Source organism: Pseudomonas sp. TE3-3-F2023 (genome assembly GCF_036784815.1).
Lineage (GTDB): Bacteria > Pseudomonadota > Gammaproteobacteria > Pseudomonadales > Pseudomonadaceae > Aquipseudomonas > Aquipseudomonas pudica.
Window position 1 is genome coordinate 4,105,126 of record NZ_CP145113.1, and the last position, 57,511, is coordinate 4,162,636.

The following is a 57,511-nucleotide window of genomic DNA, read 5'->3' on the forward strand; positions in this document are numbered from 1 at the left end:
ATGCACAATTCGGCCAGCGCTTCCCAGGTGGCACGCGGCAGGCTTGCCCCCGAGGGGTTGTGCGGGCTGTTCAGGGCCAGGGCGCGAGTGCGCGAGGTAATGCGCGCGGCCACGTCACGGGGGCAAACGCGGAAGCCGTTCTCCGGCTTGACCGGCACCGGCACCACCTTGGCGCCACAGGCCCCGAACACCGCCTCGTAGGTCACGTACATGGGCTCGGCGACAATCACCTCGTCACCCGGGTCGAGCACGCACTGGGCCACGCAGTACAGCGCACACTGGGCCCCCGCCAGTACCGTCACCTGGTCGGCATCGACGGCCTGGCCGCTGCGCTGGCGGTGGCGGTTGGCGATGGCCTGGCGCAGCGCCAGCTTGCCGCGCACATCGGCGTAATGAGTGTGGCCCGCCCGCAGGCTGTCGATGGCCGCCTCGACGATCGGCGCGGGGGTGTCGAAGTCCGGGTCACCCACCGACAGCAGCAGGATATCCTTGCCCTCGGCCTGCAGCGCCAAGGCGCGGTAGTGGATGTCCCAGGCCGCGGCCCCGTCGCCGGCGATGCGTTGAGTGAGCTTGGCGTAGCGCATGGCAATCTCCCTTCATTGGCGGTTTCAGTCGACGAGAATCTTCGGGTTGGAACTGCCCCATACGGTGTAGAGGTCGGCGAGCAGCGCGCCGTTGATTTCCTCTATCTCGGCCTGTGTGATCTCTCCCCCGGCCTGTTTGCCGAACAGCACCACTTCGTTGCCACCCTTGACATCGGGGAAGTCGGTGACATCGACCATCAAGGTGTTCATCGACACCTTGCCCACTACTGGCACACGGTGGCCGTTGATCAGCACATGGCCTTTGTTGGTGAACACCCGGCGATAGCCATCGGAGTAGCCGACGGTGATGTTCGCCAGGCGCGAATCACGCGCCAGGGTAAAGGTGCGGTCGTAGCCGACGGTGTTGCCAGCCGGGTAGCTGTGCACCGCTGCCACGTGCGACTTGAACTGCATGACACGTTGATATTCGGTATGCGTCGGCACGGTGTCGCCGAACAACGCGCCGCCGGTGCGCACCATGTCCAGGCGCGCTTCGGGCACTTCCAGCGTAGCGAAGGAGTTGGCGGCATGCAGGGTGAGCTTGCTGCGATCAAGTTTGGCGTGCTTGATCAGCCAGTCGGTCTGTTCGTTGAACGCTGCCAGGCCTTTGCGCACATCGTCCTTGTCTTCCACGGCAAAGTGGGTCATCAGCGCGACCAGCTGGAGGTGCTTCTGGTCGGTGATCTGCAGCGCTTCACCACGGCCGGACCAGGTAGCCATCTCCACGCCGTTGCGGCTCATGCCACTGGAATTGAGCGCCAGATGGATGCGCAGGGTCTTGCCGTGGCGTTCGGCGAGGGCATCGAGCTGGCGGGCGAACTCGGCGCTGCCGACCAGTTCTTCCATGTCGTACTGCAAGGCATCTTCAACTTCGCCGAGGCTGGCCAGGCGTACCCGCACCAGTTGCCCGGTAAAGCCACTGGCGCGCACCACCCGGGCCTCTTCGTTGCTGGCCACCGCCACGCAAGGCACGCCCTGGGCGATGATCGACGGCATCACCAGACCGATGCCATGGCCATAGGCATCGGCCTTGAGCACGGCGCACAGTTTGGACTTGCCGCCCAGCTCGGCCTGCAGGGTGCGGATGTTGTGTTGCAGGGCGCCGGCACTGATTTCGACCCAGGCGTTGCTGTTCTGCACGGTCAGGGCCGTGGTGCCGTTGTCCATCGACAGGGGTGGTGCGGCGTACAGCGGGGCCTGGCCGGTGATCAGCAGAGCGAGGGATGCAGCCAGGAGGGTACGGCGAAATGGCATGGTGGTTTCTCTTGTTGTTCGTGGTGTCTGCCGCTTAGCAGACGCAGGTGTGTTTGAGCTCGATGAAGGTGACGCCGGGGGTGGCGAAACCGCTGGCCAGATCGGCCTGCAGCGCATCCAGATCACGCGGCTGGCGCACCGTGCAACCAAAGGCACGGGCCAGGCCGATGAAGTCCGGATTGCGCGGCAGTACGCCGACCGGCTCGATGTCCAGGTCGAGCATGTCGTCACGGATCTGGCCAAGGGCGTCATTGTTCCACAACAGCACGACCAACGGTCGGTCCAGCTCCTCGACTGCCGTGGCCAGCTCCTGGACGGTGTAAAGGAAACCGCCGTCGCCCACCAGCACCAGGCCTGGGCGGTGGTCGCTGGCGAACATGCCGCCGATGCCGGCCGGCAGGCCGTAGCCGAGGGTGCCGTAACCGGTGGGGTGCAGCCAGCTGCGCGGCGCCCGGCTGGCGAAGGCGTAGTTGCCGGTATAGGCCAGTTGGGTCATGTCGCTGCTGATGAAGGCGTCATCGGGCAGCACGGCGGCAATACGGTCGAGGATTGCCTGGTGCACGGCCTGCAGCGGCGCATGGCCGTTGCGGATGGCCAGCCGCAGGTTGGCCACGGCTTCGCTGGCCTGGGCCGGGTCACGGTCCAGCGCTGGCAGGTGCTCGAGCAGGCCGGCCAGGGTTTGCCGGGCATCGCCGTGCAGCGCAATGGCACAGGGATAGAAGTCATTGAACTTGCGCGGATCGATGTCCACGCGCAGCAGCTCGCCGCTGATCGGCAGGCGCTCGCGCCAGAAGTCGGTGTCGGCCATTTCGGTACCCACTGCCAGCACCACATCGGCCTGGCTGATCAGCTGCCAGCCGGGCTCGACGCACAGGCTGGCGCCGGCATTCAGTGGTGCGTCCGCTGGCAGCAGGCCCTTGCCGGCCACGCTGGTGAACAGTGGGGCTGCCAGCCGGGTGCTCAGTTGCTGCAACTGCTCGGCCGCGTGCAATGCCCCACCACCGGCAATGATCATCGGGCGCCTGGCGGCTGCCAGCTTCACGGCAGCCTGGTCGAGGATGTCACGGCACGGCTGGCCGCGCCCGGGGCGGCGCACCACCTCATCGCTCCAGTCACGGCTGACCGGTGCGGCCAGCACGTCCAGCGGCACCGAGATGTGCACCGGGCGCGGCCGTTCGCTGTCGAACACGGCCCAGGCACGAGCGATCAGCTCGGGCAGATCGTCGCCGCGCAGGGCCACGGCGGAGAACGCGGTAATCGGCGCGGTCATAGCGCGCTGGTCCTGGGTTTCGTGCAGGCAGCCCCAGCCCTTGCCCAGGCTGGCAGTGTGGTTGACGCTGGAAATCACCAGCATAGGGATGGAGTCGGCATAGGCCTGGCCGATGGCCGTGGCGGCATTGGTCACGCCCGGGCCGGTGATGACGAAGCATACCCCCGGTTTGCCGCTTACCCGGGCATAGCCGTCGGCCATGAAGCCGGCGCCCTGCTCGTGGCGGGTCAGCACATGACGGATGCCACTGCCCGGCAGACCGCGGTACAGCTCCAGAGTGTGCACGCCGGGGATGCCGAATACCGTTTCCACGCCATAGTTGGCCAGCAGGCGCACCAACGCCTGCCCGGCGGTTGGGGTGTGCTTATTCATGTCGTTCTCCTTGCGCCTGGCCGAGGCGGATCAGCGCATCGACCGCAGTGGTGCCGTGGGCACCTACCATCAATGGGTTCACATCCAGCTCCAGTAATTGCCCGGCGTTTTCGCAGGCGTAGTCGGCCACCGCGCGGATAGCCGCAACCAATGCGTCGAGGTCGGCAGCCGGGCGGCCACGGAAGCCTTGCAGTAGGCTGGCACTGCGCAGGCCGAGCAGCGCGCTACGGATGGCGTCGTCGGTGGTCGGCAACAACAGGCTGACGCTGTCCTTGAGCAGCTCGACCAGCACGCCACCGGCACCGATCACCAGGGCCAGGGCGAAGTCGTGCTCGCGCTTGATGCCGACGATCAATTCGGCCAGCGGCGGCTCGGCCATCGGTTCGAGCAGCACCTGGTCGAACGCTACCTGCGGGGCATAGGCGGCGATGCGCTGGCGCATCTGCACCAGCGCAACCTCGAGGGCAGCGGCATCGCGCAGGTTCAGCGCCACCGCACCGGCTTCGGTCTTGTGCGGCAGTTGCGCGCTGACCGCCTTCAATACCAGCGGGTAGCCGACGCGGGCGGCATCTGCCACGGCACGCTCGGGTGTGCTCAACACCCCTGCCGGTACCGGCAGGCCGAAGGCACGCAGGGCTTGCTTGGATTGCCATTCGTCCAGCAGCTGGCCCTCGCCCGCGATGGTCTGGGGGCACAGCGGCACCCGTGCGGCCTCACCCTGTTCCAGCAGCCGCTGGCGGTTGCGCTGGTAGGCGACGATGCGGCCCCAGGCTGCCAGGCCATCCTCCACACCCTGCAGGGCGGCGATGCCGCGCGCGTGCAAACGCTCGCGCGCGCAGGTGGGCAACAGCTCCGGGAATGCCGAGGTGACGAAGCCGATCTTGCCGTGGCGCTCCAACGCATCGCAGTACAGTGCCAGCAGCAGGTCGCATTCCTTGCGTTCGCCGGTGAACGCCGCCGGGTAGTCCAGCACCAGCATGGCCGCGTCGGCTGCGCCGCTCAGGGTGCTGTCGAGCATGCGTTGCAGGGCCGCTGCATCACCCCAGATGGCAGTGGTGAAATCCAGTGGGTTGACCAGGTTGGCATAGGCCGGCAGCACCTCGGCCAACTGCGCCACCTGTCCTTGTTCGAGCTTTGGCAGGACCAGCTGGTTGCGCTCGGCATAGTCGGCGATCAAGCCGGCATCGCCACCGGAACAAGCCAGGGCTATCAGCTCGCCATTCACCGGCAGGCGGCCACAGGCAGCGGCCTTGAGGGTTTCGACGAAGCTCACCGGGCCACTGACGCGGATCACGCCCAGGCGCTGGAACAGGCTGTCGTACAAGGCATCGGAGCCGGACAGCGAGCTTGTGTGGCTGAGCGCCAGTTCGGCGCCGATCTGCGACACGCCGGTCTTCAGCGCAATGATCGGCGTGCCCTGCTGCAATGCCTTGCAGGCGGCACGGGCGAAGCCCGGCACGTTCTTCAGGCCTTCCAGGTGCAGGCCGATGGCGGTTACCCGTGGGTCGTCGAGCAGCACGTCCATCAGCTCGGCCACGCCCAGTTGTGCCTGGTTGCCGACAGAGGCCATGTAGGCCACCGGCAGCGAGCGGTCGCTCATCGACAGGTTGTAGGCGAAGTTGCCGCTCTGGGTGAGGATCGCCACGCCCTTCTCCACTTGCTGGCCACCATGGGCCACCGGCCACAGGGCAGCGCCGTGCAGGTAGTCGAGCAGGCCGTAGCAGTTGGGGCCGAGCAAGGCCATGTTGCCGGCGGCGGCCAGCAGGCGCTGCTGCAGCTGGCCGCCCTCTTCGCCGCTTTCGGCAAAGCCTGAGGCATAGCAGATGGCGCCACCGGCGCCGCGTGCGGCCAGCTCGGCAACGCACTGCAGAGTCAGTTCGCGGTTGGTGGCGATGAACACCGCGTCCGGGGCATAGGGCAAGTCGGCCACCCGCGCCACACAGGGGATACCTTCGAGGCTGTCATGCTGCGGGTTGACCAGCCACAGCTCGCCGCCAAAGCCACCTTCGGCGCAACGCTTGAGCGCCCGCGCCATGCTGCGCCCGCCGACGAAGGCCAGGTGCCGGGGTGCCAGCAGGCGCTTGAGGTTGTCACGAATCGAATGCGACATGGGTGTTCTCCTGGCGCTCAGCGCAGCAGCGGGCGCAGCAGTTCGCGGGCGATGATGTGCCGCTGGATTTCCGAGGTGCCTTCCCAGATGCGCTCGATGCGTGCGTTGCGCCAGATGCGCTCGACCGGCCCTTCATCCATCAGGCCCATGCCGCCGAAGATCTGCACGGCTTCGTCGGCAACCTTGCCCAGCACTTCGCTGGCGAACAGCTTGGCCATGCCGGCCTCGCCATCGGTCATGCTGCCCTGGTCCATCTTCCAGGCGGTGTGCAGGGTGAGCATTTCTGCAGCGCGAATCTGCGTGGCCATGTCGGCCAGCTTGAACGACACGCCCTGGTAGCTGCCGATGGCCTGGCCGAACTGCTTGCGGTCGGCAGCCCATTGCAGCGACAGGTCGAGGGCACGCTGGGCCTGGCCCACGCAGTTGGCGGCGACCATCACCCGGCCGGCGGTGAGCCAGGCGTTGGCCACTTCCCAGCCCTTGCCGACCTCGCCCAGCACCTTGCTGGCCGGCACCCGGCAGTCGTCGAAGAACAGCTCGTAGGTGTGGTAGCCACGGTTGCTCACGCACTTGGGGCCACGGCGAATGGTCATGCCCGGCGTGCCACGGTCGACCAGGAAGGCCGTTACCGCGTTGCGCTTGCGCCCGTTGTGCTCGTAGGTGTCGGTGACGGCGAAGACGATGGCGAAATCGGCGTGGCCGGCATGGCTGATGAAGTGCTTGCTGCCGTTGATGACGAAGTCGTCACCCTGGCGTACGGCACGGGTCTTGATGGCGTTGGCATCGGAGCCGGCGCCCGGCTCGGTGAGGGCGAAGCAATCGATCTTCTCACCCTGCACGCAGGGCAACAGGTAGTCGTTGATCTGCTCGTCCTTGCAGGCCATGAGGATTTTCGATGGCCGCGCGACGAACACGTGCAGGGCCCAGGACACCTTGGACAGTTCGCGCTCGATCAGCGCCTGGGACAGATAGTCCAGGCCACCGCCGCCGACCTCCTCGGGCATGTTGAAGGCATAGAACCCGGCGGCGATGGCCTTGCCGCGGATCTGCGCAGCCAGCTCGGGCGACACGGCATCGGCGCGGTCCACTGCCTCCTCATGGGGCAGCAGCTCCTTGGCGACAAAACTGCGTACCGCTTCCACCAACATTTCTTGTTCTTGGGTCAGTTGGAAATTCATCTGCGAAGGTCCTGGTGAGGGTCGGTTATCGGGTTACTGGCCGGTGAAACGGGGTGCGCGGCGCTCCACCGACGCTCGCAGCGCCTCGGCACCGTCCTGGCTGCGGCCGCACAGCAGGCCGGCCTGGCGCTCGGCTTCCAGCTGCTCGGCCAGGGTGCGCCGGGCGCCATCGCGGATCAGCCGTTTGGTCTGCGCGTAGGCGAAGGTAGGGCCATTGGCCAGGCGCCCGGCCAGCTCGGCGGCCACGGCGGGCAGTTGCTCGTCGGCACAGACTTCGCTGACCAGCCCGGCCGCCAAGGCACGTTCGGCACCCCACAGCTCATCGAGGAACAACAGGCGCTTGGCCTGCTCGCTGCCGATCAGCCGTGGCAGGTGCCAGCTGGCACCGGCGTCGGGGCTGTAGCCCATGCTGGTGTAGCCGGCCTTGAAGCGCGCCGAGGCCGCGGCGATGCGCAGGTCGCAGCACAGGCTGAGGTCCATGCCACCGCCCACGGCGGTGCCGTTGATGGCAGCGATGGTGGGCTTGTCGAGGCTGTGCAGGCGCAACATCAGTGCGTGGGCGGTTTCGGTCCAGCCGTAGCTTTCCAGGGTGCCCTGGGCCTCGGCCGCGGCCCATTCGGCAAGGTCGGCACCGGCGCAGAAGCTGCGGCCGCTGCCGGTCAGCACCACCACGCGCACGGCCGGGTCGCTGTTGCAGGTTTCCAGCAGAGTATGCAGTTGCTTGAGGGTGGGGATGTCCAGCGCATTGCGCTGCTCGGGGCGGTTGAGGGTGATCCAGGCAACGCCGGCTTCGACCTTGCTCAACAGTGACGACGACGGGGTGGTCATGGGGGGCCTCGGTGTTGTTGTGATGGTTTGAGAGGGCTTGACGAGGGAGATACTAAACGAGTGTTCAACAAGGCGGCAATTGGGCGAGGATGGGGCTGTAACAACGCTTGAAAACGAATATGTCGTTGTTTTTATTAGTATTATTTGTTGGATCAAGGTTTAGATAGGAGGTGGTTGTTACAACTTTGTACAACTGACGGATTGCCGGGGCCGCTTTGCGGCCCCGGCAATCTTCAGCCCAACACCCGAATCAAACCCCCGGCACGCTCGGCTCGAAAGCCCCCTGCCGACGGCGGTTGACGAAGAAGTACGCCGCATAGCACAGGGCAATGAAGCCAAAGCCCCAGTACAACGACGGCCGCTGGGTTTCATCCAGCGCCAGGAACACGAACAGCGAGCTGCACAGGGTGATGCACAGCAGCGGCACCAGCGGGTACAGCGGCGCCTTGTACTTCAGGTCCTGCAGTTGCCCACCTTCACGCAGGTAGACCTTGCGGAAGCGGTACTGCGCCAGAGCGATGACGATCCAGGTCACGGTGCCGGACATGCCACTCACCGCCATCAACACCATGAACAGGGTGTCGGCAGCAATGAAACTGGTCATCAGCGAGATCAGCGCAAAGCACAGGGTGATGCTCAGCGCCCGCAACGGCACGCCACGCTTGCTCAACGGCGACAGGCTTTTCGGCGCCATGCCGCTCTTGGACATGGCCCAGAGGATGCGCGTGGAGGCATACAGCCCGGAGTTGCCCACCGAAAGGATGGCGGTGAGGATTACGAAGTTCATCAGGTCGGCGGCAAAGGGAATGCCGACCATGTCGAACACCTGCACGAACGGGCTTTCCATCAACCCGGCCTGCTCGAACGGCACGATGGCCGAAAGCACGGCAATCGCCAGCACGTAGAAGATCAGCACGCGGAACACCACGTTGCGCACGGCCCGCGGGATGCTCTTTTCCGGGTGCTCGGTCTCGCCGGCCGCCACTCCCATGATTTCACAGCCCTGGAAGGCATAGACCACGGTCATCATCACTGCGAACACTGCCGACAGGCCATGGGGGAACAGCGACTCGCCCACCAGGTTGTCCAGCATCGGTGCCGGCGCCCCGCTGGTCAGCGGGATGGCGCCAAAGATTACCAGCAGGCCGATGATGATGAAGCCGAGTATGGTTGCCACCTTGATCCCCGAGAACCAGTACTCCGCCTCGCCGAAGGCACGGGTGGCCAGGGCGTTGAGGCCGAACAGCACGACCACGAACAGCGCCGACCAATACCATATCGGCACCTCCGGGAACCAGCGGGTCATCAGCATGCCGGCGGCAGTGAACTCCAGGCCCACGGTGGTGGCCCAGCTCATCCAGTACACCCAGCCGATCATGAAGCCGGTGGCCGGGCCGATGAACCTGGTGGCGTGGGCCTGGAACGAACCGGACACCGGCATCTGCACCGACAGCTCGCCCAGGCAGACCATCACCAGGTACATCAGCAAACCCGCGACCAGGTAGGCCAGGATCGCGCCTATCGGGCCACCCTGGTTGATGGTCACGCCCGAGCCCATGAACAGCCCGGTGCCGATCACCCCGCCCAGCGACAGCATGAAGATGTGTCGGCTTTTCAGCGCACGGGTGAGCTGGATCTTTTCGCGGTTGTCAGTCATGGCGCACCTCGGCTTTGCGGCCGGTGCCAGGCCGCGCGGGGGTGCCGCGCGTTGTGGTAGGAAGGAGGGGCTGAGCGCTACGGCATGTCATTATTCTTGTCTCCAATAAGCCTCATGGACCGCGTGCAACACGGTTGCCATGGATTATTGGAAACGGATGTAAGGTGCCGTTGTACGAACGGATCGAAGATGTAAAAAGTCGTAAGTATTTTGTACGTCAGCTCTGGATCAACTGTTCCAGGGTGGCGCGGGCCTGGGCAAGCTCCATGGCCAGCGGCTCGCCGAGCGCGTTCAATGCCTGTTCGTCATGCTGCCGGGCAGCGTCCTCAAGACGACGCAACAGCGCAGCCATGCCAGAAAAACCCAGGGAGTCGCAACTGCCGGCCAGGCGGTGGGCCAGGTGCAGCACTTCGGTATGGTCCTGGGCCGGCAGCGCCTCGGCCAATGCCGTGGCGTGATGTTCCAGCGACTGGCGCAGCACCTTCAACAGGCCTTGCAGCTTCTGTTCACCCAGCAGCGAGCGGTGGGTGTCCAGCAATGACCAGTCCATTCTCGCGTCGATACACGCCACCTCGGTGGGCACCGCTTCGGCCAGCGCCTGGCGCAGGTTGTCCAGTCGCAGGGGCTTGGCCAGCACTCCCTGCATGCCGGCATCCAGGTACCCTGGCACTTGCCCCGGTTGCACGCCAGCCGTCAGTGCCAGGACCCGGCTGTGGCGGTTCGGCCCGGGCGTGGCACGCAGTTGCCGGCAAAGCTCCACCCCGCTCATGCCGGGCAGGTGCACGTCGAGCAGGATCAGGTCGAAGCGCCGCTGCGCGCAGGCCAGCAGGGCTTGCCCGGCGTCCTCGGCAAAGCTCACCCGGTGGCCATCGCGCAGCAGCAACCCACCGGCCACCTCGCGGTTCAATTCCACGTCCTCGACTAGCAGGATGTCCAGGCTTGCCAGGGGCGAAGGGGCTGGTGAGTTGGCCTTCACTGGCTGCCCGCAGGCCATGTCGAGTTCGAACCAGAAGCGACTCCCCTGTCCTTGCACGCTGTCCAGGCCAATGCAGCCCCCCAGTTTTTCTACCAGATGCTTGCAGATCGCCAGGCCCAGGCCGGTGCCGCCATAGCGCCGGGCCACCTCCTCGCTGGCCTGGACGAAGCGGTCGAAGACCCTGGCCTGCACAGCCGGCTCGATGCCGATGCCATTGTCGCTGACCGACACCCGCACGCGCTGCGCGCCCTGGTCACTGGCCAGTACCTGCACCACAAGCCGCACCTGGCCGTGTTCGGTGAACTTGATGGCATTGGCCAGCAGGTTGCTGAGCACCTGGCGCAGGTACTGTTCGGCACCATGCTGGTATTCGGCCAATTGCTCGTCGATGTGCAGCTGCAGGGCGTCGCCATTGTCCCTGGCCATGGGTTCGAGCAGCGTCAGCACTTCCTGGCACAACTGGCGTAGCGAGAATCCGACCAGCTCGGCGCGGCTCTCGCCTTCCTCGAGCCGGGCGAAATACAGCACTTCGTTGAGAATCGCCAGCAGCCCCTCGCCGGCCTTGTACAAGGCCTCGACGCGCTGACGGTCGGCCACCTCCAGCCGGCCGCCGCGCAGCAGCTCGGCCATGCCGAGAATGCCGTTGAGCGGTGTGCGCAACTCATGGCTCATGGTCGCCAGAAAGCGTGACTTGGCCAGGTTGGCGGCTTCGGCCTCGTCCTTGGCCCGGGCCAGGCTGGCGGTGCGCCGCTCGACCATGGCCTGCAGTTCGTCGCGCTTGTCCTGCAGCGCCAGGCGGTCGCGCTCGCGGCGCTCGATGTCGCTGAGGATGGCGCGGCGCATGTCATCCAGGGCATTGGCCACGGTATCGATCTCGTCCGGGCGTGTCGACGGGCGGCGCCCCAGGCGCAATGGTTCCTGCCACTGGCCGGCACCAATTCGCCGGGCGAACTCGGCCATCACTTGCAGGTGGCGGGTGACCAGGCGATAGAACAGCCCCGACAGCGCCACCGCCAGGCCACACAGGAACACGCCCATCCACAGCAGGCTGGCAAGGCCAGTGGCATACAGCCGCCTGTGCACCGCGCCCAGGTCGATGCTCACTTCCAGCTCGCCAAGGTGCCTGGCCGGCCCCGAGGGCGGCTGGTAATCGAGGGGGAAGCGTTCGATGCGCACCGGCCCCTTGGGCTCGGCGGCGCCGCGCAGCAGCTGGAAATCGTCGCTGACCAGGCGCACCCGGGCGACATCGGAAAAGTCCACCAGGCCGCGCAGTTGTGTGTCCAGCTGGGCCTCGTCCAGGTCCCACAGGCTGCGCTCCAGGCTGGCCAGGTAACCGGCGCGGATCAACGCCATGCGCGCCTCGATATCGCGCATCTCGCGGCGGTACTCGAAATACAGCTGCACCGAGCTGGCCAGCACGGTGAAGCACAGGCTGAACAGCAGGATGAACAGCAGCAGGCGGCGCAGCAAGCCATCGGTGCGTAGGCGGATCATCGGGAGTCCGCCGGCAGGTTGACCATGTCGCGGTAGGTCACTTCGCTCTGCTCCAGCCAGCGCTCGATCTCGCCGGTCTGGTTCATGCGCAGCAACTGCGCGTCGATTTCGTCCATATGCTGGCTCAAAGGCGATTGCCGTGATATCGCAACGCGCAGGTAGTCCACGCTCAGGGCCGTGGGCAATACGCGGATGTCCTGCGCCCCGGGCAGGTTTTCGATGAACAGCTGACCGGTGCGCCGCTCCTGGATCACGTAGTCGATGCGCCCACGGATCAGCTTGCCGAAGTTCTGCTGGCTGGACGACACCCGTTCTATGTTCTGGTGGCGGGCGACGAAGCGGTCGAAATCGGCGCCGTAGCTTTCCCCGTAAAGCAGGCCGCCGCGGTAGCCGGCCAGGTCCTCCAGGCGCTGGAACTGCACTGGCCGCAGGCGGTTGTAGAACACCGCCACTTCCTCACGCACCACCGGCACCGTGGAAAAGCGCATGCGTTGGTCACGCTGGTCGCTGTTGTAGGCCAGCACCACGTCCACCCGCCCGGCAGCGGCGTCCATCAGGCAGCGCTTCCAGTTGCCCAGCACCACGGTCTGCACTTCGTAGCCCATGCGCGCGAACAGCTCTCGCACCACGGTGGGGGCCAGGCCACGCACCTGGTGGCCGTCACTCCAGGAAATCGGCGGGTACACCGGGTAGTCGCAATAGCGCACTGGCTGCCTTGCACTGGCTTGCAAGGCGAACAATGCCAAGGCCAGCACCCAGGCTCTGCGGGTCATGCCGCCACGCTGGCGGTGAACAGGTAGCCGGTGCCGTGGATGGTGATGATCAGCTGGGGCTCGGCCGGGTCATCGTGCAACTTGCGCCGCAGGCGGCCGACCAGCACGTCGATGGAGCGGTCGTTGGGTACCCACTCGCGGTTGCGGATCTGGTCCATCAGCTGGTCGCGGCTGAGAGTATGGCCGCTGTTGCGCAGGAACACGCTGAGCAGCTGAAACTCGCCATGGGTCAGCAGGGTTTGCCCGCCACGGGCGTCTATCAGCCGTCGGCGGTCGGTGTCCAGCGCCCAGTCGGCGAACTGCTTCAGCGATTGCGCGCAGGCCGGCGCCGGGTGCACCTCGCGGGCATGGCGCACGCGGCGGATCAGGTTCTTGGCGCGGGACACCAGTTCGCGGGGGTTGAGCGGCTTGATCACGTAGTCGTCGGCGCCGCATTCCAGGCCGACGATACGGTCGATATCGTCGTTGCGGCCGGTGATGAGGATGATGCCGACCTCCGAACGCACCCGCAGCTCGCGGGTCAGGGTGAGGCCGTCCTTGCCGGGCAGACGGATATCCAGCAGCACCAGGTCGACATCCTGGCTGCCGAGCAGGGCTTCGGCCTTTTCCGCGGTGTCGGCGCAGTGCACGTCATAGCCTTCCTGGGACAGATAGGCCTGCAGCAAGTCACGAATAAGCGGATCGTCATCGACGATCAATACCCGAGGCGTCATTGCGTGTCGTCTCTTTTTTTTATTGGTTTGTTCTACACACTCGCGACAGCAGCGTACTCGTTACTGAACAGGCGATCAACAGCCCTCCGGCAGGCTGAAGCGGCGCCGGCCACCGGCCTGCAGGCCATCGACCCAGGCCTCGCAGATCAGCACGCCCTGCTCGGGGGTGAAGGTACCGGGGTTGAGCCCCGACTCCAGCCACAGGCCATCGAGCAAGGCGCTCAGGCTGATGGCCGCCAGGTCGGCATCGAAGCCCTGCCAGCCCTCCTCCCCGGCCAGCGTGGCCAGCAGCCCGCTCAGTTCATTGCGGTATTCGCCATAGGAATGGTCATGCACCTGGTTGATCGCATCGGCGGTCTTCACCGCGCCCCAGAACGCCAGCCAGGCGTCGAGCAATTGCGGGTCGAGCAGCTCGGCGCAGAACGAGGCGCGGAAGAACGCCGACAACCGTTCGCGGGCATTGGGCGCAGCCTGGGCCATGGCCTCGCGCAGTAGGCCCATCACTCGGCCGGTGACCGCCATGTAGGCTTCGGCCACCAGCTCATCCTTGCCTGCATAGTGATGGCTGATCAACCCGACCGAAACCCCGGCCTCGGCCGAAATCTTGCGGATCGACGCGCCCTGGAAGCCATGGCGCTTGAGGCATGCCAGGGTTGCCTCGACCAGGTTGGCTTTGCGCAATTCCGGCAGCATGCGGTGGTAGCGGGCTTCCTGGTTCATCGGCGGCTCTCGGGCTATGGGCTGGGCTGAACGACTGTACAACAAGCCGGACTGCGTGATAAACCCTTGCCACCCTTGCCTACAACAACAAAAGCGGCTGCCATGAACGACCTGATCACACGTGACCTGGACCAGGGCCTGCTGACCCTGGCCTTCAACCGCCCCGACAAGCTCAACGCCTTGAACACCGCCATGTACCAACGGCTGGGCGACCTGCTGCTGGCGGCAGGTGAAGACCCTGATGTCGAAGCCATCATCATCACCGGTGGGCCGCACTGCTTCAGCGCCGGCAATGACTTGCGCGACTTCCTCGACAACCCGCCTGCCGACCTGGACAGCCCGGTGTTTCGCCTGATGCGGGTGGTGATGGGCCTGGACAAACCGCTGATTGCCGCGGTCAGTGGTGCGGCAATCGGCATTGGCGCCACCTTGCTGTTGCATTGCGACCAGGTACTGGTCAGCCGTACCACCAAGCTGCGCATCCCTTTCGCGCCCTTGGGCGTGTGCCCAGAGTTCGGTTCCAGCCTGCTGCTGCCGCGTTTGCTTGGCCATGCCCGGGCAGCTCGCCTGCTGTTGGCAAACGAGTTGCTCGACGGCGAACAGGTGGTGGCCTGGGGGCTGGCCAATGAACTGCATGAAGACGGGGAACAGTGCCTGGCGGCTGCCCGGCGCCTGGCGCGGCAGCTGCAAGGCTACCCGCAGGCGGCGCTGCGCATCAGCAAGCGGCTGCTCAAGGATGGCCAACGGGCCGAGCTTGAGACGACAGTGGCGCGGGAGGCCCGGTTGTTCATCGAGTGCTTGCGCACTGAAGAAGCGCGAGCGGTGTTGCGAGGGTTGATCAAGGATTGAAAACCTGGGGCCGCGTTGCGGCCCATCGCCGGCAAGCCAGTTGCTCCCACCACAAATATCGCTCGCTTGAAGCGTCCTTTGTAGGAGCAGCCTCACTGAACCGATGAGCCCTGGGTTGTTCCATGACAGCTGGCTTGCCGGCGATGGGCTGCAACGCAGCCCCGGTAAAACTCAGAAACCCCAGTATTGCTAATAGCCGGTCATCTCCAGATACCCACGCCCACCCGCACTCCCGGTCAAGCGTACCGGCCCCTCCCAATACGGGAACCGCGTTTCCATCCAGGCTTGCGATTCCACAGCCTCGACCTGTACATCCACGCCATGCCCCAGCACCTGCACCCGCCATCGCGTCGGCACCTGCTTGCCGTTCTTCTGCCGGGCCCAGGCCAGCGCCTGCAGCTGAATCTGCGCACCCTGCAGTGCCACCACCTTACCCTGCGGGCCAACCCAGGTCCCGGCGCGATACGCCTGCCCCTGCACTTCGCGCACCTGGAACAGCATCAATCGGGCACCACTGTCCAGGTGCAGGGAAAACCAGTCCCAACCCGTCTGCCCGGCAGCCAGCGGCTGGCTGCTCCATTCCCGGTCCAGCCAGGCCAGGCCGCTGACTGCAATGCATTGGCCGTCACGCTGCACTTCCCCACTCACCCGATAGAACGGCTGACTGTAATAGTACGAAGCCTGTCCCTTGCCGGACTTCTCGCTGTAGCCCTGGTCCCCGTGCAGCACCAAGGGCCGCTCGCTGTGCAGTTGCAGGTCATAGCGAAAGCCGTCACCACCGGCGAGCATTTGCAGATTTTCGATGCCACTGCTGCCCTGCAACGACCAGTCATTGATCCACGCCCGGAACGGCTGGGCCTGCACGCCGGCCTGGCCGATACCTCCACGCGCCAAGGTTTCGCCGAACTGATGGCCACCGGGACCGGTCAACGCCGCATGTCCCATCCACAGGTTCGGGCTGTTCCAGCCGGCAGTCTCGGGGCCTGGGCGCAGGGCCGAGCGAAACAGCGTCCACTGCGCGCCCCAGTCCCGCCCCAGGAAGTCCTGGAGGTTGGCGGTGACATACCACCATTCGATGCGAAAGCCATCGTGGGCCCCGTGGTCACGCGGAAATTCCAGGCGATGGCCGCGGCTTACCTGGCTGAATTCGCCCGCCTGCTGCCCGAGCCCGGCATAGCTCTGCTCGGCGGGCTGGTCACAGCCGCCGAGCAACCCACACAGCAACAGCCAGGCGCTACGTTTCATCGGCAAACGGCCTCAACAGTTCGCGCGGCTGGCGACGCGCCAGCTGCCACAGTGGCCAGGCGCTGGCCAACAGGCTGGTAAGCACGCCCAGCAGTGTCAGGTGCAGCAGTTGCCCAGGGAACACGTAGAGCGGCAAACGCCAGCCGAATGCCTGCACGTTCACCACCGCTACCAGGCACCAGGCCAGCAGGATGCCCAGCGGGATCGCCAGCAGCACGGTAAGGCTGCTCAGCAACAGTGTCTGCCCAAGGCTCAGCCACACCAGGTGCGTACGCCGCACACCCAGTGCCCACAGCGGCGCCAACTGGCGCAGGCGGGTCTGGCCCAGGGTCAGCAGGTTGATGAACAGCGCCACGCCTGCCACGCCAAGGGTGAGGCTGTTGAGCGCGGCAGTGGCGGCGAAGGTGCGGTTGAACACGTCGGTCGACCAACGTTTGAGACGCGCCTGCTCGACCACGCGGCTGTCGTCCAGGGCAAAGCGCTGTTGCAATGCAGCCTCGAGCGCCGACACCTGATCGCCCACCAGATCGACACTCAAGCCGGTCAGGGTTGCCTGTGGCCAGTGCCCGCGCAGCCAGCCGGCGTTGACCAGCATGTGCCCTTTGGGGTTGCCATAATCGGCATAGATGCCCACAACGCTAAGGGCTGGCGAAGTGTCTGCAGGCAGCCTCAGGCGATCGCCCAGTTGCAGGTTCAGTCGCCTGGCCAGCTGTTCACTGAGCATCACGGCCTGCCCGGCAGCCAGTTGCTGCCAGGCGTGCTTTTGCTGCGCCAGCAATGGCCAGCGTGTGCGATAGACGGGGTGATCGACGATGCCCTGGACCTGCACCGGCCAGCCCTGCAGCTGTGTTTCCTCACGCCAGCCGGGCAACACCACACCCACCGAAGGTTGCTGCCCAAGCCACTCGGCTATCTGCATGCCCTGGGCGGTGTCCCTTGGCGTGACATACAGGTCGGCGGACAGGCGCGAGTCAAGCCAGCCGACGAAGGTCTTGCGAAAGCCCTCGGTCATGCTGCCCACCCCGACACTGGCCGCCAGCGCCAGCAGCAGTGCCATCAACGCCAGGCTCAGGGCCGGCAATTGCTGGCGGCTGTCGGCGACGAACCATTGCGCCAAAGGCCGCCGGCAATGGCGCGCCAACCAGGCCAGCACCCGGTCGAGCAAGGCCGGTAGCAGCAGCGCCGCCGCCAGCAGCAAGCCTGCCAGCAGGCCGAACGCGCTGGGCAGGCTGTCGCCCAGCACGCCACAGCCCAGGGCCAGCAAAAGCAACAGGCCGGCCACCAGGGCCTGGCGCCGCAACCAAGGCCCCTGCGCCAACCGCCACGCCTGAGGTTGCGCCAGCGCCAGCAACGGCAACCGCGCCGCACGCAGTACACTGCCCAAACCCGCCAGCAGCGCCCCCAGCACGCTCATCAGCATGCCCAGCAGCCACCACCCTGCGGGCAGGCTCAGCGCCCCGGCGACCTGGGCGTCATACAGGCCGCGCAAGCTGGCGGCCACATCGGGCAGCAACCACGCGGCCAGCCCGTAACCACTGGCCACGCCGGCCAGCCCGCCCAGCACCGCGAACAGCCCCAGCTCCAGCACCAACGCGCACAACAGGGTTTGCAGGCCGATGCCACAGGCGCGCAGGTTGCGGATCAGGCCGCGCCGCTGTTCCAGTGCCAGACCGATTGCGGCATGGGCTATGAACAGGCCGACGACGAACGCCAACAGGCCAAGGGCGGTCAGGTTGAGGTGGAAACTGTCGGTCAGCCGCTGCAAGCCGCCATCGTCCTGCCGGGGTTGCAACTCAAGGTAAGGCGCGATATCCGCTGGCAACGGACCCGGCGTGGCAGCCACCAGCAAGCGCGACAACTGCCCGGGTGCATGCAGTAGCGTCTGGGCGTGGCCGATATCGACCACGATCACCCCTGGGGCCAGCGCTGGCTGCAGAACCAACGATGGCAGCAGTTGCCCTTCGCTGTCGCGTGCCGAGGCCCCGGGGCCTGCATGCAGCTGGCGCAAGGTGTCCGGCCCGACCCAGGCTTGCCCGGGCATGCCGACAAAGGCCTGCAGGTCGAACGTTCCGGGCTGCACACCGGCGATGCTGCTGGCCGGTGGCAGGCTCAACGGCTCGATGCCGATCAACCGCACGCTGCGCGCCGGCTCACCAGCAAAGCGCAAGCGCCCTTCCAGTACCGGCGTCACCGCCCAGCCCTGCCTGCGCAACTGCACGTACAGTGCCTGGTCGAAGCGCTCGCCTCCCCGCGGCACCAGTTGCGCCTGCAACGGCCCGGCCAGCACGGCGCTGGCCCGGGCATAATCGCTGCGTGCCTGGCTGTTCAGCGCCTGCACGCCGGTCCACAGCGCCGTGGCCAGCCACAGGCCGGTGAAGATGCTGAAAAACTGCACGCGATGGCGCCGCCAGTGGCTGAGCAGCGCCAGCAGGGCCAGCGATAGAAGCCTCATCCGCCCAGCTCGGGCCGCACGCGGCCGGCCTGCAGGTAACAACACTGCTGCAAGCGCGCCGCCAGCCGCGGGCTGTGGGTCACCAACAGCACCCCACTGCCAGCCTCGGCGACCAGCTGCAACAGTAGGCTCAACACCTCATCGCTGCTGGCTTCATCGAGGCTGCCGGTGGGTTCGTCGGCCAGCAACCAGGCCGGGCGCCCGGCCAGGGCGCGGCCGATGGCAACCCGCTGTTGCTGGCCACCAGACAATTGCTCCGGGTAACGCGCCAGCAAATTTGCCAGCCCCAGGCGCTGCGCCAGGTACGCCAGCCAATCGGGATCATGCCGAGCGGCCAGCCGGGCCTGAAACGCAAGGTTGGCCCCCACGTCCAGGCTGCTGATCAGATTGTACTGCTGGAACACCAGGCCGATGCCCTCCCGCCGCCACAGCGCCAGCGACGCCTCGGAACGGCTGTCGAGCGGGGTGTCGTCGATCAGGATGCGGCCACTGTCGGCACGGTCCAGACCGGCCACCAGGTGCAGCAAGGTGCTCTTGCCGCTGCCCGACTCGCCCATCAGCGCCAGGCTGCTGCCGCGCGCCAGGCGCAGGTTGACGCCTTGCAAGACCGGGATTGGGCCTTGGGGCGTAGGGAATGACTTGTAGAGGTTTTCGATGACCAGCATCGAGAGGCCTTGGTGGGTGAGGTCTGTTTAGTAATAGCAGGTCAAGCGCTGCTGGAGCATGAAAGTGCCCATGCGCACTACAAATGGATCCACTAATTATCCGATAACCGCACAAAACCCTGAAATAACGGGCTGCTTATATTGACCATGCGTACTCGTACGGCTCTAATGGATCCATTAAATAAAAACAAAACCCCCGGAGAGCCTACCCATGTACCCCAAGAACACTTGGTACGTTGCCTGCACCCCCGACGAAATCGCCACCAAGCCCCTGGGCCGACAGATCTGCGGGGAGAAGATCGTGTTCTACCGTGGCCGCGAGAACCGCGTAGCGGCCGTCGAGGACTTCTGCCCGCACCGTGGCGCGCCGTTGTCGCTGGGCTATGTCGAGGACGGCAATCTGGTATGTGGCTACCACGGCCTGGTCATGGGTTGCGACGGCAAGACCGTGTCGATGCCGGGCCAGCGGGTACGAGGCTTCCCCTGCAACAAGACCTTTGCTGCAGTCGAGCGCTATGGATTCATCTGGGTCTGGCCGGGCGATCAGGCACAAGCCGACCCGGCGCTGATCCCGCACCTGGAATGGGCGGTGAGTGATGAGTGGGCCTATGGAGGTGGGCTTTTCCACATCGGCTGCGACTACCGCCTGATGATCGACAACCTGATGGACCTGACCCACGAAACCTACGTGCACGCCTCCAGCATCGGCCAGAAAGAAATCGACGAGGCGCCGCCGGTCACCACCGTCACCGGCGACGAAGTAGTCACCGCCCGACACATGGAAAACATCATGGCCCCGCCCTTCTGGCGCATGGCCTTGCGCGGCAACGGCCTGGCCGACGATGTGCCAGTGGACCGCTGGCAGATTTGCCGTTTCACCCCGCCCAGCCATGTGCTGATCGAAGTCGGCGTGGCGCATGCTGGCAAAGGTGGCTACCACGCCGAGGCGCAGCACAAGGCGTCGAGCATCGTGGTCGACTTCATCACTCCGGAAAGCGATACCTCGATCTGGTATTTCTGGGGCATGGCGCGCAATTTCGCGGCACACGACCAGACCCTGACAGACAACATTCGCGAAGGCCAGGGCAAGATTTTCAGCGAAGACCTGGAGATGCTCGAACGCCAGCAACAGAACCTGCTGGCCAACCCCGAGCGCAGCCTTCTGAAGCTGAACATTGATGCCGGCGGCGTGCAGTCGCGCAAGGTGCTGGAGCGGCTCATCGCCAAAGAACGTGCACCCCAGCCGCAACTGATCGCTACCAGCGCCACCCCTGCCTGAGGAACTGCCAACATGATCGATGCCGTTGTGGTATCCCGTAACGATGAAGCGCAGGGTATCTGCAGTTTCGAGCTGGCGGCGGCGGATGGCAGCCTGCTGCCGGCGTTCAGCGCTGGCGCGCACATCGATGTGCATCTGCCCGACGGGCTGGTGCGCCAATATTCGCTGTGCAATCACCCCGAAGAGCGCCACCGCTACCTGATCGGCGTGCTCAACGACCCGGCCTCGCGGGGCGGTTCACGCAGCCTGCACGAGCAGGTGCAGGCCGGTGCCCGGCTGCGTATCAGCGCGCCGCGCAACCTGTTCCCGCTGGCCGAGGATGCACGGCGCAGTTTGCTGTTTGCCGGAGGCATCGGCATTACCCCGATCCTGTGCATGGCCGAGCAGTTGTCCCACAGTGGCCATGATTTCGAACTGCACTACTGCGCCCGCTCCAGCGAGCGTGCGGCGTTTGTCGAGCGTATTCGCAATGCGCCGTTTGCCAATAGGTTGTTCGTGCATTTTGACGAGCAGCCGGAAACGGCGTTGGACATTGCTCAAGTGCTGGGCAACCCACAAGGCGATATGCACCTGTATGTGTGCGGGCCAGGTGGTTTCATGCAGCATGTGCTCGAGAATGCCAAGAAGCTGGGTTGGCAGGAAGCCAACCTGCACCGCGAGTACTTTGCAGCTGCGCCAGTGGATGCCAGTAACGACGGTAGTTTCTCGGTGCAGGTCAACAGTACCGGGCAAGTGTTCGAGGTGCCGGCCGACCAGACCGTGGTGCAGGTGCTTGAACAGAACGGCATCGAGGTCGCGATGTCGTGCGAGCAAGGTATTTGCGGTACCTGCCTGACCCGTGTGCTACGGGGTACGCCCGACCATCGCGACATGTTCCTCACCGAGGAGGAGCAAGCCCTGAACGACCAGTTCACGCCTTGTTGCTCGCGGTCGAAAACGCCGTTGCTGGTGCTGGATATCTGAGCCGGCTCAAGAAGTCGGCAGGATGACCTTCATGCCTGGGTCTGGAGCAGCGCCGCCGAAGGTCTCGGCGTAACGAAGGGTGGCATTGGCGTGCTCGCGCATGATCGCTTCGGCGCGGGCACCCTGGCGGTTGATCAAGGCATCGAACACCGCATGGTGCTGCATGTGGGCGAAATTGAAGCGCCGGTATTCGCGGGCCAGGTTATGGCGGTCTACAGCCAGCGCGGTGACCGAAGCGAACGGCAGGTGATCGTTACGCGCCAGTGCTACGGCAATGGCCGGGTTGTGGCTGGCCTCGATGATCACCTGGTGAAAGCGCATATTGAGATCGTGGTAGGCCTCCAGGTCTGCTTCGGTCACGAAGCCCTTGTCGAACAGCTGGTCGCCATCAACCAGGCATTGTTGCAAGGCCGCGCGAGCTTGCGCGGACAAGCCACGTTCTGCGGTTTGGCGCGCAGCCAACCCTTCCAGCACGCCTCGCACCTCGACAGCTCCGGCGATGTCATCGGCGCTGACAGAACGCACCTGGAACCCCCGGCCACCGAAGCGCACCAGCAAGCCTTCCTGCTCGAGGGTACGGAACGCAATGCGCACCGGCATGCGTGAGACACCGAACAATTCTGCGGTGGGGACTTCCATCAAGCGCTCGCCGGCCGCCAGCTCGCCCGAGGCGATCATCTTGCGCAACGCGACCAGCACCATTTGACCGGGTTTGCTCATCCAGGCAGCTTCCAGAGACATGAGCGGGCATTTTAGCGCAAGCCGAGAGGTTGCTGCTGGCCTGTTGAGGCTGGCGGGTTGCATGACAACGCCCCCGCCTCAAGCCATGCGCTGCAGATGCAGGAGCGGGTTTGGCCGCAAAGGAGACGACGCGGGGCATGCGACCCGTTTTGCCCCCCCGCAACCTCAAGGATACGACGCGCTTACAACGTCAGCGGATAGGTGATGATCAACCGTGTCTGGTCAAAATCAGCATTGAAGCTACGCCGGTTGGTCGCGTTGTTAAGCCGGATGTTGAGGTCCTTCAATGCCCCGCTCTGGAAGGTGTAGTTGACCTCGGTATCGCGCTCCCACTCCTTGCCATTGCTGCCTGCCGCCGTGGTCGCGTTCTCGCCGTGCCCGTAACGCACCATGGCCATCAGGCCTGGCACGCCCAACGCGACAAAGTTGTAGTCGTAACGCACTTGCCACGAGCGCTCGTCAGCATTGCTGAAGTTGCCGTTGAACATGTCGTTGCCCAAGGTTCGTCCGCTACTGCCGTACACCGACATCCACTGGCTATCACCACTCACCTTCTGCAGCCCCAGGTACAACGTGTGACCACTGCGCGTGGCAGAAAGCAAGGCGTAGCCTGTACGGCTCTGGATATCACCGATGCGCGCCTGGCCATCGTCCCGGTCGATGAAGTAACCAAGGTTGGCACCCAGCGTCCAATCCCCTACTCGCTGACTATGCAGCAGGTTGAAGTAGCTCTGCTGGTAGATGTCCTCCAGCTGCGAATGCCAGGCGCCGATCAGCGTACGCTGCTGGTTGAAACGGTACTCGGCACCGGCATAGTTGAAACCGTCCGCAGTCACCCCTGGCGCAGCCCAGGCAGAAAGGTCCTGCATGTCCGACGAGTTGCGCAGGCTAACCTCACGGTACTGGCCAGCCTGCAACCTCAGGCCTTCGATTTCGCGTGAGTCGAACATTGCGCCGCGGAAGGTCTGCGGCAACAGGCGGCCATCGTCGTAGCGCAGCAATGGAATGTCCGGCAGCAGTTCACCTACCTTCAACTCGGTGGCCGAAATGCGCAGCTTCGCCGCCAGCCCGGCGCGCCCATAGTCGTCAGCCGCGCGCCCCTCATCATGCACCGGCAGCAGTTCGGAGCCGCTGGTACCGCGGCCACTGTCCAGCTTCACGCCGAACATGCCGATGCCGTCCAGGCCCAAACCAATCAATCCTTGGGTGTAGCCTGAACTGAACTTGAAGATGAAGCCTTGGGCCCACTCTTCAACCTTGCTCTTGGCCGCCCCTGGGTCGCGAAAATCACGATTGAAATAGTAGTTGCGCATTGTCAACCCGGCCTTGGCATCCTCGAAGAACCCCCCTTCCTCGGCCCAGGCCGGCAACCCCAGGCCCAGCGCCAGCGAAACCGCCAGGGCCGAACGGGTCAGTGTGCAAGTCGTGTGCATCATTATTATTGTTCTCCGCTTTTCGTAGGCGCAGCCGACCACCCCGTGCCGGCGTGGGCACAGGGCGAAAAGCTGCATTCAGGTGCCCGACCTGACCGGGCAGTACTCAGTGGCTCAGTGGCTCAGTGCATCGCTAGCCAAGCCTGGCGTCGGCCTTGTTCCGCTGCGCAGCAACAGCAGGCAACCTGCGGCCAGCACGAATACGCTGGCGAATACCCCGTACAGGTGCAACGGTTGCCAGCCGCCATCGAGCAGCACACCAGCCACGGTCGGCGACAGGATCGCGCCCATGCGACCGATGCCGATGCCCCAGCCCACACCAGTGGCGCGCACCGAAGCGCCATAGACCACGGGCGACAAGGCATACAGCCCGGCCACGCAGCCGTTGGAGAACAACCCGATCAACAACCCCAATACCAACGCCGCGCTGACCGAGGCGCCATTGGTCACGAACAGCACCAGCAGCGCTGCGGTGATGAGCATGAAAAGCGCAAGCACGCGGGTCAGTGGCCAGCGCGAGGCCAGGCCGCCTATCAGCGCCGCACCGAGGATACCGCCAACGCTCAACAGTACCCCGCCAGTAATGCCCTGCTCGGCCGACAGCCCGGCGGCCACCAGCAGCTTCGGCGTCCAACTCATGACGAAGTAGAAGCCGAACATGACCAGGAAGAACAACAACCAGATCACCAGCGTGGTACGGCGCATGACCGGTGTCAGCAGCTGCTTGAAACCGCTGGCTGCGCCCTGCTCCCTTACCGCCAGTGCTGGCAGTTGCTCCAGTGTCGGCTGGCCGAGGCGCGCCGCCAGGCGGTTGACCCGCGCCAGGGCATTGGCTGGCCGGCGTGCCAGCAGGAAGTCCAATGACTCCGGCAACCACAACAGCACCAGCGGAATCACCAGGACGGTGACAATACCGCCGAACAGGAACACCGAGCGCCAGCCCCAGTGCCCCAACAGCCATACCGCCAGCAAACCGCCCAAGGTCGCGCCCAGCGCATAGCCGGTGGACTGCAGGCTGACCGCCAGGCCACGCCAGCGCTTGCTGGCGTACTCGCTGGCAATCACATTGCTACTGGCCAGGATGCCGCCGATCCCCAAACCGGTCAGTCCACGCAACATTGCCAGTTGCAGCGGGCTTTGGCTCAGCGACGAGAGCAACATGCCAATACCGGACAGCGCCAGGCACAACAGGATCAACGGGCGACGACCAAGGCGATCGGCCCATGGCGCGATGAACAGCGACCCCGCCGCCATGCCGAACAGGCCGGCGCTGAGCAGCAACCCCACTTGCGCCCCGTTCAGGCTCCACTCAGCAGACACCGAGGCAGCAGTAAAGGCCATGACCAATACGTCGAAGCCGTCGATCATGTTGAGAATGATGCAGATACCAATGGCCAGGCACTGGAAGCGCCCCATCGGTTCGGCGTCCAGGCGTTGCTTGAGGTCGGGATTCATGGGCTCACCTGCCGGTTCACAGGTGAGAGAGGAGATGCGCACGTGCAGGCAAAGCGCAAGGAACCTTGGCGGCTCCACACCCTTGAAAAGCCATTCATGACTGGGCCCTTTTTTTGTAATTGTTGTTGCATACGGCCGGAGGTTTCTGGCCGTTGCCAGGCGCTAATCAACCAGATAATGGATCCACAAACAATCAGTGCGCACACAAGAAAACAGGGTTTCTCTTAGCAAAACGCCACTACATGCTCGACATAATCAACATAAATATATGATTTTCAATATTTTATTAGATCAAACGAACCAAGAATTAATGTTCGATTATCGAACAAACAAAATTTATGGATCCATAAAAGCGCCAAAAATCTCCCTTAAACCTTCACGAAGGGTCAGCCATGAACAAATCTTCATATAGCCCGCCAGCGCCCTGATCACGGGGCTCACAGCCGATGCCACGCTATCGTCCGACGGCACTCGCCTTGAGGCGGCATAGCGGGTTGCGTAGCATCCCCCGCCCATTCGTGCGCCCGCACGGCCAAGGCGACCCCGTAGAAAAGAGCCCCTGATGCCGCAACCGATCCCCCTCAAGGACCACGAAAAGGAAAAGCACCTGGTCAACCGCCGGCTTCTGGCCTGCGCCGCCCTGGTCTTCAGCCTGGTCGCCGTGCTGGTGGGCCGGCTCTATGTGCTGCAGGTGCTGCAACACGACCAGCAGACCGCCGTATCGGAAAACAACCGCGTGCACGTGCTGCCTATCGCCCCCGAGCGCGGGCTGATCTACGACCGCAACGGCGTGGTGCTGGCCGACAACAAGCCCAGCTTCGACCTGACCATGACCCGCGAGCGGGCTGGCGGCGACACGGCCAAGGTGCTCGATACCCTGGCCCAGGTGCTGAGCCTGACCGACGACGACCGCAAGCAGTTCGACAAGGACCTGCGCCGTGGCCGCAAGCCGTTCGAACCGGTGACCCTGATGGTCGGCCTGAGCGAAGAGCAGATCGCCCTGGTGGCGGTGAACCAGTTCCGCCTGCCAGGCCTGGAGGTGGAACCACAGTTCATCCGCGAGTACCCGCTGGCCGAGCATTTCGCCCACTCGGTGGGCTATGTGGGGCGCATCAACGAGAAAGAGGCCAAGACCCTCGACAGCACCGAATACCGGGGCACCCAGTCGATCGGCAAGACCGGTATCGAGCACTTCTACGAAAGCCAGCTGCATGGCCACGTGGGCTACGAGGAGGTCGAGACCAACGCCCAGGGCCGGGTGATGCGTGTGCTCAACCACAAGGCCCCGACCCCGGGCCAGGACATCGTCCTGACCCTGGACGCCCACCTGCAACTGGCCGCGGAAAAGGCCTTGGGCGACCGCCGCGGCTCGGTGGTGGTGCTCGACCCGGCCAATGGCGACGTGCTGGCGATGGTCAGCAACCCCAGCTTCGACCCCAACCTGTTCGTCAAGGGCATCAGCTTCAAACAGTACGCCGCCCTGCGCGATTCCATCGACCGCCCGCTGTTCAACCGCGTACTGCGCGGCCTGTATGCCCCCGGTTCGACAGTGAAGCCGGAGGTGGCCATCGCCGGCCTCGACAGCGGCGTGATCACCCCGGGCAGCCGGGTGTTCGACCCGGGCTACTACGAGCTGCCCAACTACGACCACAAGTACCGCAACTGGAACCGCAGCGGCGATGGCTGGGTGGATATGTACACTGCCATCATGCGTTCCAACGACACCTACTTCTACGACCTGGCGCACAAGCTGGGCATCGACCGCCTGCACGACTACATGGCCGAGTTCGGCCTGGGCCAGAAGGTGTCGCTGGACATGTTCGAGGAAGCGTCCGGGCTGATGCCGTCGGCCGAGTGGAAGCGCGCCACACGGCGCCAGGCCTGGTTCCCGGGCGAGACGCTGATCCTGGGCATCGGCCAGGGTTACATGCAGGTCACCCCACTGCAGCTGGCCCAGGCCACCAGCCTGCTGGCGAGCAAGGGCGTGTGGCACCGCCCGCACCTGGCCATGACCGTGGGTGGCGATGCGCCGGTAGACCCCAACCCGATGCCCGATATCGTGCTGCACGACAGACACGCCTGGGACCAGGTCAGCCAGGGCATGCAGATGGTCATGCACGACCCGCGCGGCATCGCCCGCGCGGCCGCGGCCGGTGCGCAATACCGCATTGCCGGCAAGAGCGGTACCGCGCAGGTGGTGGCGATCAAGCAGGGCGAACGCTACAACCGCGACAAGACCCTGGAGCGGCACCGCGACAATGCCCTGTTCGTCGGCTTTGCCCCAGCTGATCACCCGAGTGTGGTGGTGGCGGTGATGATCGAGAACGGTGAAGCCGGTGGCCGGGTGGCAGGGCCGGTGGTGCGGGAGGTGATGGATGCCTATCTGCTGGATGAGCAGGGGCATCTGAAGCCGCAGTATGCGGGTGGGGTAGTGCCTCGCAGCGTGCCGCACACTTAGGATATTTGGGGCCGCTTCGCGCCCCATCGCGACACAAGGCCGCTCCTACAAGAGACCGCGTCCGCCTGTAGGAGCGGCCTTGTGTCGCGATGGGCTGCGAAGCGGCCCCAGCCCATGAAAATCAAAATAAGGAATAAGAATATAAAATCTTATTCCTTTTTTTATCATTCCGTAATCCTCTATAAATCCCCAACTGCACAGCCGCCAACACCTGGCCAACTGTCTGCAGCGCAACACAGGATCAACAGGCAACGCCCACACGGCAACAGCGCCGCAAGCATCATAAATGCGCTAACCTGTTGAAATAAAAGAACATTCATACTCGGCACGACGATTGCTCAAGCAAAGTCCCCCGCTCAACAAGCACCGGAGACCTGCCCATGAGCACCCCACTGAACGTCGTAGCCCTGTCCGGCGGCACTGCCCGCCCATCGCGCACCCTGGCCCTGACCGAGGCGATCCTCGCCGAACTGGCCCAGCACCTGCACATCAAGCCGCACCTGATCGAACTGGGCGAGATCGCCCGCCCGCTGGGCAGCGCCCTGTGGCGCAGCGAACTGCCCGAGGCCGTCGAGCAGCAACTGCGCCTGGTGGAAAAAGCCGACCTGCTGGTGGTGACCACGCCGGTGTACCGCGGCAGCTTCACCGGCCACTTCAAGCACCTGTTCGACCTGATCGGCCAGGACGCCCTGGTCGACACCCCGGTGCTGCTCGCCGCCACCGGCGGCAGCGAGCGCCACGCGCTGGTGCTCGACCACCAGCTGCGCCCACTGTTCAGCTTCCTGCAAGCCCTGACGCTGCCCATCGGCGTGTTCGCCAGTCAGGCGGAAATGGCCGACTACCGGGTGTCCAGCGCAGCCCTTGCCGCCCGCATCCGCCTGGCCGCAGAGCGCGCCGTGCCGCTGTTCGGCGCTCATCATGCGCTGCGCAAGAGCGCCTGAGGAGCGGCCATGAATGCACCTGTGAATACAGCCCAGCGCCCTGCCATGATCATCGCCCGCGAACTGGCCGGGCAGTTTGCCCAGACCGCCGTCGAACGCGACGAGCGTGGCGGCACGCCAAAAGCCGAGCGCGATGCCCTGCGTGACAGCGGCCTGCTGTCGCTGGTGATCCCGCAGGCCTTCGGCGGCCAGGGCGCCAGCTGGCATGACACCTTCGCGGTGGTGCGCGAGTTCGCCCGGGTCGACAGCTCCATCGCCCACGTGTTCGGCTTCCATCACCTGATGCTGGCCACCGTGCGCCTGTTCTCGCGCCCTGACCAATGGCAACCGTGGTTCGAGCAGACCGCCCGCAAGCAGTGGTTCTGGGGCAATGCCCTGAACCCGCTGGACACACGCACCGTGGTCAAGCACTTCGATGGCTGGTGCGAGTTTTCTGGCAAGAAAAGCTTCTGCTCCGGCGCCAGCGACTCGGAAATGCTCATCGCCTCGGCGGTGGACGAACGTGCCGGTGGCAAGCTGCTGATTGCCGCCATCCCGAGTGGCCGCACCGGCATCAGCCTGCACAGCGACTGGAACAACATCGGCCAGCGCCAGACCGACAGCGGCAGCGCCACGTTCGAGCGGGTACGGGTGGAGCACAACGAACTGCTGCTCGACCCTGGCCCCCTGAGCACGCCGTTCGCCGCCCTGCGCCCGCTGATTGCCCAGTTGCACTTCGCCAACCTGTTCCTCGGCATCGCCGAGGGGGCGTTCGAGGAGGCCCGCCAGTACACGCTCAAGGAAAGCCGGCCGTGGTTCCGCTCAAGCGCCGCCAGCAGCGCCGAAGACCCCTACGTGCTGCGCCATTACGGCGAGTTCTGGGTCGGCCTGGAGAGCGTGCGCCTGCTGATCGAACGGGCCGCACGCCAGCTCGATGCCGCCTGGGCCAGGGAGCACGCCCTCACGGCGCAAGAGCGCGGCGACCTGGCCCTGGCCATCGGCACCGCCAAGGTTGCCGCCAGCCGCCATGGCCTGGACATCTGTAACCGCCTGTTCGAGGTCACCGGCGCCCGCGCCACCCACGCCTCACTACGTTTCGACCGGCACTGGCGCAACCTGCGCACGCAAACCCTGCACGACCCAGTGGACTACCGCATCCACGAACTCGGCGAGTGGGCCCTCAACAACAAGCGCCCTGCCCCATCCTTCTATTCCTGAGGATTGCCCATGCAACTGCTGACCCTCCCCCCGTCCCCGACACTGGCCACCTCGATCCGGGCCACCGCACAGGTTTTCGAAGACCCCAGGTCGCAGGCGCTGCTTGCCCACCTGCAACAGGTCGCCCCCAGCGAGGCCAGCGTGCTGATCATCGGCGAAACCGGCACGGGCAAGGAGCTGGTCGCACGCCACATCCACAACCTCAGTGGCCGGCGCAACGGCCCGTTCGTCGCTGTCAACTGCGGAGCCTTCTCCGAATCGCTGGTCGAGGCGGAGCTGTTCGGCCATGAAAAAGGCGCCTTCACCGGTGCCCTGGCGGCCAAGGCCGGCTGGTTCGAGGAAGCCAACGGCGGCACGCTGTTCCTCGACGAAATCGGCGACCTGCCGTTGCCGATCCAGGTCAAGCTGCTGCGCGTGCTGCAGGAGCGCGAAGTGGTGCGGCTGGGGTCGCGCAAGAGCATCCCGATCAATGTGCGGGTACTGGCGGCGACCAATGTGCAGCTGGAAAAGGCCATTAACGCCGGGCATTTTCGCGAAGACCTGTACTACCGGCTGAACGTGGTGACCTTGCAGTTGCACCCATTGCGCGACCGCCCGGGCGACATCCTGCCCTTGGCCCGGCACTTCATCCGCAGCTACAGCGACCGGCTGGGCTACGGGCCGGTGGAACTGAGCGCCAAGGCCCAGGCCAAACTGGTGGAATACAGTTGGCCGGGCAACATCCGCGAGTTGGAGAACGTGATTCACCACAGCTTGCTGACCTGCGGCGACGGCACGGTGCAGGCGCAGGACCTGCGCTTGTCCAACCTGCGTATCGAACGGCAGGAGGAAGAGCCGGCGGGCAATGGTGTGGAGGATCTGCTGCAGCGGGCGTTCAGCCGCTTGTTCGAAGAGCAGTCGGGTGACCTGTACGAAAAGGTGGAAAATACCCTGCTGCGGTCGGCGTATCGGTTCTGCCATTACAACCAGGTGCATACCGCGCAGTTGCTGGGTTTGTCGCGCAACATCACCCGCACCCGGCTGATTGCGATCGGTGAGTTGGTGGTGAACAAGCGGCGGGGGCAGGAGCAGCAGGTGCTGGATAACCGGGTGGTGCGGTTGTCGATCTGAATGGTGTATGGCCTGTTCGGGCCTCTTCGCGGGCACGCCCGCTCCCACAGGTGCTGCGCCAACCTTGAAAGCGGCGCGATACCTGTGGGAGCGGGCGTGCCCGCGAAGAGGCCGGCACAGGCACCCAAACTGCTAGTTCTGGTCGCCTCCGCGATCATCCCCAACATCATGGTCAGCCCCATCATCAGCGCCATGCCCTACACCGTGGGGCTCGCCCACGTCGTGATTCGCTTCGTGATTCGCCTCATGGTTGGCTTCATGATTTGCTTCGTGGTTGGCCTCGTGGTCGGCACCATCATCAGCACCATTGCGCCCGCGGCCATCATGACCCGGGCCACCATGCCCTCCACCATCGCCACTGTGCCCGCTGCCACTGCCGCCGTGGCCACCACCCGAGCCACCGCCGCCGCTACCACCACCTCCACCGCCATGACCACCGCCTCCGCCGCCACCATGGCCACCACCGCCACCACCTCCGCCGCCATGGCCACCGCCACCGCCGCTGCCTCCTCCACCGCCACCGTGACCACCGCCACCGCCACCATCCTTCGCGTACGCGCTGGAGGTAACGCCAAAGGAGTCAGGCACCAACACGGCCGAAGCCGACAATACTGCACCGATAGCCAAAGCCAACAAGCATTTCCTGAGCATCATGAGCCTCCGCTTGGAGTAACACCGGGTTGCATTACGCACCCTGTGATTTCCGGCCCCCATGGGGCGACTTGCTAGCCAGTGCGGCCTTCCATCTGCAGCGGTGAACGAGATCCTTCAGGGCCTTGCCGGCCAAATATTTCAGGATGTTTCTTGATTTTTTGAGCGTAGCCACGCCGCTGCGCCTGTCACCGACCGGTCATCAGAATGGCTTGCTCGCCAAAGGCCACTGCACCATGGCCTGGCGAGCCGGATTGCTCAGGATGCCGCGCGGGGCATCAGCTCATACGGGTGCTTCCACCCTGGCAACGTCTGGATTCGCGTCTTCCATGCCTCGATGTGGGTGAACTGCGCCAACACAATGCCAGTGTCCTCAGGCATGAACACATACCCGGCCAACGACAGGTCAGCGATAGTCAACCGGCCACCGACCATGAACGGCGTCTTCGCCAGGTGCGCGTCGACAATACGGTAGGCTGCCATGGCACGTTCACGCAGGAACCGGGTCACGTCCGTTTCACCGGTTTTCTTCAGGCAGAAAAGAAAACGCAGCGCCGCGTAGTAACTGGTGAACTTGTGGTTGTCGAACAGCATCCAGCGCCAGATCTCGCGCTTTTCGTCTTCGTCGCGGGGGCCGAACTGTCCGGTTTTCTCCGCAAGGTAGTCAAGGATCAGCGCAGACTGAGTGAAGGATTTGCCGGCGTGCTCCAACACCGGCACCTCGCCCTGCTCGTTCACTTCGTCGCGCCAGGCTTGTTCGCGAGTCTGGCCATTGAAGAAATCGACGAACACCGGCTGCCAGTCCAGGCCTGTGAGCTCAAGCATCAGGGCAGCCTTGTAGGCGTTACCGGATTCGGCGAAACAATGCAGCTTGTAGTCGGGCATGGGTAAGAACCTTCAGTATCCATTGAATGATTGGGCCATCAGCCCGAGCAGATCACGCCTGGCCCGCAACGGTCAATGGTCCCAGTTGGAGCTGGCTTGCCGGCGATGGGCTGCGCAGCAGCCCCGGCAATCTCCAGCGTTGAACAAGGGAACTACCACCCCACCTGCGCTTTCTTAAACACTGAGTGGTTCAATTACTTGGGCTTCATGCTACTGGAGAACACACCATGCGCCACCTACTCCTCGCCCCTGCGCTGCTGCTCCTGCTGCCTGCCGGTGCTGCCCTGGCTGACGTCGACGCAGGCGACGTCGCAACCTCGGCCGGTGTTTCCGCCTCGCTTTACTCGACCTTCAAGGACGACAAACGGATCATCCCGGCGCGTGACGAGCTTTCGGCCTACGTCGCCAGCGGTGGTGCAATCCGTGGCGCCTATGTGGAGTCGGCGCTGGAACAAGCCCGCAAGGACAACCCAGGCCTGCAGGCCAATGATGAAGAGCTGGCCCGGGCCCTCCTCTCGCAGGATGACCGCATAGCCGATCATTGATTGAGGTAATCCTGCACCGGCCTCTTCGCGGGTAAACCCGCTTCCACAGGAACCGCACCGACTTCAAACCCAGTGCGGTCCCCTGTGGGAGCGGGTTTACCCGCGAAAGTGCCGGCACAGACTAAACTTCAACCCCAGCCTTCAACCCCAGCCATCCATGCGCATGGTAGCCCTTACCAGGCGCTGCTCCTCCTGCTCGATCTCCCGCAAGCTGTCGCGGATGCCGTTGATGTGTTCGCGCGCCGCGCGCTGCGCCTGCTCGGGCAACTGCTCCATCACCGCGTGATACAGCCGCGCATGCTGGCGATCGATCTGGCGCTTCTGCGCCGGCCGGCAATACAGGTTGTTGACCGAGGCGAACACCGTGCTCAAGGTCAGGTCACTGAGCGATTGCAAGGTATGCACCAGCACCGGGTTGTGCGACGCCTCGCTGATCGCCCGGTGAAAGGCATGGTCGCGGCGAGCATGTTCACGGGCATCGATCGCTTCCGGGGCTTCGTGCGCAGCCAACATTTCTTCATAACGCCGGCGGATCAGCAAACGGTCGACCTCGGTAGCCCGCAACGCCGCCAGGCGCGCCGATTCGGCCTCCAGCAACGCCCGCACTTCCAGCAGGTCGAACAGCGTGCGCGGCTGCGAGCCGAACAGGTGCATCAAAGGCGTGGCGCCCGCATGGCCCGTCAGGTCGGCAACGAACGAACCGCGCCCCTGCTCGGTGTCGATGATGCCGCGCCCGCGCAGGATGCGCAGGCCTTCGCGCAGCGCCGAGCGCGAGCACCCCAGCTTGTCCACCAGGCGCCGCTCCGACGGCAGGGCCTGGCCCACCTTGAGCACGCCTTCGACGATCAGCCGCTCGACCCGTTCGGCCACCTGGTCGGCAACCTTGGCCTTGCCTTCAGTACCCACTGCGTACCCTCCTGCTGGTAGGACCACTTAGACCACTTGCCTCAATCTAGCCGGGCAAAGCCATCAATAACCAGTACTCACGGCAAAAACTGGTAGGACCAGTTCAACCCGTACTCGACCCCTGCCGTGGCCACGCGCAGGCTGCAAGGGTGAGCGCTTTGCCAACAACAACAAAACCGTTGCCGAGTGAGCCGATGAATATCCTGTACGACGAACGCGTCGATGGCGCGCTGCCCGATGTGAACCGGGCGGCGCTGCTGCAAGCGCTGCGCGCTGCCTTGCCCGACCTCGAGATCCTGCACCACGAGGAAGACCTCAAGCCCTATGAATGCGACGGCCTCTCGGCCTACCGCACGGTGCCACTGCTGGTGGTGCTGCCCAAGCGCCTGGAGCAGGTGCAGACGTTGCTCAAGCTCTGCCACCAGCGGGGCGTGCCGGTGGTGGCACGCGGCGCTGGTACCGGCCTGTCGGGCGGCGCTTTGCCACTGGCCAAAGGCATCCTGCTGGTGATGGCACGGTTCAACCGCATACTCGAAGTCAACCCGCAGGGCCGCTTCGCCCGTGTGCAGCCCGGCGTGCGCAACCTTGCCATCTCCCAGGCGGCCGCGCCCCACGGCCTGTACTACGCGCCGGACCCGTCCTCGCAAATCGCCTGCTCCATCGGCGGCAATGTCGCCGAGAACGCCGGTGGCGTGCACTGCCTCAAGTACGGCCTGACCGTGCACAACCTGCTCAAGGTGGAAATCCTCACAGTCGAGGGCGAACGCCTGACCCTTGGCAGCGATGCCCTGGACAGCCCAGGTTTCGACCTGCTGGCACTGTTCACTGGCTCCGAAGGCATGCTCGGCATCGTCACTGAAGTCACCGTCAAGCTGCTGCCCAAGCCCCAGGTCGCGCGGGTGCTGCTGGCCAGCTTCGACAGCGTCGAGGACGCCGGCCGGGCAGTGGCCGAGATCATCGCTGCCGGGATCATCCCCGGCGGCCTGGAGATGATGGACAACCTGGCGATCCGCGCGGCCGAGGACTTCATCCATGCTGGCTACCCGGTGGACGCGGCGGCGATCCTGCTGTGCGAGCTGGATGGCGTCGAGGCCGATGTGCACGACGACTGCGAACGGGTCGCCGCCGTGCTGGCCCAGGCCGGCGCGCGTGATGTGCGGCTGGCCTGCGACGAGGCCGAGCGCGTGCGCTTCTGGGCCGGGCGCAAGAACGCCTTCCCGGCGGTGGGGCGCATCTCCCCGGACTACTACTGCATGGACGGCACCATCCCGCGCCGCGAACTGCCACGGGTACTCAAGGGCATCAGCGAACTGTCCGGCGAATACGGCCTGCGCGTGGCCAACGTGTTCCATGCCGGCGACGGCAACATGCACCCGCTGATCCTGTTCGATGCCAACCTGCCAGGCGAGCTGGAACGTGCCGAAGCCATTGGCGGCAAGATCCTCGAACTGTGCGTGGCCGTGGGCGGCAGCATCACCGGCGAACACGGTGTGGGGCGGGAGAAGATCAACCAGATGTGCGCGCAGTTCAACAGCGACGAAATCACCCTGTTCCATGCGGTCAAGGCCGCTTTCGATCCACAGGGCCTGCTCAACCCCGGCAAGAACATCCCCACCCTGCACCGCTGCGCCGAATTCGGCGCCATGCACGTGCACCATGGGCAGTTGCCCTTCCCCGAACTGGAGCGTTTCTGATGAGCATGGACCGCGACAACAGCCAGGCCCTGCTGGAGCAGGTCAACCAGGCGCTGAGCCAGGCCACGCCGCTGCGTATCCAGGGTGGCAACAGCAAGGCCATGCTCGGCTGCCCGGTGGCTGGCGAGGTGCTCGACACCCGCAGCCACCGTGGCATCGTCAGCTACGACCCGACCGAACTGGTGCTGACTGCCCGCGCCGGCACGCCGCTGCGCGAGATCGAGGCGGCGCTGCACGAAGCTGGCCAGATGCTGCCCTGCGAACCACCGCACCTGGGCCCAGAAGCCACCCTGGGTGGCATGGTCGCTGCCGGTTTGTCCGGCCCCAGGCGGCCGTGGGCCGGGTCGGTGCGCGACTATGTGCTGGGCACGCGGGTGATCACCGGCCACGGCAAGCTGTTGCGCTTTGGTGGCGAAGTGATGAAGAACGTTGCCGGCTACGACGTGTCGCGGCTGATGGCGGGCAGCTTCGGCTGCCTCGGGTTGCTGACCGAGGTGTCGCTGAAAGTGTTGCCACGCCCGCGCCAGTGCCTCAGCCTGCGCCTGCCGATGGGCCGCCACCAGGCACTGGCGGAGCTGGCTGAATGGGGCCAGCAGCCGCTGCCGATCAGCGCGGCCTGCCATGACGGCGACGCGCTGTACCTGCGCCTGGAAGGCGGCGAAGGCTCGGTCCAGTCGGCACGCCAGCGCCTGGGCGGCGAGGCATTGGACAGCCGCTTCTGGAGCGACCTGCGCGAGCAGCGCCTGGCGTTCTTTGCCGGCCCCGCGCCGCTGTGGCGCTTGTCCGTGCCCATCGTCACCGGCGAGCTGGAGCTGCCCGGCCAGCAGCTGATCGACTGGGGTGGTGCGCAGCGCTGGCTCAAGTCAACGGCGCCGGCGCAGCACATCCGCGATCAGGTTGCCAAGGTCGGCGGCCACGCCACCTGCCATGCCCCTGGCCCTGCCAGCAGCCCACCGCTGCCCACCGCGCTGATGCGCTACCACCGCGCACTCAAGCAGCAACTCGACCCCCAGGGGGTGTTCAACCCCGGCCGCCTGTACCCGGACCTGTGAGGCCAGACCATGCAAACCAACCTGAGCGAAACCGCCCGGCACCTGGCCCGCGCCGACGAGGCCGAAAGCATCCTGCGCTCCTGCGTGCACTGTGGTTTCTGCACCGCCACGTGCCCCACCTACCAGCTGCTGGGCGATGAGCTGGACGGCCCACGCGGGCGCATCTACCTGATCAAGCAAGTGCTCGAAGGCGCGCCGATCACTGCCAGCACCCAGTTGCACCTGGATCGCTGCCTGACCTGCCGCAACTGTGAAACCACCTGCCCTTCCGGGGTGAAGTACCACGACCTGCTGGACATCGGCCGCGCCGTGGTCGATCAACAGGTGCCACGCCCGCTCGGCCAGCGCCTGCTGCGCCAGGGCCTGCGTGCAGTGGTGCCACGCCCGGCGCTGTTCAAGGCCCTGACCCGTAGCGGCCAGGCTTTGCGCCCGCTGCTACCGGCCACGCTCAAGCGCAAGCTGCCGGCGCGGGTCACCGCCCCCGGCCACCGCCCCGCACCGCGCCATGCGCGGCGGGTACTGATGCTGGAAGGCTGCGTGCAACCGGCCCTGTCGCCCAACACCAATGCCGCCGCCGCACGCCTGCTGGACCGCCTGGGCATCAGCGTGGTGCCGATCCAGCAGGCCGGCTGCTGTGGCGCGGTGGACTATCACCTAAATGCCCAGGAGCAAGGCCTGCAACGGGCGCGTCGCAATATCGATGCCTGGTGGCCAGCCATCGAAGCCGGCGCCGAGGCCATCGTGCAAACCGCCAGCGGCTGCGGCGCGTTCGTGCGTGACTACGGCCATCTGCTGGAAAAAGACCCGCGCTACGCCGCCAAGGCCGCACGGGTCAGCGCCCTGTCCCGCGACCTAGTGGAGGTGCTGCGTGACGAGCCGATTGAGCAACTGGGGCTGTGCGTCGAACAGCGCCTGGCCTTCCATTGCCCATGCACCCTGCAGCACGCGCTGAAGCTGGGGGGTGTGGTGGAGGCACTGCTGACACGCCTGGGCTTCACCTTGACTCCGGTACCGGACGGCCACCTGTGTTGCGGCTCGGCCGGCACCTATTCGCTGACCCAGCCCGAGCTGTCGCTACAACTGCGCGACAACCGCCTCAACGCCCTGGAAAGCGGCAAACCGCAAGTCATCGCCACCGCCAATATCGGCTGCCAGGCCCACCTCGACGGGGCCGGGCGCACACCGGTGCGGCACTGGATCGAAATCGTCGAAGCAGCCTTGAACCCGGAGAACCACCATGCATAGCAAATCCGTGATCGGCCAGGCCGAAGTCACTCGCGTGCTCACCGCCGCCCGTCAGCAAGCTCAGGCGCAACAATGGAACGTGACCATTGCCGTGGTCGACGACGGGGGCCACCCGCTGGCCCTGGAGCGCCTGGACGGCTGCGCGCCGGCCAGCGCCTACATCGCGATGGAAAAGGCCCGCACGGCCGCGCTGGGGCGCAAGGAGACGCGGGACTACGAGGAGATGGTCAATGGTGGCCGTACCGCTTTCGTCACCGCGCCGCTGCTGACCAGCCTGGAAGGCGGCGTGCCGCTGCGGGTGGATGGGCAGGTGGTGGGGGCGATCGGCGTGTCCGGGGTCAAGGCCGAACAGGATGCCCAGGTGGCCAAGGCCGGGGCGGCTGCCCTCTGAATCCTGTACCGGCCTCTTCGCGGGCTTGCCCGCTTCCACAGGGCCTTCACAAGACCTGAAACCTGTGCAGTACCTGTGGGAGCGGGCAAGCCCGCGAAGAGGCCGGTACAAGCAAAAACTTTCCAGAAGCCTGAACATCGAGCGAACAGACAATGCCAAACCATTCACTCCAGATCGCCCCCACCCTGCAGCGTTTCATCGAAGACGAAGTGCTTCCCGGCACCGGCATCGAAGCCCGCACCTTCTGGCAAGGCTTCAGCAGCCTGGTCCACGACCTCGCACCGCAAAACCGCGCCCTGCTCGCCGAACGCGAGCGCCTGCAAGCAGAACTGGACAACTGGCACCGCCAGCACCCCGGCCCGATCCGTGACATGGCCGCCTACCAGCACTTCCTGCAAGGCATCGGCTACCTGGTCGAGCCCCCGGCAAGCGTGCAGGTCAGCACCCGCAACGTCGACCGCGAGATCGCCGTGCAGGCCGGCCCGCAACTGGTGGTGCCACTAAGCAACGCCCGCTACGCCCTCAACGCCGCCAACGCCCGCTGGGGCTCGCTGTATGATGCCCTGTACGGCACCGATGCCATCGCCGAAACCGATGGCGCCGAACGCGGCCAGGCCTACAACCCGCAACGCGGCGCCAAGGTGATCGCCTATGGCCGGCAGTTCCTCGATACCTCTGCCCCGCTCGACGGTGCGTCGCACAACGACGCCAAGGCCTACGCGATCAACCAGGGCACGCTGCAGGTAACCCTGGCCGATGGCCGCCAGGTCGGCCTCAGGCAGCCCGCGCAACTGCGTGGCTACCAGGGTGAGCCGAACACGCCAACCGCAATCCTGTTGCAGCATCACCAGCTGCATTTCGAAATCCAGGTCGACCCGGCCCACGCCATCGGCCAGCAGGATCCGGCCGGGGTCAAGGACATCCTGCTGGAGGCCGCGCTCACCACCATCATCGACTGCGAAGACTCGGTAGCCGCCGTGGATGCCGACGACAAGGTCAACATCTACCGCAACTGGCTGGGCCTGATGAAGGGCGACCTCAGCGAACAGGTCAGCAAGGGCGGCAGAACCTTCGAACGCACCCTGGCCGAAGACCGCCACTACCACGGCGCAGACGGCCAGCCACTGACCCTGCCGGGCCGCTCGCTGCTGTTCATCCGCAACGTCGGCCACCTGATGACCAACCCGGCCGTCCACGACCGTGATGGCCGGGAAATCCCGGAAGGCATCCTCGATGCCGTGGTCACCAGCCTGATCGGCCTGCATGACCTCAAGCGCCGTGGCAATTCCCGCGAGGGCAGCCTGTACATCGTCAAGCCGAAGATGCACGGGCCGGCCGAGGTGGCCTTTGCCGACCAGCTGTTCGGCCGCGTCGAAGCCCTGTTGGGCCTGCCCGCACACACACTGAAGATGGGCATAATGGACGAGGAGCGGCGTACCAGTGTCAACCTCAAGGCCTGCATCGCCAGCGCCGCATCACGGGTGGTGTTCATCAATACCGGCTTCCTCGACCGCACCGGTGACGAGATGCATACGGCCATGGAAGCCGGTGCCATGCTGCGCAAGGGTGACATGAAAGGCAGTACCTGGATCCAGGCCTACGAGCGCAGCAACGTGCTGGTAGGTCTGGCCTGTGGCCTGCGCGGCAAGGCGCAGATCGGCAAGGGCATGTGGGCCATGCCCGACCTGATGGCGGCCATGCTCGAACAGAAAGTCGCCCAGCCCAGGGCCGGCGCCAACACCGCCTGGGTGCCCTCGCCCACAGCCGCGACGCTGCATGCGCTGCACTACCACCAGGTGGATGTGGCGGCCGTGCAGCAAACGCTGGAACAGGTTGACCTGACTGCCCAGCGCGCCGAATTGCTGCAGGGTCTGCTCAGTGTCCCGGTGAGCCCGGAGCGGCCCTGGAGCGCAGCCGACATCCAGGCCGAACTGGACAACAACTGCCAGGGAATCCTCGGTTACGTGGTGCGCTGGGTCGAGCAAGGGGTCGGCTGCTCCAAGGTGCCGGATATCCATGACGTGGGCCTGATGGAAGACCGCGCAACCCTGCGGATTTCGGCGCAGCACATTGCCAACTGGCTGCACCACGGGGTGGTCGATGCCGAGCAGGTCGAAGCGACCTTGCAACGCATGGCCGGCGTGGTCGACCAGCAGAATGCCGGGGACCCGGCTTATCGGCCGATGGCCGCCGGTTTCGAGGCATCGCATGCCTTCCGCGCTGCGCGGGAGCTGGTTTTCAAAGGGCGGCAGCAGCCCAGTGGCTATACCGAACCGTTACTGCATGGCTGGCGCTTGCGCTTCAAGCAGGAGGTCGGGCGCTGAAGCTGACAGGGGCCGCTATGCGGCCCCCACTGCATGAAAACAGGTGGTATTCCGGCACCTTCAGAAATTTCCTATTCGGCGCTCGGAAGCGTCCTACTTGTTGCCTCTGCCCTCGGAAAACATGATCGGCACTGGATGACGCAAGGTAGCGATCCAGAGGAGGTTCCGCATGCACCTGTACGCCCGCCCCACTGCCGAACTGCGCAGCACCCTGCGCGAACTGCTGGCCCATGACATGAACAACCCCGATGACGACCCGCACCTGTCGGGGGTGATGTTCTTCTGCGCTACCGATGAACGCTCCCGCCAACTGATCGAGCGTATAGAGTTGCTGGCCAGCGAGTTGTTCTTTGACCCGAACGGGCGGGCCATTACCGAGCATATGAAAGCGGCGGCGGTGGAAGGCGTGCGCATCAAGCGCAACCGCAAGGCGCCGGCGGACGAGACCGTTATACGTATCGCGCTGGAGGACAAGGGCTACATTACGGTGAGTACGGCACGCTTCTGATTACCGACCGCTTGCCGGGGGGCTGCTTTGCAGCCCATCGCCGGCAAAGCGGACCCATGCCCTTCCCCGGCCAATCCGCTATCCTGAGCACTTCCCCGCTCCGGACCGCTCCATGGAACTGCACATTCGCCTGGAAGGCCGCAAAGGCCTGGCCGACCAGCTTTACCAGCAACTGCGCGCCGGCATCGACAGCGGCCACCTGGCCGCCGGTACCCAACTGCCGCCAAGCCGCCTGCTGGCAGAGCAGTTGGGTGTGTCGCGCAAGACCGTGTCCGAGGCCTATTCGCGGCTGACCTACGACAACCTGCTGAGCGGCGTGGTCGGCAGGGGTACCTTCATCACCCCGCGCCAGCCGCTGCGCAGCGGCGAGTCGAGCGCCATTCCCCTGGCCGCTGCCGCGTCGCTCGAGCGCTGGCAGCAGCGCGCCACCGTGCTGAGCCAACGTCAACTCGAGGCGCCCTCGCGTTACGACTTCATCGGCGGGGCCTCGAGCAAGGCGCAGTTCCCGTTCGACCAATGGCGCAGCTGCCTGAACTATGCCCTGCGCCGCAGCCAGCGCCACCCCGAGCGACAGTTCCCCGCCCAGGGCCTGCCAGAGCTGCGCGAGGCCATTGCCCATCACATCGCCTACGCCCGCGGCGTGCACTGCAGCGCCGCCGACCTGCTGGTGTGCAACGGCGCCCAGCAGGCTCTGGACCTGATCGCCCGGGTACTGGTCGAGCCGGGTTGCCAGGTGGCCATGGAAGACCCGGGCTACCCGCCGGCGCGGCAACTGTTCCTGGCCCTGGGCGCGCGCCTGCAATCGGTACCGGTGGACGATGAAGGCCTGTGCGTGGAGCAGATCGCCGACGGCACCCGGCTGATCTACGTGACGCCCTCGCACCAGTTCCCGCTGGGCATGCCAATGAGCGAGCCACGCCGGCACGCCCTGCTGGCACGGGCCGCCGAGCTGGGTGCGTTGATCATCGAAGACGACTACGACTGCGAGTTCCGCTACCACGGGCCAGCCGCGGACGCACTGCAGCGCCTCGACCGCCACGGCCTGGTGGCCTATGTGGGGACCTTTTCCAAGACCTTGCTGCCCGAGCTGCGCCTGGGCTACGCCGTACTGCCGCCCGCCGTGTTGAAGGCCGCTTGCGTGGCCAAGCATCTAAGCGACTGGCACAGCCCGACCCTGTTGCAGTGGGCACTGGCGCGGTTTCTCGGCGAAGGCCACCTGAACAAGCACATCCGCCGTTGCCACGAGGTCTACAGCGCCCGTCGCGAACGCATCCTCGCGCGGCTGGGCGGCGACCTGGCACCGTGGTTCAGCGCCATCCCCGCCAGCGCCGGCTTTCATCTCAGCGCCCTGGCCAAACCTGGGGTCGATGTCGAGCTGCTGGCCAACCTCGCACGCAAGGTGGAGGTGGGCCTGTACTCGCTGGCGCCGTTCTTCAGCCAAGTGCCAGTGCGCCCGGGGCTGTTGCTGGGCTTCGGCGCCATCGAACTGCTGGACATCGACCCGGCGCTGGACCGGGTGCGCGACACCCTGCAACGCCTCAGTTGACCTGCGCGGCCTTGCCCGCCGCTACCGGGCGGGCAATGGCCGCGGCATAACCGCGTGGGTTGAAGCACGCGGTAACCAGCAGCATTGCCACCACGGTCACGGTCAGCAGCGTCCACGAAGCCTGGAAATCACCACTCATGTCGCGCAACCAGCCCGTGACGTACGGCACGATGCCGGTGATGATGAAGCCGATGCCCTGCACGAACGCCGCCAGGCTGCCAGCTTCGGCAGGTGTCTTCAGGTGCTCCAGGGTCAGCGTCAGGCTCTGGCTGAAGCAGGCGCCCAGGCCGAAACCGATCATCGCCACCCACACCCCCGAAGCCAGCGTGGGTACCAGCAGCAGGCCTAGGAATCCCACCAGCTGGATCGCCAAGGCCAACCACAGGCCCGGGCGCCTGTCTGCCCAGCGCCGCAGCAACAGCGGCAGACCCAGTGCGCCAGCCACCTGGAAGATGGTCATCAGGCCCACCAGGTCGGCTCCGCCCTGGGCGCTGCCGCCATGCTCGATGTGATAGGCCGGCAACCAGGCCACCATGCTGGTGTAGCCGCCGTTGATCAAGCCGAAGTAAAGCGCCAGCAACCAGGCCCGGCGCGTGCCGAACCAATGACCGCCGGCGGCACCGGCCAGCCTCGGCGCTTGCTGGCGTGGCCGCAGCACGGCCCAGGCCAGCACCGCCAGCACCGCCGGGATCGCCCACACGCCCAGGCCGACCTGCCAGTGGCCGAAGTAGCCACTGATGTGCGGCCCGAGCACGGCGGCCAGGCCGCCGCCGCTCATCAGCGCTGCCGAATACAGGCCCATCGCCCCCGCCAGGCGGCTGGGGAACCAGCGGTTGACCAGCCCCGGCATCATGCCCTGCACGACCGCCACGCCCAGGCCGGCGACCACCGCACTGGCAATCAGTGCCCAGGCGCTGTCCAGTTGCAGGCGCCACAGGCAGGCCAGGGCGATGGCAGACAAGCCAGCGAGCATGCCGCCATGTTCGCTGATCCAGCGCCGCAACCAGGGTTGCAGCAAGGGCACCAGGCCCATGCACAGCACCGGCAATGCCGTCAGCAAGGCCGCCTGCTGGTAACCCAGGCCAGTGCTGGCGCGCATGGGTTCGAGCAACGGGCCGATGCTGGTCAGGATCGGCCGCAGGTTCACTGCCAGCAGCATGACCAGCAACAGGTTCAATGCCGCTCTCATTGTGCGTTGGCCTGTTTCCATTCAAGGTACAGACCGGCTTCGCCGCTGGGTTTCAGGGCGCGCAGCGGCAGGCTCTGCTGCTGGGGCGGGCGGGCCATCTGCGCGTATACCGTCGCGGTGGACAAGCCATAGGGTTCGCCCTCGGCGTTGTCGTAGGCAAACCAGGCCCGCTCGATGCCGCACAGGTGCATGGCCGCCAGGCACATCGGGCACGGGTGGCCGCTGGCGTAGATTTCGGCACCATCCAGGCGCGCCAGGCCCAGGGCGTGGCTGGCCTTGCGGATGGCCTGCATCTCGGCGTGGGCGGTCGGGTCCTGAGTGCTGTGGATCTCGTTGACCGCACGTGCCAGCACCTGCCCCTGGTACACCAGCACGGCGCCGAAGGGCCGGCCACCGGCCTTGATGTTGGCGCGGGCCAGGTCGAGCGCTTCGCGCATGTAGCGTTCTTCGGACATGAATCGGTTCTCCTGTTGCAAGACCTGGTCATTATCCGGCCTTGGGCGGCCTGGCAGAAATGAAGAGATTGGATGCCTGTCAGTGGCCACCCAAATGGCGATTGGCCTCCCGCTCATACGCGCGATTGGCTATCGGGGAGGCCCTGGGCCAGCGCTACCATGAGCTCACTTTCAACCAGCAACGCATTTCCCTGTAGGAGCAGCCTTGCGCTGCGAAAGCGCCATGCGCCATATCGGCACTGGCCGCACGGGCGCTTTCGCAGCGCAAGGCTGCTCCTACGGGGACGATGCCAGCCTCGAATACTGGAGATAAACATGCACAACCGTATCGAATGGGCCAAGCACGCCCCCGAGGCCTACAAAGCCATGGTCGGCCTGGAGCAGGCCCTGGCCAAGAGCGGCCTGGAGAATTCCCTGCTGGAGCTGGTGCGCCTGCGGGCCTCGCAGATCAACGGCTGCGCCTACTGCGTCAACCTGCACGCCAACGACGCGCGCAAGGCCGGTGAGACCGAGGCGCGCCTGCAGACCTTGTGCGTCTGGCAGGAGACCGCCTACTTCACCCCGCGCGAGCGTGCTGCGCTGGCCTGGGTGGAGAGCCTGACCCGGCTGCCCGAGCACGGCGCGCCGCAGGGGGAATATGAAGCCTTGCAGGAACACTTCGAGCCGGCCGAGGTGGCCAACCTGACCCTGGCAATTGCCACCATCAATGCCTGGAACCGCTTCGGGGTCGGGTTTGCCATGGTGCCGGCCTGATCATTGATCGGTAGCCTGTACCGGCCTCTTCGCGGGCTTGCCCGCTCCCACAGGGATCGCACAGGGCCTGAAAGCTGTGCTGCACCTGTGGGAGCGGGCAAGCCCGCGAAAGGGCCAGTGCAGGTGAACGCTACCGCCCGGCCAACCGCGCGCGGTAGCTGCCGGGGCTCTGCCCGGTCCACTTCTTGAACGCCCGGTGAAACGCACTGGGCTCCTGGAACCCGGTCTGCTCGGCAATCTCGGCAATGCTCAGTTCCCCTTCGCGCAACCGCTCGAAGGCCATTGCCCGGCGCACCTCGTCCTTGATCTGCTGGTACGAACGCCCTTCCCGCTCCAGCTGGCGACGGAAAGTGCTGGCACTGATCCCCTGCTGCTGCGCCAGCGCCGCCAGGGTCGGCCACTGCCCATAGCGCCGCGCCCGCAGGTGCCGGTACACCTCGGCCACCAGCCCGTTCTGGTTGCGAAAGCGAATCACCAGCCCCTGCGGCGCGCTGCGCAGGAAGGTTTTCAGGGCTGCCAGGTCCTGCACCACTGGCAGGCGCAGGTAGGCGCTGTCAAATTCCACCTCGGTGCGCCCGCTGCCCAGGCGCAGGTCCGGCCCCCACAGCAGCAGGTCGTCCTCCTGGGCCGGGCGCGACACCGCCAGCTCGGTGCGGTCGATGGCGATCCGCCGCCCGGCCAGCCAGCACAGCATGCCGATCATCAGCACCAGGTAGGTTTCCTCGGCATACACCCGGGTCAGCGGGTCGGCGATGCTCGACTGCACACTGATCAGCGCCCGCCCGCCACGCAGCGTCAGGCTGCCGCGCAAATCGCGCAGGAACAGGCCAAAACCGCCCATGCACTGGCGCAAGGCCTTCTCCAGGTTCGGCTCCAGGATCAGGCCCCGGCAGATCAGGGCGAAGCTGCCCGGTGGCATGCCATGGCTGTCGAGGCGGAAGAACTCGTCGTCCAGGTGCTGGATCATCGCCAGCCACAGCTGGGCGAAGGCCTTGGCCGGTACACGAGCCTGAGGTTGCTCGAGCAGTTGCGGGTCGATGCCCACCGCGCGCAGCTGCGCATCGCGTTCGGCGGGGCAGTCGCGCAGGGCGTGGAGCATGGCATTGAGGAAGTACACGGCGACCGAATCGCTATCGCGCATGGCGGTTTTCGCTGTCTATGCTGAGTGGCAAAAAGTGCCAGGTTGTCTGAACAGTTCCGGCATAGGCTGCAACAGAGCCTTTGCCTAGACTCGGTCCCACTCCGGGATCGCCGGCCATTCTCGCAGAGCCTGGCCCGGTCCCGCCATGCCTTCGCAATCGGAGCCCCTATGAGCAGCGCAGAAATCTACGTCGTCAGTGCCGTCCGTTCAGCCATTGGTGGCTTTGGCGGTTCCCTCAAGGACCTGCCGCTGGCCGACCTGGCCAGCGCCATCACCCGTGCCGCCATCGAGCGCTCGGGCGTGGCCGCCGAGCAAGTCGGCCACCTGGTGATGGGCACGGTGATCCCGACCGAACCACGTGACGCCTACCTGGCCCGCGTGGCGGCAATGAACGCCGGCATCCCCAAGGAAACCCCGGCATTCAACGTCAACCGCCTGTGCGGCTCGGGCCTGCAGGCCATCGTATCAGCGGCACAATGCCTGCTGCTGGGCGATACCGATGTGGCCGTGGCGGCGGGCGCCGAATCCATGAGCCGTGGCCCGTACCTGCTGCCGCAGGCACGCTGGGGCGCTCGCATGGGTGACCTGCAAGGCATCGACTACACCGTCGGCGTGCTGCAGGACCCGTTCGAGCACTTCCATATGGGCATCACTGCCGAGAACGTTGCGGCCAAGCACGGCATCACCCGCGAAATGCAGGACGAACTGGCCCTGACCAGCCAGCGCCGCGCCGCCCGCGCCATTGCCGAAGGCCGCTTCGCCAGCCAGATCGTCCCGCTGGAACTGAAAACCCGCAAGGGCAGCGTGCAGTTCAGCACCGACGAGCATGTGCGTGGCGAGGTGACCGCCGAACAACTGGCAGGGATGAAGGCCGTGTTCAAGAAAGACGGCACCGTTACCGCCGGCAACGCCAGTGGCATCAACGACGGCGCTGGCGGCCTGGTACTGGCCAGTGGTGATGCGGTGCGCCGCCTGGGCCTGAAACCGCTGGCACGCCTGGTGGGCTATGCACATGCCGGCGTGGAGCCTGAACTGATGGGCCTTGGCCCGATCCCGGCCACCCGCAAGGTGCTGGAGAAGACCGGCCTCAAGGTGCAGGACCTGGACGTGATCGAGTCCAACGAAGCCTTCGCCGCCCAGGCCTGCGCCGTGGCTCGCGAACTGGGCTTCGACCCGGAAAAGGTCAACCCCAACGGTTCGGGCATTTCGCTGGGTCACCCGGTGGGCGCCACCGGCGCGATCATCGCCACCAAGGCCATCCATGAGCTGCAGCGCATCCAGGGCCGCTACGCCCTGGCCACCATGTGCATCGGCGGTGGCCAAGGCATCGCCGTGGTCTTCGAGCGCGTCTGAGGGAGACTGACACATGAGCATTGAACAGATTGCCGTGATCGGCGCCGGCACCATGGGCAACGGCATTGCCCAGGTGTGTGCGGTGGCCGGCTACCAGGTGCTGTTGGTGGACGTTTCCGACGCTGCGCTGGAGCGCGGCGTGGCCACCTTGAGCAAGAACCTCGAGCGCCAGGTCGGCAAAGGTACCCTCGACGCCGACAAGGCGGCAGCCGCCCGCACCCGCATTCGCACCAGCACCGACTACACCCAGCTCAGCAGTGCGCAGATGGTGATCGAGGCCGCCACCGAGAACCTGCAGCTCAAGCAGCGCATCCTGCAGCAGGTGGCTGCCAACGTCGCCGCCGACTGCCTGATCGCCACCAACACCTCGTCGCTGTCGGTCACCCAGCTGGCGGCCAGCATCGAGCACCCCGAGCGTTTCATCGGCGTGCACTTTTTCAACCCGGTGCCGATGATGGCGCTGGTCGAGATCATTCGCGGCCTGCAGACCAGCGACAGCACCTACGCCCAGGCGCTCGTGGTGACCGAAAAGGTCGGCAAGACCCCGATCACCGCCGGCAACCGCCCGGGGTTCGTGGTCAACCGCATCCTGGTGCCGATGATCAACGAAGCGATCTTCGTGCGCCAGGAAGGCCTGGCCAGTGCCGAGGATATCGACACCGGCATGCGCCTGGGTTGCAACCAGCCGATCGGCCCGCTGGCCCTGGCCGACCTGATCGGCCTGGACACCCTGCTGGCAATCATGGAGGCCTTCCATGAAGGCTTCAACGACAGCAAGTACCGCCCTGCCCCGTTGCTCAAGGAAATGGTCGCGGCCGGTTGGCTGGGGCGCAAGAGCGGCCGCGGTTTCTTCACCTACTGAGGAGCGAACGCCATGCCCCCGGTCAATGCCGCGATGCGCTGTGCCAACTTCGAAGAGCGGCGTGACCGGGCCATGGCGCTGTTTGCCGAAAAGGGCTTTGGCCAGGTCAGCATGCGCGAGCTGGCAGCCCATGTTGGGCTTACCGCAGGCTCGCTGTACCACCACTTTCCCAGCAAGCAGGACTTGTTGTACGACCTCATCGAGGAGTTGTACGAGGAGCTGCAGGCCACCCTGGACCAGGGGCGGCGGGCCATGGCACGCGGGGCGTCGGCGTTGAGCAGCCTGATTGCCGCACATTGGCAGCTGCATGCCGAACGGCCCATGCAGTTTCGCCTGGCAGAGCGCGACTTCTGTTGCCTGAGCGAAGACCAGCAGGCACGCCTGGCCTTGTTGCGCAAGCGCTATGAGGCGGGGTTGCTGAGGTTGATCGCACCGCAGGCGAAGTTGCAAGGGGAAGCCCTGGTGGCCACGGCGCATGTGGTAGCGACGCTGCTGAACCAGTTGCCGGGGCTGTTGAAGGCCTTGCCCGAAGAACAGGGGCTGGGGTTGATGGAAAGCATGCTGGTGGGTGGGCTGGAGCGGACACTGCGCTAGCCTGTTCCGGCCCTTTCGCGGGTAAACCCGCTCCCACAGGAACTGTGCAAACCTTGAGACTTGCACAGTTCCTGTGGGAGCGGATTTACCCGCGAAAGGGCCAGTGCAGGCTAGCGCAGAAGCGACTGGATCTGCTCGTGCAAGGTATCCAGGTCGAACGGCTTGGCCAGGATCGGTGCCTTGTGGGTGATCGGGCTGCCGGATTCGAGAATCTCCGCCGGGTAGCCGCTGATGAAGATCACCTTCAGGTCCGGCCGCAATTTCACCGCCGGCTCGGCAATGTCCACCCCGGAAATCCCGCCCGGCAAGCGGAAGTCCGTCACCATCAGGTCCAGGTGCGGCTTGCTCGCCAGGATCGCGAATGCCTGTTCACCATCTTCGGCCACCAGCACGTGGTAGCCCTCCCCTGCCAGGTAATCACGCAGGATCATGCGAATCGCCGGTTCGTCCTCGACCACCAGTACTACGTCTTGTGCATCTTCACTCATGTCAACGCCTTGAAATACTTACAGCTGGCCATCAGACCCCAGTCTCAGGCAGAGGTTGCCCGTGCCTGGTCGTTTTGTTGTTCGTAGGTTGCCAGTGGCAATTGCAAGGTGAAGGTGGCCCCTTTGCCCTCTTCACTCTGCACCAGTATGCGCCCGCCATGGGCCTGGACGATCTGCTCCGATATGTACAGCCCCAGGCCCAACCCACCACTGGCTTGCTGGGTGGCGACCCGCTCGAACTGCTGGAAGATGCGCTGCTGGTTGGCCACGCAGATGCCGATGCCATGGTCCTGCACCTGTACGCAAGCCAGGCCGTCCTGCTCGAACACCCGTACCTGCACCGGCTTGCGCTCACCATAACGCAAGGCATTGGACAACAGGTTGGCCAGCACCTGCTCGATGCGAAACTCGTCCCACTCGCCTTGCAGCGGCTCGCAGCGCTGCAACTCGATATGGGTTTCCAGTGCGCTGGCCTGGGCGGCAAAGTTCTCCACCAGGCCACGCACCAGCAGGCTCAGGTCGAACGCCTTGGGCCGCAGCGACAGTTTGCCGGTGCGGATGCGCGACACATCGAGCATGTCTTCGACCAGGCGGATCAGGCTGTTGATCTGGCGCTCGTCGCGCTCGACCATGGCCTGCAGCTTGTCGCCGCTGAAGGCGGCCAGGTTGCCGCGTGCCAGGTGCAGCTTGCGCAGCTGGGTTTCCAGGATCAGGCCATTGAGAGGGGTGCGCACCTCATGGGACACGATCGACATGAAGTCATCGCGCATACGCACGGCATGTTCCAGTTCAGCCCGCGCCGTTTGCAGCTGGGCCAGCAGCAGCTCCTGCTCCTGGCGGCTGCGTTCAAGGGCCTCCAACTGGCGGTCGAGCACCTTGCGCTGGCGGTACAGGTCGACGAACACCGACACTTTGCTCTTCACCGCCAGGGTGTCGAGCGGCTTGTGCAGGAAGTCCACCGCGCCGCTTTCATAACCCTTGAACGCGTAGTTCATCTCGCGCCCGGCGGCAGTGACGAACACGATGGGGATGTTGCGGGTCTTTTCCGTGCCGCGCATCAGCTCGGCCAGCTCGAAACCGTTCATGCCCGGCATCTGCACGTCGAGGATGGCCAGGGCGAACTCGTGCTCGAGCAACAGCGACAACGCTGCCTCGGCCGACTGGGCCTGGTGCACCTCGCGGTCTTGGCCCTGGATCAGGGCGTCGAGGGCCAGCAGGTTTTCTGGCAGGTCGTCGACGATCAGCAGTTTTGCGATGGTGTGGCTTAGCATGCGCTGGGTTCCAGGGCCGCGAGCAATTGCTCGATGCCACTCAGAGAAAGAATATGGTCGGGCTGGTGCAGGGCCAGTGCGGCCTCCGGCATCAGCGCCACCTGTGCGTCGCAAGGGTCCTGGACCACGGTCCGTCCCCCGTTGCGCTTGATATAGGCCAGGCCTTCGGCGCCATCTTCGTTGGCGCCGGTGAGCAGCATGCCCAGCAGGCCGGCTCCGTAGGCATCGGCCGCCGACATGAACAGGTAGTCGATCGCCGGCCGGGAAAAATGCACCGGCGGCTCCTGGCTCAGCGACAGGGTCAGGTCACGCTCCACGGACAGGTGGTAACCCGGCCCGGCCACGTAGATCTGCCCGGCGCGCAGCGGCTGCTTGTCACGGGCTTCGCACACTGGCCGCCGCAGGCGGCGCTGCAGCACTTCGGCCAGCTGGCTGTGGCGGTCATCCGGCAGATGCAGCACGCATATCACCGGAATGGCGACGCCGGCCGGCAATGCGCCCAGCACGCTGAACAGCGCCGTCACGCCGCCCGCAGAGGCGCCGACTACCATCGCGCGTACGCCTTTCATGACTTGCGGTAGATCCGTTCGGGCTTGACCAGCGGCTCGAAACGCTCGCTGTAGGCGGAAAAATCCACCGATTCCTTGCTGCCCAGCACCAAAAAGCCGCGGTGACACAGCGACTCGTGGAACAGGCCCAGGGCGCGGTCCTGCAGCTCCTTGTTGAAGTAGATGAGCACGTTGCGGCACGACACCAGCTGGGTTTCGGAAAACACGCTGTCGGTGGCCAGGCTGTGGTCGGCGAAGGTCACGTTGTCACGCAAGGTACTATCCATGATGGCGTTGCCGTAGGCCGCGGTGTAGTACTCGGCAAAGTCACGCCGGCCGCCTGCGATGCGATAGTTTTCGGCGTACTCGTGCATGCTCTGCATCGAATAGATGCCCTGCTTGGCCTTGTCCAGCGAATGCGGATTGATGTCGGTGGCATAAATAATGGTGCGTTCCAGCAGGCCCTCCTCGCGCAGCAGGATGGCCATCGAATACACCTCCTCGCCCGTGCTGCAACCGGCAATCCACACCTTGATCGAAGGCCAGGTGCGCAGCAGCGGCACCACTTCGTTGCGCAGCGCCAGGTAGTGCCCCGGGTCGCGGAACATCTCGCTGACCGGGATCGTCAGGTACTGCAGCAACTGCATGAACATGCCAGGGTCGTGCAGCACGCGCTCCTGCAGCGCCGACACCGTGAGGCAGTCGAACTGGCGCAGCGCATGCAGGATCCGACGCTTGATCGACGCGCCGGAATAGTTGCGGAAATCGTAGCTGTACTTGAGGTAGATGGCCTCGATCAGCAAGCGGATTTCGATATCGGTGTTACGTTCGCTAGTCAAATTCGCTCCAGTTGCGGCAGCCACACACGGATCAGCGAGAACAAACGGTCCAGGTCGATCGGTTTGGCCAGGTAATCGTTGGCGCCGGCCTGCAGGCAACGCTGCTGGTCATCCTTCATCGCCTTGGCGGTCACGGCAATGATCGGCAGCTTGCGCCAGCGCGATTGCTGGCGGATCAGCCGGGTGGCCTCGAAGCCGTCCATCTCCGGCATCATCACGTCCATCAGCACCAGGTCGATGTCGTCATGCTGCTCCAGGCGCTCGATGGCTTCGCGGCCGTTGCGGCCGATTTCGACGATCGCACCCTTGTGCTCCAACGCGCTGGTGAGGGCGAAGATGTTGCGCACATCGTCGTCCACCAGCAACACCTTGCGGCCTTCGAATACCTTGTCGCGGCTGCGCGCGGTCTTGAGCATGCGCTGGCGTTCGTTGGACAACTGCGACTCGACCTTGTGCAGGAACAGCGTCACTTCGTCCAGCAGGCGCTCCGGCGAACGGGCGCCCTTGATGATGATGGAGCGCGAATACTTGAGCAGATCGGCTTCTTCTTCGCGGGTCAGGTTGCGCCCGGTATACACGATCACCGGCGGGAAGGCACGGATATCCTCGGCGGTCATGCGCTTGAGCAGCTCGTTGCCGAGCATGTCGGGCAGCTTGAGGTCGATGATCATGCAGTCGTAGATGTTCTCGCGCAGCAACGCCAGGGCATCCTGGGCCATGGCCACGGCGGTGATCTCGACATCGTCGTCGCCGATCAGGCGCGCAATGCTCTCGCGCTGCAGGTCGTCGTCCTCGACCAGCAGGATGTGCTTGAGCTTCTGGGTCAGCTTGGCCTCCAGGCGGGCGAACACTTCCTTCAGTTGTTCGCGGCTGGTGGGCTTGACCGCGTAGCCGACTGCGCCCATGTGCATGGCAGCCTCGACCCGGTCCTCCACCGAAATGATATGCACCGGGATGTGCCGGGTGCTCGCCTGCTCCTTCAGGCGTTGCAGCACGGTCAGGCCGGAATGGTCAGGCAGGCGCATGTCCAGCAGGATGGCATCGGGGATGTACTGGGCGGCCAGTTCGAAGCCCTCGTCGGCGCCCTGCGCCACCAGGCAGCTGTAGCCCAGCTCGTGGGCCAGGTCGAAGAGGATGCGGGCGAAATTCGGTTCGTCCTCGATAACCAGAATGCAGCGGTTGCCGAACGGCGCACGCTCGCGGTCGTCGTCAAACACCGGTGCCTGCCGTTTCGGCGCCGCCACCGCCGGTGCCTGCGGCGGGGGTGGCAGGCTGTCGACCGCCGGGCGCAGGCTGAGCGGCTCGATATCCTGCGCCACCCGCTCATAGCGCTCCGGCAGGATCAGGCTGAACACGCTGCCCTGGCCGGGGCTGCTGTCGACGTTGATCTGCCCGCCCAGCAGGTGCGCCAGGTCGCGGGAAATGGACAGGCCAAGGCCGGTACCGCCATAACGGCGGTTGCTGGTGCCATCGACCTGGTGGAAGGCGCCGAAGATTGCCTGCTGCTGGTCGGCGGCGATGCCGATGCCGGTATCGCGCACGGCGAAGACGATGCCGGTGCCAGGCTGGTAACCGATGTTCAGGCTGACCTGGCCGCGCTCGGTGAACTTGATGGCGTTGGACAACAGGTTCTTGAGAATCTGCTCCAGCCGCTGGCGGTCGGTGAACAGAGTGGCCGGCACCTGCGCCTCGGCGGTCACCTCGAAGGCCAGCCCCTTGTGCCCGGCCAACGGCTCGAACATGCCACGCAGGCCTTCGACCAGGCGTTCCACCTGGGTGTTTTCGGGGCGCACTTCGAGCTTGCCGGCTTCCACCTTGGCGATGTCGAGAATGTCGTTGATCAGGTTGAGCAGGTCGTTGCCGGCCGAATAGATGGATTCGGCGAACTTGACCTGCTCGTCGCTGAGGTTGCCCTCGCCGTTCTCCGCCAGCAGCTTGGCCAGGATCAGCGAACTGTTCAACGGCGTGCGCAGCTCGTGGGACATGTTGGCGAGGAATTCGGACTTGTACTTGCTCGAACGCTGCAGCTCCTCGGCGCGCGCCTGCAGCTCGTCCTGGGCCTGGAGCAGTTCGTCGTTCTTGCGGTCCAGCGCCTCGGTGCGCTCGGACAGTTGCTCGTTGGTCTGCTCCAGTTCCGCCTGCTGGGTTTCCAGGTGGGCCTGGGACTCCTTGAGCACGCGGGATTGCTCTTCGAGCTCTTCGTTGGCGGTTTTCAGCTCTTCCTGCTGCACTTGCAGCTCTTCGTTCAGTTGCTGGGTCTCGGCCAGCACTTCCTGCAGGCGTTGCCGGTAGCGAGCGCTTTCGATGGAGATACCGAGGTTGCCACGGACCCGCTGCAGCATCTCTTCGTCACGCTCCTGCAGCGGCCGCAGGAAGCCCAGCTCCAGCACGCCGTTGATCTGCCCGTCATCGCTGCAGGGCATCAGCATGGCACTGCGCGGCAGGCCCCGGCCCAGGCCGGAACTGAGGTGGAAATAGCCTTCGGGCAAGTCGTCCAGGCGCAGCAGCCGCGCTTCGCGCACGGCCTGGGCCAGCAGGCCTTCGTGATCGCCCAGCACCTGCTCGCGTGCCTGCTCCTCGGCATCCAGGCCATAGCTGGCCACACGCACCAGGCGGCCATGTTCGTCGCGCACATACAACGCGCCGACCACGCTGCCCAGGTAACCGGCGAAGAAGCGCAGGATGTTGTCACCGAGCATGGGCAGGGTCAGCTGGCCGAGCACCTGTTCGGCCAGTTGCGTCTGCCCGTTGCGCAGCCATGCCTGGTATTCCAGGTGTTCGGCCGCGCGCTGCTGGGCTTTCAGGTTTTCGTCATAGCTACCGGACAGCGCCAGCAGGTCGCGCCGCCCGAGGTAGGCCAGCAAGGCGCTGAGGCCGACGATGAACAGCACGAAGGACGACATGACCGTGACGGTCACACTGTTGACCCGCTCGTTGCGCGCCATGCGCAACTGTTGTTCGCTGGCGATCAGGTTGTCGAACTCCTTGCGGATCTCGTCGGTCAGGCGCTTGCCGCGGCCGTTGCCGATCAAGGCGCTGTAATCACCCTGGCTGCGGCGCAAGTTGATCATCTCGCTGCCGAAGGTGTTCCACGCCTGCTGCAGGGCGATCAGCCGGTCGATGCGTTCGACCTGCTGCGGGTTGTCCTCGACCATGCCGCGCAGGCTCTGCAGGCTGCCGAAGATGCGTGGCTTGGCCACCTCGTAGGGGTCGAGGAAACGCTCGTCGCCGGTGATCAGGAAGCCACGCATGCCGGTTTCCATGTCGATCGACAGTTTGACCGTTTCGTTGGCATTGCCGATCACCCGGTCGGTGTGCTCGACCCACTGCAAGGCCGAAAGCAGGTAGTTGATCACCGCGACAAAGGCAACGGCCCCCAGCAGGCCAACCCCCAGGGGTAGGCCGACGTTGCGGCTCAACAGCTTGCGGAAGCTCCGCTGGTCCATCGTGGCTACTTGAATCATGTGAAAACGCCCGAGCAAGTAAAGTCCATTGAAAGTGTGGCAAATCGATCGTTGTAGTTGTCTGCCGCTGCTCTGTCCCGTAAAGCGAGTCTAACCAGCTTTGACGGGTCTGGCAGGGCATTTAGCCAGTATTTGAAGGTAGCGTGCGCCAAACGTTCCATCTGATTGCAGTGCCCGGTATCCTCGGGAACTTCTGCTGCCATCTGGAGCACAGATTAAAGACATTCATTAGCACAGGATCCGAACCATGCACCTTCTGGTAGTCGAAGACGACGACATCGTACGCATGCTGATGGTCGAAGTGCTCGACGAACTGGGCTACACGGTCATCGAGGCGGCCAGTGCCGACGCGGCGCGGCGCATTCTCGAGGACCCGGGCCAGGAGTTGGCGCTGATGCTGACCGACGTGGGGCTGCCGGACATGCGCGGCGAAGAGTTGGCCGGCAAGGCGCGCGAGCTGCGCCCGCTGCTGCCGGTGCTGTTCGCCAGTGGCTATGCCGAGAACATCAAAGTGCCGGAGGGCATGCACCTGATCGGCAAGCCGTTCAGCATCGACCAGTTGCGGGAGAAGGTGCAGGCCCTTCTGGGTAACCCCTGAAGTCGGCGTCTCCTGCTTCGCGGGCTTGCCCGCTCTCACAGGAACGCGCGCCCCTGAAGCTGGCGCTGTACCTGTGGGAGCGGGTTCACCCGCGAAAGGGCCGGAACAGGTAACACACCTCACAGCTCCCTGCGCAACAAGTAGCTATCCATGATCCACCCCTTGCGCGCCCGCTCCCGCTCACGCACTTCCACTATCTGCGCCTTTACCGCCTGCAATGGCCCGGCAATCAGCACCTCATCCGCGGTCCCAAGGTACGCCCCCCAGTAGATCATCAATGCCGGATCATCGAGCCGGGCAAACGCGCACTGCCCGTCGAGCATCACCAGCACATTGTCGATCTGCCCCTGCCCGGCCAGGCGCCGCCCCGGCAATACGGTCAACGGCTCACCGATGCGGTTGAGCGGCACCTGATGGCGCGCCGCCAACGCCTGCACGCTGCTGATGCCCGGAATTACCCGCAGGCGCAGCGCCACACCACGCTCGCGGACCAGGCCAAGTATGCGCAGGGTGCTGTCGTAAAGCGTCGGCTCGCCCCACAGCAAAAAAGCGCCGGTTTCACCGTCGCCTATCTCCTGTTCGATCAGTTGGGCATACAGCGCTGCGCGCTGCCGGTGCCAGTCCTGCACCGCGCCCAGATAGTCATCCGCCTGGCCATCGCGTGCAGGGTCGGCCACCTGTACCAGGCGGTAGCCGCCCTCGGGCCTGTAGCGTTGCAGGATGGCCTTGCGCAGGTGCACCAGTTCGTCCTTGTCGCCGCCCTTGTCGAGTACGAAGAACACGCTGGCCTGGCGCAGCGCATCGACCGCCTCGTAGGTGACCTGGCGCGGGTCACCCGGGCCGATGCCGATCAACAACAGGTCTTTCATTGCCCTGCCCTTTGCGGGAACCAGCAGCCATTGTCAGGTGGCTGCCGGTATTTGGCAAAGCGCCCCATCAGAAGACGGAGAAGTTGTAGCTGACAATCACCCGAGTCTCGTCCATGTCACGCGCCCACTTTTCATAGTTGCTGCGGTAAGTGGAATTACGCAGGCGCACACTGACATCCTTGAACGTGCCACTTTGCACCTGGTACTTGAACTCGGTGTCGCGTTCCCACTCTTTGCCTTCGGCCGTGCTGCCCGGCACCTTGATATTGTCACCGTTGATGTAGCGGGTGAAGAAGGTCAGGCCGGGCACGCCCAGGGCCTTGAAGTCATAGTCATAACGCACCTGCCAGGAACGTTCCTGGGCGGCGGCGAAATCGTTGACCTGGGCATAGTTGACCAGGTACGGGTTGGTGCCATCCAGGTATGGCATGGCACTGTCGCCATACATGCGCTGCCAGCCGGCACTGAGCTTGTGTCCACCCAGGCTGTAGCCGAACATGCCGCTGAACGCGCGATGGTCGATTTCGCCGGCGCGGGCATTGCCGATGTCGTCACTCTTGATCAAGCGCAGGTCTGCCGTCAGGCTGCCCACGGCCAATGGCTGGCTGGCCACCAGGCCGAGG

Annotated in this window: 49 protein-coding genes and 1 pseudogene (2 of these 50 running past the window's edge); 20 read left to right on the top strand and 30 right to left on the bottom strand. The window is 65.1% G+C overall.

Annotated elements, in window-relative coordinates; genetic code table 11:
* The 11 genes from V3314_RS18580 to V3314_RS18630 form a co-directional block, all read right to left on the bottom strand.
* Positions 1-584, bottom strand: partial view of a pyridoxal phosphate-dependent aminotransferase gene (locus tag V3314_RS18580; RefSeq protein ID WP_046615226.1) — the 5' end (the start) only. 607 nt of this gene lie to the left of the window's left edge; the window shows 584 of its 1,191 coding nt (coding positions 1-584); it begins with the start codon at positions 582-584; its stop codon lies off the left edge, out of view.
* Between the two features lie 24 nt (positions 585-608).
* Positions 609-1,838 carry an alanine racemase gene (gene alr / locus V3314_RS18585; protein WP_046615225.1) on the bottom strand — a complete coding sequence of 410 codons (1,230 nt, stop codon included), beginning with the start codon at positions 1,836-1,838 and terminating at the stop codon, positions 609-611.
* A 34-nt stretch (positions 1,839-1,872) separates the two neighbouring features.
* A complete protein-coding gene (locus V3314_RS18590) occupies positions 1,873-3,480 on the bottom strand; it encodes a 5-guanidino-2-oxopentanoate decarboxylase (RefSeq protein WP_284385071.1) in 1,608 nt (535 codons plus the stop codon).
* Positions 3,473-5,590, bottom strand: a complete 2,118-nt coding sequence (locus V3314_RS18595) for an acetate--CoA ligase family protein (RefSeq protein ID WP_338459463.1) — start codon at positions 5,588-5,590, stop codon at positions 3,473-3,475. Before V3314_RS18595 ends, V3314_RS18590 begins: the two co-directional genes overlap by 8 nt.
* Positions 5,591-5,607: 17 nt before the next feature.
* Positions 5,608-6,768 carry an acyl-CoA dehydrogenase family protein gene (locus V3314_RS18600; protein ID WP_015270769.1) on the bottom strand — a complete coding sequence of 387 codons (1,161 nt, stop codon included), beginning with the start codon at positions 6,766-6,768 and terminating at the stop codon, positions 5,608-5,610.
* Positions 6,769-6,801: 33 nt separating this feature from the next.
* Positions 6,802-7,596 carry an enoyl-CoA hydratase-related protein gene (locus tag V3314_RS18605; RefSeq protein WP_085599175.1) on the bottom strand — a complete coding sequence of 265 codons (795 nt, stop codon included), beginning with the start codon at positions 7,594-7,596 and terminating at the stop codon, positions 6,802-6,804.
* 250 nt (positions 7,597-7,846) lie between these two features.
* Positions 7,847-9,253, bottom strand: coding sequence for an amino acid permease (locus tag V3314_RS18610; RefSeq protein ID WP_338459464.1), 1,407 nt, complete (start codon positions 9,251-9,253; stop codon positions 7,847-7,849).
* 217 nt (positions 9,254-9,470) lie between these two features.
* Positions 9,471-11,723 (bottom strand): ATP-binding protein, encoded by a 2,253-nt coding sequence (locus tag V3314_RS18615; protein WP_338459465.1) that lies wholly within the window; start codon positions 11,721-11,723, stop codon positions 9,471-9,473.
* A complete protein-coding gene (locus V3314_RS18620) occupies positions 11,720-12,496 on the bottom strand; it encodes a transporter substrate-binding domain-containing protein (protein ID WP_135003119.1) in 777 nt (258 codons plus the stop codon). Before V3314_RS18620 ends, V3314_RS18615 begins: the two co-directional genes overlap by 4 nt.
* Entirely contained in the window at positions 12,493-13,209 is a 717-nt protein-coding gene (locus V3314_RS18625; RefSeq protein WP_012271826.1) for a response regulator, read from the bottom strand. Before V3314_RS18625 ends, V3314_RS18620 begins: the two co-directional genes overlap by 4 nt.
* Before the next feature lie 75 nt (positions 13,210-13,284).
* Positions 13,285-13,929, bottom strand: a complete 645-nt coding sequence (locus tag V3314_RS18630; protein WP_046615218.1) for a TetR family transcriptional regulator C-terminal domain-containing protein — start codon at positions 13,927-13,929, stop codon at positions 13,285-13,287.
* Between the two features lie 102 nt (positions 13,930-14,031).
* Here V3314_RS18630 and V3314_RS18635 point away from each other — a divergent pair, with 102 nt between their 5' ends.
* Entirely contained in the window at positions 14,032-14,778 is a 747-nt protein-coding gene (locus V3314_RS18635; RefSeq protein WP_085599184.1) for an enoyl-CoA hydratase, read from the top strand.
* A 189-nt stretch (positions 14,779-14,967) separates the two neighbouring features.
* Here the strand turns inward: V3314_RS18635 and V3314_RS18640 are convergent, their stop codons facing one another.
* The 3 genes from V3314_RS18640 to V3314_RS18650 are packed head-to-tail and all read right to left on the bottom strand — an operon-like array spanning position 14,968 to position 19,140.
* Positions 14,968-16,023 (bottom strand): lipocalin-like domain-containing protein, encoded by a 1,056-nt coding sequence (locus V3314_RS18640; RefSeq protein WP_338459467.1) that lies wholly within the window; start codon positions 16,021-16,023, stop codon positions 14,968-14,970.
* A complete protein-coding gene (locus V3314_RS18645) occupies positions 16,013-18,475 on the bottom strand; it encodes an FtsX-like permease family protein (RefSeq protein ID WP_338459469.1) in 2,463 nt (820 codons plus the stop codon). The genes V3314_RS18640 and V3314_RS18645 overlap by 11 nt, the downstream gene beginning before the upstream one ends.
* A complete protein-coding gene (locus V3314_RS18650; protein ID WP_085599191.1) occupies positions 18,472-19,140 on the bottom strand; it encodes an ABC transporter ATP-binding protein in 669 nt (222 codons plus the stop codon). Before V3314_RS18650 ends, V3314_RS18645 begins: the two co-directional genes overlap by 4 nt.
* Positions 19,141-19,351: 211 nt before the next feature.
* On the opposite strand from V3314_RS18650, the gene V3314_RS18655 reads away from it, so the two are divergent.
* Complete coding sequence (locus V3314_RS18655; RefSeq protein WP_046615213.1) at positions 19,352-20,419, top strand: aromatic ring-hydroxylating dioxygenase subunit alpha; 1,068 nt, start codon at positions 19,352-19,354, stop codon at positions 20,417-20,419.
* A gap of 12 nt (positions 20,420-20,431) precedes the next feature.
* On the top strand, positions 20,432-21,382 hold the full coding sequence (locus V3314_RS18660) for a PDR/VanB family oxidoreductase (protein ID WP_085599195.1): 951 nt from the start codon (positions 20,432-20,434) through the stop codon (positions 21,380-21,382).
* A gap of 6 nt (positions 21,383-21,388) precedes the next feature.
* Here the strand turns inward: V3314_RS18660 and V3314_RS18665 are convergent, their stop codons facing one another.
* The 3 genes from V3314_RS18665 to V3314_RS18675 form a co-directional block, all read right to left on the bottom strand.
* The gene (locus V3314_RS18665) at positions 21,389-22,102 is read right to left on the bottom strand and encodes a GntR family transcriptional regulator (protein WP_338459472.1); all 714 of its coding nucleotides are present in this window, start codon (positions 22,100-22,102) and stop codon (positions 21,389-21,391) included.
* A 203-nt stretch (positions 22,103-22,305) separates the two neighbouring features.
* On the bottom strand, positions 22,306-23,559 hold the full coding sequence (locus V3314_RS18670) for an OprD family porin (protein WP_338459474.1): 1,254 nt from the start codon (positions 23,557-23,559) through the stop codon (positions 22,306-22,308).
* Between the two features lie 111 nt (positions 23,560-23,670).
* Complete coding sequence (locus V3314_RS18675; protein WP_046615210.1) at positions 23,671-25,011, bottom strand: MFS transporter; 1,341 nt, start codon at positions 25,009-25,011, stop codon at positions 23,671-23,673.
* A gap of 562 nt (positions 25,012-25,573) precedes the next feature.
* Here V3314_RS18675 and mrdA point away from each other — a divergent pair.
* The 4 genes from mrdA (at position 25,574) to sfnR (ending at position 30,717) form a co-directional block, all read left to right on the top strand.
* The gene (gene mrdA / locus V3314_RS18680) at positions 25,574-27,469 is read left to right on the top strand and encodes a penicillin-binding protein 2 (RefSeq protein ID WP_046615209.1); all 1,896 of its coding nucleotides are present in this window, start codon (positions 25,574-25,576) and stop codon (positions 27,467-27,469) included.
* Positions 27,470-27,849: 380 nt separating this feature from the next.
* Entirely contained in the window at positions 27,850-28,410 is a 561-nt protein-coding gene (gene msuE / locus V3314_RS18685) for an FMN reductase (protein ID WP_025338724.1), read from the top strand.
* A gap of 9 nt (positions 28,411-28,419) precedes the next feature.
* Positions 28,420-29,607: an acyl-CoA dehydrogenase family protein gene (locus V3314_RS18690; protein ID WP_338459475.1), complete on the top strand. Its 1,188-nt coding sequence runs from the start codon at positions 28,420-28,422 to the stop codon at positions 29,605-29,607.
* 9 nt (positions 29,608-29,616) lie between these two features.
* Positions 29,617-30,717, top strand: coding sequence for a sigma54-dependent transcriptional activator SfnR (gene sfnR, locus V3314_RS18695; RefSeq protein WP_046615207.1), 1,101 nt, complete (start codon positions 29,617-29,619; stop codon positions 30,715-30,717).
* Between the two features lie 339 nt (positions 30,718-31,056).
* On the opposite strand, the pseudogene V3314_RS18700 reads toward sfnR, so the two are convergent.
* Positions 31,057-31,371: pseudogene (locus V3314_RS18700) on the bottom strand (hypothetical protein); the annotation flags it as partial.
* Positions 31,372-31,626: 255 nt separating this feature from the next.
* Positions 31,627-32,253 carry a glutathione S-transferase gene (locus tag V3314_RS18705; RefSeq protein ID WP_135003143.1) on the bottom strand — a complete coding sequence of 209 codons (627 nt, stop codon included), beginning with the start codon at positions 32,251-32,253 and terminating at the stop codon, positions 31,627-31,629.
* A gap of 227 nt (positions 32,254-32,480) precedes the next feature.
* Here V3314_RS18705 and V3314_RS18710 point away from each other — a divergent pair, with 227 nt between their 5' ends.
* Entirely contained in the window at positions 32,481-32,798 is a 318-nt protein-coding gene (locus tag V3314_RS18710; RefSeq protein WP_003260922.1) for a DUF2388 domain-containing protein, read from the top strand.
* A gap of 141 nt (positions 32,799-32,939) precedes the next feature.
* On the opposite strand, the gene glcC is transcribed toward V3314_RS18710, so the two are convergent.
* A complete protein-coding gene (glcC, locus tag V3314_RS18715) occupies positions 32,940-33,704 on the bottom strand; it encodes a transcriptional regulator GlcC (RefSeq protein ID WP_084785154.1) in 765 nt (254 codons plus the stop codon).
* A gap of 194 nt (positions 33,705-33,898) precedes the next feature.
* Between glcC and glcD the strand changes: the two genes are divergently transcribed.
* The 7 genes from glcD to V3314_RS18750 all read left to right on the top strand — a co-directional run bounded on the left by glcD (position 33,899) and on the right by V3314_RS18750 (position 42,464).
* Positions 33,899-35,398, top strand: coding sequence for a glycolate oxidase subunit GlcD (gene glcD / locus V3314_RS18720; RefSeq protein ID WP_338459476.1), 1,500 nt, complete (start codon positions 33,899-33,901; stop codon positions 35,396-35,398).
* The gene (gene glcE, locus V3314_RS18725; RefSeq protein WP_108481494.1) at positions 35,398-36,450 is read left to right on the top strand and encodes a glycolate oxidase subunit GlcE; all 1,053 of its coding nucleotides are present in this window, start codon (positions 35,398-35,400) and stop codon (positions 36,448-36,450) included. The genes glcD and glcE overlap by 1 nt, the downstream gene beginning before the upstream one ends.
* A gap of 9 nt (positions 36,451-36,459) precedes the next feature.
* Positions 36,460-37,695 carry a glycolate oxidase subunit GlcF gene (glcF, locus tag V3314_RS18730; protein WP_046615202.1) on the top strand — a complete coding sequence of 412 codons (1,236 nt, stop codon included), beginning with the start codon at positions 36,460-36,462 and terminating at the stop codon, positions 37,693-37,695.
* Positions 37,688-38,086 carry a heme-binding protein gene (locus tag V3314_RS18735; protein WP_046615201.1) on the top strand — a complete coding sequence of 133 codons (399 nt, stop codon included), beginning with the start codon at positions 37,688-37,690 and terminating at the stop codon, positions 38,084-38,086. Before glcF ends, V3314_RS18735 begins: the two co-directional genes overlap by 8 nt.
* Positions 38,087-38,238: 152 nt before the next feature.
* Entirely contained in the window at positions 38,239-40,410 is a 2,172-nt protein-coding gene (locus V3314_RS18740; protein WP_338459480.1) for a malate synthase G, read from the top strand.
* 169 nt (positions 40,411-40,579) lie between these two features.
* Complete coding sequence (locus V3314_RS18745; protein ID WP_338459482.1) at positions 40,580-40,918, top strand: hypothetical protein; 339 nt, start codon at positions 40,580-40,582, stop codon at positions 40,916-40,918.
* A gap of 112 nt (positions 40,919-41,030) precedes the next feature.
* Positions 41,031-42,464 (top strand): PLP-dependent aminotransferase family protein, encoded by a 1,434-nt coding sequence (locus V3314_RS18750; protein WP_284385054.1) that lies wholly within the window; start codon positions 41,031-41,033, stop codon positions 42,462-42,464.
* Here V3314_RS18750 and V3314_RS18755 read toward each other — a convergent pair.
* Entirely contained in the window at positions 42,457-43,653 is a 1,197-nt protein-coding gene (locus V3314_RS18755; protein ID WP_085599219.1) for a cyanate transporter, read from the bottom strand. The genes V3314_RS18750 and V3314_RS18755 overlap by 8 nt on opposite strands.
* Entirely contained in the window at positions 43,650-44,108 is a 459-nt protein-coding gene (locus V3314_RS18760) for a nucleoside deaminase (protein WP_196183692.1), read from the bottom strand. Before V3314_RS18760 ends, V3314_RS18755 begins: the two co-directional genes overlap by 4 nt.
* A gap of 315 nt (positions 44,109-44,423) precedes the next feature.
* On the opposite strand from V3314_RS18760, the gene V3314_RS18765 reads away from it, so the two are divergent.
* Positions 44,424-44,861, top strand: coding sequence for a carboxymuconolactone decarboxylase family protein (locus V3314_RS18765; protein WP_025338700.1), 438 nt, complete (start codon positions 44,424-44,426; stop codon positions 44,859-44,861).
* Between the two features lie 130 nt (positions 44,862-44,991).
* Here V3314_RS18765 and V3314_RS18770 read toward each other — a convergent pair whose 3' ends face one another.
* The gene (locus V3314_RS18770) at positions 44,992-46,002 is read right to left on the bottom strand and encodes an AraC family transcriptional regulator (protein WP_108481490.1); all 1,011 of its coding nucleotides are present in this window, start codon (positions 46,000-46,002) and stop codon (positions 44,992-44,994) included.
* Positions 46,003-46,170: 168 nt separating this feature from the next.
* Here V3314_RS18770 and V3314_RS18775 point away from each other — a divergent pair, with 168 nt between their 5' ends.
* Genes V3314_RS18775 through V3314_RS18785 form a run of 3 tightly spaced genes read left to right on the top strand, consistent with a single transcriptional unit; the run spans position 46,171 to position 48,811 of the window.
* Positions 46,171-47,355: an acetyl-CoA C-acyltransferase family protein gene (locus tag V3314_RS18775; protein ID WP_046615194.1), complete on the top strand. Its 1,185-nt coding sequence runs from the start codon at positions 46,171-46,173 to the stop codon at positions 47,353-47,355.
* Positions 47,356-47,368: 13 nt separating this feature from the next.
* On the top strand, positions 47,369-48,217 hold the full coding sequence (locus V3314_RS18780) for a 3-hydroxybutyryl-CoA dehydrogenase (protein WP_046615193.1): 849 nt from the start codon (positions 47,369-47,371) through the stop codon (positions 48,215-48,217).
* Positions 48,218-48,229: 12 nt separating this feature from the next.
* Positions 48,230-48,811, top strand: coding sequence for a TetR/AcrR family transcriptional regulator (locus V3314_RS18785; RefSeq protein WP_046615192.1), 582 nt, complete (start codon positions 48,230-48,232; stop codon positions 48,809-48,811).
* Positions 48,812-48,921: 110 nt separating this feature from the next.
* On the opposite strand, the gene V3314_RS18790 is transcribed toward V3314_RS18785, so the two are convergent.
* The 5 genes from V3314_RS18790 to V3314_RS18810 are packed head-to-tail and all read right to left on the bottom strand — an operon-like array spanning position 48,922 to position 55,421.
* Positions 48,922-49,299: a response regulator gene (locus tag V3314_RS18790; protein WP_338459483.1), complete on the bottom strand. Its 378-nt coding sequence runs from the start codon at positions 49,297-49,299 to the stop codon at positions 48,922-48,924.
* Positions 49,300-49,343: 44 nt separating this feature from the next.
* Positions 49,344-50,570, bottom strand: a complete 1,227-nt coding sequence (locus tag V3314_RS18795) for a hybrid sensor histidine kinase/response regulator (RefSeq protein ID WP_046615191.1) — start codon at positions 50,568-50,570, stop codon at positions 49,344-49,346.
* The gene (locus tag V3314_RS18800) at positions 50,564-51,139 is read right to left on the bottom strand and encodes a chemotaxis protein CheB (protein WP_046615190.1); all 576 of its coding nucleotides are present in this window, start codon (positions 51,137-51,139) and stop codon (positions 50,564-50,566) included. Before V3314_RS18800 ends, V3314_RS18795 begins: the two co-directional genes overlap by 7 nt.
* Positions 51,136-51,957 (bottom strand): protein-glutamate O-methyltransferase CheR, encoded by an 822-nt coding sequence (locus V3314_RS18805; RefSeq protein ID WP_046615189.1) that lies wholly within the window; start codon positions 51,955-51,957, stop codon positions 51,136-51,138. The genes V3314_RS18800 and V3314_RS18805 overlap by 4 nt, the downstream gene beginning before the upstream one ends.
* Entirely contained in the window at positions 51,954-55,421 is a 3,468-nt protein-coding gene (locus V3314_RS18810; RefSeq protein WP_338459485.1) for a response regulator, read from the bottom strand. The genes V3314_RS18805 and V3314_RS18810 overlap by 4 nt, the downstream gene beginning before the upstream one ends.
* A gap of 247 nt (positions 55,422-55,668) precedes the next feature.
* Between V3314_RS18810 and V3314_RS18815 the strand changes: the two genes are divergently transcribed.
* A complete protein-coding gene (locus V3314_RS18815) occupies positions 55,669-56,019 on the top strand; it encodes a response regulator (protein WP_046615187.1) in 351 nt (116 codons plus the stop codon).
* A 119-nt stretch (positions 56,020-56,138) separates the two neighbouring features.
* On the opposite strand, the gene cobF is transcribed toward V3314_RS18815, so the two are convergent.
* Together cobF and V3314_RS18825 are read right to left on the bottom strand one after the other, a co-directional pair.
* Positions 56,139-56,888, bottom strand: coding sequence for a precorrin-6A synthase (deacetylating) (cobF, locus tag V3314_RS18820; protein WP_046615186.1), 750 nt, complete (start codon positions 56,886-56,888; stop codon positions 56,139-56,141).
* 67 nt (positions 56,889-56,955) lie between these two features.
* Positions 56,956-57,511: the 3' end of an OprD family porin gene (locus V3314_RS18825; protein WP_338459486.1), read on the bottom strand. It continues 734 nt past the right edge of the window; only the last 556 of its 1,290 coding nucleotides appear in the window; its start codon lies off the right edge, out of view — the gene reads right to left on this strand; it ends in the stop codon at positions 56,956-56,958.

Bases quoted from the DNA above. Each gene is read 5' to 3' on its own strand.
- V3314_RS18630 (WP_046615218.1), bottom strand. From the start codon at position 13,929: ATGAACCAGGAAGCCCGCTACCACCGCATGCTGCCGGAATTGCGCAAA.
- V3314_RS18790 (WP_338459483.1), bottom strand. From the start codon at position 49,299: ATGAGTGAAGATGCACAAGACGTAGTACTGGTGGTCGAGGACGAACCG.
- V3314_RS18740 (WP_338459480.1), top strand. From the start codon at position 38,239: ATGCCAAACCATTCACTCCAGATCGCCCCCACCCTGCAGCGTTTCATC.
- V3314_RS18615 (WP_338459465.1), bottom strand. From the start codon at position 11,723: ATGATCCGCCTACGCACCGATGGCTTGCTGCGCCGCCTGCTGCTGTTC.
- V3314_RS18625 (WP_012271826.1), bottom strand. From the start codon at position 13,209: ATGACGCCTCGGGTATTGATCGTCGATGACGATCCGCTTATTCGTGAC.
- V3314_RS18600 (WP_015270769.1), bottom strand. From the start codon at position 6,768: ATGAATTTCCAACTGACCCAAGAACAAGAAATGTTGGTGGAAGCGGTA.
- V3314_RS18765 (WP_025338700.1), top strand. From the start codon at position 44,424: ATGCACAACCGTATCGAATGGGCCAAGCACGCCCCCGAGGCCTACAAA.
- mrdA (WP_046615209.1), top strand. From the start codon at position 25,574: ATGCCGCAACCGATCCCCCTCAAGGACCACGAAAAGGAAAAGCACCTG.
- glcD (WP_338459476.1), top strand. From the start codon at position 33,899: ATGAATATCCTGTACGACGAACGCGTCGATGGCGCGCTGCCCGATGTG.
- V3314_RS18655 (WP_046615213.1), top strand. From the start codon at position 19,352: ATGTACCCCAAGAACACTTGGTACGTTGCCTGCACCCCCGACGAAATC.
- V3314_RS18770 (WP_108481490.1), bottom strand. From the start codon at position 46,002: ATGCGCGATAGCGATTCGGTCGCCGTGTACTTCCTCAATGCCATGCTC.
- V3314_RS18590 (WP_284385071.1), bottom strand. From the start codon at position 3,480: ATGAATAAGCACACCCCAACCGCCGGGCAGGCGTTGGTGCGCCTGCTG.
- V3314_RS18645 (WP_338459469.1), bottom strand. From the start codon at position 18,475: ATGAGGCTTCTATCGCTGGCCCTGCTGGCGCTGCTCAGCCACTGGCGG.
- V3314_RS18780 (WP_046615193.1), top strand. From the start codon at position 47,369: ATGAGCATTGAACAGATTGCCGTGATCGGCGCCGGCACCATGGGCAAC.
- glcF (WP_046615202.1), top strand. From the start codon at position 36,460: ATGCAAACCAACCTGAGCGAAACCGCCCGGCACCTGGCCCGCGCCGAC.
- V3314_RS18675 (WP_046615210.1), bottom strand. From the start codon at position 25,011: ATGAATCCCGACCTCAAGCAACGCCTGGACGCCGAACCGATGGGGCGC.
- V3314_RS18735 (WP_046615201.1), top strand. From the start codon at position 37,688: ATGCATAGCAAATCCGTGATCGGCCAGGCCGAAGTCACTCGCGTGCTC.
- V3314_RS18710 (WP_003260922.1), top strand. From the start codon at position 32,481: ATGCGCCACCTACTCCTCGCCCCTGCGCTGCTGCTCCTGCTGCCTGCC.
- cobF (WP_046615186.1), bottom strand. From the start codon at position 56,888: ATGAAAGACCTGTTGTTGATCGGCATCGGCCCGGGTGACCCGCGCCAG.
- V3314_RS18795 (WP_046615191.1), bottom strand. From the start codon at position 50,570: ATGCTAAGCCACACCATCGCAAAACTGCTGATCGTCGACGACCTGCCA.
- glcE (WP_108481494.1), top strand. From the start codon at position 35,398: ATGAGCATGGACCGCGACAACAGCCAGGCCCTGCTGGAGCAGGTCAAC.
- alr (WP_046615225.1), bottom strand. From the start codon at position 1,838: ATGCCATTTCGCCGTACCCTCCTGGCTGCATCCCTCGCTCTGCTGATC.
- V3314_RS18660 (WP_085599195.1), top strand. From the start codon at position 20,432: ATGATCGATGCCGTTGTGGTATCCCGTAACGATGAAGCGCAGGGTATC.
- V3314_RS18620 (WP_135003119.1), bottom strand. From the start codon at position 12,496: ATGACCCGCAGAGCCTGGGTGCTGGCCTTGGCATTGTTCGCCTTGCAA.
- msuE (WP_025338724.1), top strand. From the start codon at position 27,850: ATGAGCACCCCACTGAACGTCGTAGCCCTGTCCGGCGGCACTGCCCGC.
- V3314_RS18705 (WP_135003143.1), bottom strand. From the start codon at position 32,253: ATGCCCGACTACAAGCTGCATTGTTTCGCCGAATCCGGTAACGCCTAC.
- V3314_RS18760 (WP_196183692.1), bottom strand. From the start codon at position 44,108: ATGTCCGAAGAACGCTACATGCGCGAAGCGCTCGACCTGGCCCGCGCC.
- V3314_RS18650 (WP_085599191.1), bottom strand. From the start codon at position 19,140: ATGCTGGTCATCGAAAACCTCTACAAGTCATTCCCTACGCCCCAAGGC.
- V3314_RS18745 (WP_338459482.1), top strand. From the start codon at position 40,580: ATGCACCTGTACGCCCGCCCCACTGCCGAACTGCGCAGCACCCTGCGC.
- V3314_RS18810 (WP_338459485.1), bottom strand. From the start codon at position 55,421: ATGATTCAAGTAGCCACGATGGACCAGCGGAGCTTCCGCAAGCTGTTG.
- V3314_RS18595 (WP_338459463.1), bottom strand. From the start codon at position 5,590: ATGTCGCATTCGATTCGTGACAACCTCAAGCGCCTGCTGGCACCCCGG.
- V3314_RS18785 (WP_046615192.1), top strand. From the start codon at position 48,230: ATGCCCCCGGTCAATGCCGCGATGCGCTGTGCCAACTTCGAAGAGCGG.
- V3314_RS18815 (WP_046615187.1), top strand. From the start codon at position 55,669: ATGCACCTTCTGGTAGTCGAAGACGACGACATCGTACGCATGCTGATG.
- V3314_RS18610 (WP_338459464.1), bottom strand. From the start codon at position 9,253: ATGACTGACAACCGCGAAAAGATCCAGCTCACCCGTGCGCTGAAAAGC.
- V3314_RS18750 (WP_284385054.1), top strand. From the start codon at position 41,031: ATGGAACTGCACATTCGCCTGGAAGGCCGCAAAGGCCTGGCCGACCAG.
- V3314_RS18690 (WP_338459475.1), top strand. From the start codon at position 28,420: ATGAATGCACCTGTGAATACAGCCCAGCGCCCTGCCATGATCATCGCC.
- V3314_RS18775 (WP_046615194.1), top strand. From the start codon at position 46,171: ATGAGCAGCGCAGAAATCTACGTCGTCAGTGCCGTCCGTTCAGCCATT.
- V3314_RS18800 (WP_046615190.1), bottom strand. From the start codon at position 51,139: ATGAAAGGCGTACGCGCGATGGTAGTCGGCGCCTCTGCGGGCGGCGTG.
- V3314_RS18755 (WP_085599219.1), bottom strand. From the start codon at position 43,653: ATGAGAGCGGCATTGAACCTGTTGCTGGTCATGCTGCTGGCAGTGAAC.
- V3314_RS18670 (WP_338459474.1), bottom strand. From the start codon at position 23,559: ATGATGCACACGACTTGCACACTGACCCGTTCGGCCCTGGCGGTTTCG.
- V3314_RS18640 (WP_338459467.1), bottom strand. From the start codon at position 16,023: ATGAAACGTAGCGCCTGGCTGTTGCTGTGTGGGTTGCTCGGCGGCTGT.
- V3314_RS18635 (WP_085599184.1), top strand. From the start codon at position 14,032: ATGAACGACCTGATCACACGTGACCTGGACCAGGGCCTGCTGACCCTG.
- sfnR (WP_046615207.1), top strand. From the start codon at position 29,617: ATGCAACTGCTGACCCTCCCCCCGTCCCCGACACTGGCCACCTCGATC.
- V3314_RS18605 (WP_085599175.1), bottom strand. From the start codon at position 7,596: ATGACCACCCCGTCGTCGTCACTGTTGAGCAAGGTCGAAGCCGGCGTT.
- V3314_RS18665 (WP_338459472.1), bottom strand. From the start codon at position 22,102: ATGAGCAAACCCGGTCAAATGGTGCTGGTCGCGTTGCGCAAGATGATC.